Origin of the sequence: Acidisarcina sp. (assembly GCA_035539175.1) — a bacterium.
Lineage (GTDB): Bacteria > Acidobacteriota > Terriglobia > Terriglobales > Acidobacteriaceae > JANXZS01.
Genome location: DATLIY010000008.1, coordinates 807400 through 850122, shown reverse-complemented (window position 1 = coordinate 850122; position 42723 = coordinate 807400). Strand labels below are relative to the sequence as shown.

Sequence of the window (42723 nt, the reverse complement as noted above, 5' to 3'; positions counted from 1 at the left end):
GGAACGAATTCTTCGGGTTGTGCTTCGACAACACCTTCGTGATCGCCGCCGTCAACGTCGTCTTCCCGTGATCAATGTGTCCGATCGTTCCCACATTCACATGCGGCTTCGACCGGTCAAACTTCTCCTTCGCCATCTCGTTCGCTCTCCTGGTTTACTCGGGCGGAAAAGCGCCTATACGCCGCTCCCGCTCCGTAATTCCTGCCCACTTTTCATCGAGCGCCTCATACGCGGCGCCATGCTTCGAACAAAACTCAAGAAACGCTGCAGCCGAAACCCAGTAATCGAATGTAAAAAACCGATTCTGAGCCATGACGCTTCGAGCCAACTCTACCCGCAAAAACCCTTTTTCCCGGCGAAACAGGCGAGCCCAGTCTCCATCGGCTCCATAGACGGCCACAAACTCCGCCTCCCAACCCGCCTTCACTTCAAACTCCCACACCACTACGTAGACACCGTTTTCGGCCTCCGCAGTGGCTGCCCGATCAGTAATAGGCATACACCTTCAAATACTTCGCGCGATGCTCCAGGGCCACTCGCTCCACCAACGCCAGGTAACGCTCCCGCACCTGCCCGCGATCCGAATCCACCAGAGCGCCATAGAGCGCCGCTGTGTTCGGCCCCAGCAGGCCGCGCGACAGGATTCCCTCAAAGTCGCGAACCCGCAATCCCGCGGATTGCACCCGCTTCAAAAAACGCGCCACGCTGCTCGCCGCAAAAGTAGACTCCAGCACCGCGTTCATTTCCGACACACGCTGCTGATCCTGTACCGGAATCACCGCCTGCTCAAACATCTCCCACTCCTGCGTAGAACTCGCGCCAGCTTTCCCAGCGCGATCTCTTGACTTTCTCGTGACTCTTACGACTCTTTAAGACCTGCGAGCTAAAATCTGCAACCCTGAAACCTGGAGCGGGAGACGGGAATCGAACCCGCGACCAACAGCTTGGAAGGCTGTGACTCTACCACTGAGTTACTCCCGCCGAAACACCGGAGCCAGACACGCAGCAATGCAGCCGGAACGCGCCTACTACCCGCCTTCCTGCTGCCTACCTCTCTGACCCACTCCAAAATTCTGGAGCTGATGACCGGGATTGAACCGGTGACCTCTCCCTTACCAAGGGAGTGCTCTACCGACTGAGCTACATCAGCCCTCTCAAAAAACCACCCGCCAACGTCGCGGATGCCCTTCGCTATCCTATCGCGTATCCGCCCCGTCGCGCGAACCAGCGGCAAGCAGGATGCGCAGCGCGAAACCACCCAGCACCACCATCACAACCCACCGGACCTGCCCCGGGTCTATCGTCTCCCAAGCCAGCAGCCCCAGCCCGGCAAGCAAAAGAACCGCGATTCCTTTACGCCGTCCATCCGCCAGAAAACTCATCGGCGGAACCTGCAAAACTTATGGTGCACAGGGGAGGATTCGAACCTCCGTAGCTCGCAAGGAGCGGCAGATTTACAGTCTGCTGCCATTAACCGCTCGGCCACCTGTGCACATTCCCTTCAAACCAAGCCCTTCGGCAAACTTGACCGGAGGCCGAAGCCAGCCAACCGCCTCCGCACACCAGCACTCCCATGGGGTCTCAAACGGAGACTCCGGATTCCCTCGAAAAACACTTCGGGAGACAGGAGAACAGGATGGGATGACTGCGGCGGGTAAAAACCGGCGGCCGAAGCCAGCCAGCATCAAAAATTCCCCTGCTGCCGACCGCCCACGCCGGTATAAATCTGGAGCTGGCGAAGGGACTTGAACCCCCGACCGTCTGATTACAAATCAGATGCTCTACCAGCTGAGCTACGCCAGCCCGAACAGCCAATAAACCAGTTGTTGCGAAGACACACGGGTGCGTCGCCGAAATGACTGGTATGAATCGAAAGATTATCACAGCGGAAGGCTCTCCGCAATTCGCCCAGGGGAATCTTTCCGCCCGCACGCAGAGCCCTCCGCAGTCCCTGCCGCTCCCCTGCCCAACCACGCCAAGGGTTTATACCCTGGCGAATGATATCCTTTCCCTCGTTCAGCATCTGCGGGATTTTTGCCGCGTCTGCCACGAACACACCGAATGCACAAGCGTACCAGGACCACGCTCTTCGTCGTACTTCTCATGCTGGCCATCCTGGCAGCGGGCATCTACCTGCGAAAGAAGGCTCCGCCGGAGGCTGCCCGCCTGCTCCCGGAGTCGGATGGCATCGTCTACCTGAACCTGCGGCCGCTCCGCGCCGCCACTCACTTTGACCAACACCCCGTCGCTCACGATCCCGAGTATCAGCGCTTCATCGATGCCACCGGTTTCGTCTTTGAGCGAGATCTTGACGAGGCGGCCTTCGCCCTCCACGAGATGCCCAATCCCAACGGCCCCAACGGCCTCGTCGCCTTCTCCGAGGTCTTCGTTGGCCGCTTCGATGGCAAGAAGCTGGCGAAGTACTTCGAGAGCCAGGCCAGCTCCCGGGAAACCTATTACGGCCACGACGTCTTCGACATTCCCAACGAAGGCCGCACGGTGCGCGTCACGCAGCTTGGCTATGACATGGTGGCCGTCTCCAATGCTCCCACTGCCGAGCAGATCCACTCCATATGCGATCGCTATCGCGCCGCCGCGCTTCCCTTTGCCGGATCCACCCTGCTCTCGCAACACTACGGCGAAATTCCGCTGCTTTCGCTGGCCTGGGGCATCGGCAAGATTGGTCTTCCCCTCGGCGAAAATGGCAACCTCAAAATCTACGGCATGCAGGTTCCGCTGCCGGAGGACACAACGTTTATCGCATCCCTGCGCTGGACCGGCGCTCTCCGCCTCCGCGTCGAGGAGATTGCGCCCACCGACCTTGCCGCCTCCTCTACCGCTGAGAGCCTGGAGAACACGCTCGGCCTGATGCGCACGGTCGAAAATAACCTTCCCGAAAACAGCGGTAATCCGGAGATCCGCAGCCTGCTCGATTCGATGAAGGTGGTTCACCATCGCAATCGCACTGTGGTGACCGCCACGCTTCCCGACAGCCTGATGCAGCAGCTGGTTGCCGCCCCGGAGAATATGGCCCCGGACACCTCTACAGCTCCCGCAACCGACAGTCAGGACGGGAAAAAGTAGGCGCGCAAGAAGTAAATTTGTAGCCCGGGAGACTCTTCGCCATCCAACCAGCAAGGATGTGGAGCGCGGCAGGAGTCTCGCCCGGCTCCCAGATACAGCTTGAAAGTACAGCTCGCAGATACAGGTCGCAGATACACCCGATACGGAGGTTGGAATGCACACAAGATGGGCGCTGGCGTTGGCATCCCTCGCTTTACTAAGCAGTACCGATCCCGCAGGCTGGGCCGGCCCACGGCCTGCCGATGGCGCCAGCCCTGCCGCCAAACATAAGTCTCCCTTTGCCGACTACAGCCAGCAAGCTCCCGGAGTGCGCCGCAAGATCACGCTCGCCGATCTGCCCGAACCCAACCCTGCCGAATCCATCGACAATGGCCCCAACATGGTTCCTCGCCCCGCCGATGCGTGGCCCAAGGCTCCTGCAGGCTTCAAGGTGAGCCTCTATGCCACCGGCCTTGACCGGCCGCGTCTCATCCGCACCGCGCCCGATGGCGACCTCTTCGTTGCCGAGAGCGAAGCCGGCAGAATACGGGTTCTGCGCGGAGTCACCACCGACGGCAAGCCAGTCCAGACCGAGGTCTTCGCCAGCGGCCTGAGCCAGCCCTTTGGCATCGCCTTCTATCCCGCCGGACCCAATCCGCAGTGGGTCTACATCGGCAACACCGATGCCGTGGTGCGCTTTCCCTATCGCAATGGAGATATGAAGGCTCGCGGGGCCGCCGAAAAGCTCGCAGATCTGCCTGGCGGCGGACGCCTCCGCGGCGGAGGCCACTGGACTCGCGACGTTGTTTTCTCCAACGACGGCCAGCGCATGTTCGTGTCGGTCGGCTCCCACTCCAACGTGGATGACACCGACGGCAATCCTGTCGAGTTCCACCGCGCCGACGTGCTGGAGTTCACCCCCGAAGGCAAGTTCGTCAAGGTCTATGCCTATGGAATTCGCAACTGCGTCGGCGAGGCCATCCATCCCACATCGGGAGAGCTCTGGTGCTCCACCAACGAGCGCGATGCCCTGGGCGACAATCTTGTTCCCGACTACATCACCCATGTGCAGGAAGACGGCTTCTACGGCTGGCCCTGGTTCTACATGGGCGGTCACCAGGATCCACGCCACGCCGGGAAACATCCCGAGTTGAAGTCCAAGGTCCTCACGCCGGATGTGATCCTGCAGCCGCACTTCGCCTCGCTCCAGATGACGTTCTACGAAGGCTCGCAGTTCCCCGGCAAGTACCGGGGAGACGCCTTTGCCGCCGAGCACGGCTCCTGGAACCGCCACAAGCGCACCGGATACGAGGTGATCCGCATCCCCATGAAGGGCAGCAGCGCTACAGGGGAGTATGAAGACTTTCTCACCGGCTTCACCACTGCGAATGGGGACGTATGGGGCAGACCGGTGGGCGTCACCGTAGCCAGGGACGGCTCGCTCTTCGTCTCCGACGACGGCTCCAGCTCCATCTGGCACGTAAGTTATCAAGGCAAGTAGAGCAAAGCACAAAGAGAACGGGCGGCTCTCCTAGAAGAAGAGCCGCCCGTTTGTATCGAATATCGTTTTTTACCGGACTAGTTCACGCCACCGGAGAGCGTATCGCTGTGGCCAACGGCAAGCTGCTCCATCGTGGTCCGCAGATATTTGTGCGGGTTCACAGGCGTGTTGTGCAGCCTGACTTCATAGTGCAGATGGGGTCCCGTACTGCGCCCCGACAGTCCCACATAGCCAATCACCTGGCCACGCTTGATCTGCTGGCCAGACATCACTGTAAAGCCCGAGAGGTGCGCATAGACCGTCCTCACCCCGTGCCCGTGATCGATCACCACTTCGCGGCCATAACCATTCGCCATCGAGGCGGCTTCCACAACGCCGTCCGCCGCTGCCCGTACGCTCTGCCCAAACGACGAAGAAATATCGATGCCCGCGTGGAAAGCGCCTTCTCCATTGAAGGGATCTTCACGCTGCCCAAACGAGCTGGTCACCCGGCCCTGAACCGGCCACAGTGAGGGAGCGTCCGCCAGTTGGATCCAGTCCGTTGTGGTGTTGGTCAGGTTCAACCCACCCTCCAACGCACGCGAAACCTGGCCCGACATCGCCGAGCTGCGCAGCGCATAGAACTGGTCAATCGAACGATCGTACTGCTGCTGATTGAAATCATCCGAAACCGGAGTGCTGGCAACCGACGATTCCTTGGCCGCAGATTTTGCCGTCAGCTTGTTCTGCCGCAGTCCATAAAGAGCCGTCACTTCGCTCGCCAGCGTGCCCAGCGATGCCGCCTGAATATCCTTCTCGTGCGCGGTCTGCTCCATATGCAGATAGTTCCTGCGGATGGCCTCACGCTCGGAACGAATCTGATTGAAGTTCGCAGTCTTCATCAGCATGCGGGAGTACGATCCCGCCATGCCCGCGATGCTGAAAGCTCCTACCACAGCCGCCGCTACAAAGATGTACGCGTAGTGAAGCGGAACCGGAATTTTTCTCAGGCGTCCATCTTCTTCGCGTGACACAAAAATGATGTAGAAACGATTGCGCAAAAGTCTCTCTCTTGAAAATTCCGTATATGTTCTGACATTCCAAGAAAACAATGCGCGCAACCTAACGCGGAGAAGACACGCGAAAATGCGGCACACTTGGATGCAGCCGAACAGATTCAAGGCTCGTGAATCTTTAGTGACGGTAGCAGAGGGTTTCCCCTTGCGTCAATCGTCGGAGCGGGTCAGGCGAGGCGGATATCTCCCTCTTTGGAGGGATTTTCCGCCTCGAATTGCACTATAAGCAGTGCAATTACAGCCGTCGGCCCCTCCATCGCGGTATGCTGGCCAGTATCCGATGAAACCTGACCGCAAGCCCGCAAGCTCTCGCCCAAGAAATGCCCGCCCCGCCTCCGCCAACCCCACGGAGCTGGCTATGATCGCCGCCATTCGCCAGCGCGCGGCAAGCGGTAAAGCGGCAACCGGGGCAAACGGTAGGAACGGCGGCGCGCTACGCCTCGGCATCGGCGACGATTGCGCGATCCTGCGGCCACCTGCGGGCGAGGAGATTGTCGTCACTACCGACCTTTCTCTCGAACATGTCCACTTCCGCCGCGACTGGCATCCTGCCGAGTCGGCGGGACATCGCTGCCTGGCCCGCGGACTCAGCGACGTGGCCGCGATGGGCGCGACCCCGCTGGCCGCCTTCCTCTCGCTGGCCATTCCGCCGGAACTTACCCGCAAGGCGGGGCGTGCCACAACCAGTTGGATGGAGCGCTTTCTCGATGGCTTCCTCCGCCTGGCCGCGCAGCACCGCGTGCCCCTCGCGGGTGGCGACCTCGCGCAATCGCCACGCATCCTGTCCCGAGCCTCAAATTCCGGGGCCTCCAACTCTCGAGCCTCCAACTCTCTGGTGATCGCCGACATCATCCTGCTGGGCTCTGTTCCCCGGGGCCGGGCCCTGCTGCGCTCCACCGCGCGCGCCGGAGACACGATCTACGTAACCGGAAGCCTTGGCGGAGCTGCCGCCGAACTCCTCGCCCTCGAGCGCTCTCCCCGGCGCTTCCGTCATGCCGATGCGAGCCAGCTTCACCCGCACCTCTATCCCCAGCCGCGCCTGCAGGCGGCCAGCAGGATCCGAGCCGCAAAGATGGCGACCGCAGCCATCGACATCAGCGATGGGCTCTCCACCGATCTCGCGCATCTCTGCGAAGAGTCCGCCCTCGCCGCGGAGATCGACGCCGACGCCATCCCCGTCCACGTGATGGCCAATCTCGCGGAGATGGCCGGCCTCGCGCCCTCCGCTCTCGCGCTGGCCCTGCACGGCGGCGAAGACTACGAGCTTCTCTTCACGGCGGCGCCGCGCACCCGTGTCCCTGCCAGAATTGCAGGTGTTCCTGTCCGTGCCATCGGCCGCATGGTGAACCGCCGCACCCGCCAGCCGCTGATCTCCCTGGTATCGGGCGGCCACTCTCAGCCCCTCAACCCCGGCGGCTGGGAGCACTTTCGCTAGGCCCTGTTAGCCCTAACTGAGCGGATGGCGTTGCGAAGGAATGCGCCAGACGAGGCGGGCGACGACTGTTGTGGCGGGTCCACCGCCTGGGACGTATGGCGCGATTCTTGCGCGTTATGAAGCAGATCCTTCGCTTCGCTCAGGATGACAAAACTATATGGGGGCTCAGGATGACAAAAACACAAAACTAAATGAGGCCCAGGATGACAAAACTAAATGGGGCCCCGGGTGACAAAGCTAAATGATGCCCAGGTAGGGTTAGCAGGCCCGAGGATTCCGTCCAAGGTCTGGCCCCTGCTTCTCTCGCTTGGTACCATCAGGATCAGCCATGCCTATTCAGAAAACGCGCGTCCGCTTCGCGCCATCGCCCACCGGACAACTCCACGTCGGCAACGCCCGAACCGCCCTCTACAACTGGCTCTTTGCCCACCATAACGGGGGAGACTTCCTGCTCCGCATTGAAGACACCGACGTCGAGCGCAGCGAACTCCGCTATGAAAGCCAGCTAATGGACGACCTTCGCTGGCTTGGCCTCAACTGGGATGAAGGCCCGGACGTGGGTGGCCCTTATGGCCCCTATCGCCAGTCGGAGCGCCTGGATATCTACCGCCGGCACACCGACCAGTTGCTCGCCGAGGGCAAGGCTTACCGCTGCTTCTGCACCAGCGAGGAGCTGGAGGCCGAGCGCACCCGCGCCATTGCCGAGCACAAGCCGCAGGTCTACTCCGGCAAGTGCCGCGGCATCGATGCGGCAACCAGCCAGCAGCGCGCCGCCACCGAGCCGTTCGCGATTCGCCTGCGCATCCCGGATGCTCCCCTGCGCTTCCACGACATCGTGCGCGGAGCCGTCGAGTTCGCCAGTGAGACGGTCAGCGACCCCATCCTGGTCCGCTCCTCCGGCGTGCCTGTCTACAATTACGTGGTCACCGTCGATGACGCGCTGATGGAGATCACCCACGTCATCCGCGGCGACGACCACATCTCCAACACGCCGAAGCAGGTCGCCATCTATCAGGCATTCGGCTGGCCGGTGCCGCAGTTTGCGCACCTCTCCACCATCCTGGGAGCCGACCGTGAGCGCCTCTCCAAGCGCCATGGCGCAACCTCCATCACCAGCTTTCGAGAGATGGGCATCCTCCCCGAAGCCCTTGGCAACTACCTCGCGCTTCTGGGCTGGGGCGCGAAGGATGGCAAAACCGAAACCTTTACCCTCGACGAGCTGACGCGCGTCTTTAAGCTGGAGCGCGTCACCTCATCGCCCGCCATCTTCGACTTTGACAAGCTGTACTGGCTCAACCGCCACTACCTCAAGCTGGCCGCGCCCGAGCGCATCCTCGAACTTGCCTGGCCCTACTTTGCCGCCGCGAATCTGCTGCCGCCCCGCGCCAACGCCAGCGAGGACGTGGTCCAGTGGTTCGGCAAGCTCCTCACGCTCTTCCTGCCCTCGGCCGATACCCTGCAACAGCTCCCGGAGAAGGCCCATGCCGTCTTCGCCTTCGATGCCAGCGCCGCCAAAGCAGACCCCGAGAACTCCGCCCTGCTGGGCACTGAGAGCGCCAACAAGGTTCTTCGCGCCTTTGCCGCACGCGTGGACGCCTCTGCCGCCGTTACGCCGGAGCAGTTCAAGCTCTGGATGAACGAGATCAAGACCGAGACCGGCATCAAGGGCAAAGATCTCTTCCACCCCGTCCGCATCGCGCTTACGGGGGCACACTCCGGGCCGGAGTTCGATAAGCTCATCCCGATTCTCGAAGAGGGCAGCCGTCTGCCTTTGCCCACGCCAGTCCTCTCCGTTCGCCAGCGCATCGACAGCTTTACCGCTGTCCCCGAGGCTTGAGATGGCCGTCTTCGACGAAAGCTTCCCCCGCACCTGGCAGGTCGATGTGCTGCCTAACCAGCCGCTGATCGCTCCGGCGCGCGCCTTCGTCTATCCGCACGACGCGGAGGAGGCGGACAGCGGCGCGCTGCAATTGCTGATTCATCCTGCGCGAGGCAGCGCATTTCTCGCCACCTGCGCCCTTGGCTTTGCCGACAGCTCAGTCCCCACCGGCATCTGGACCAGCCCCAACCCCGACCAGATCTGCGCCGTCGCGGGAGGCTACGCGTACCTCATCCAGACCCTCGACCCCGGCACATTCGAACAGATAGAGTTCCGCCCGGTACTGCTCGTCCAGGCGCTGCCGGAGCACAACCTTCTGCTCTTCGGCGGACACCACTCTCTCCTTGCATATGGCCCGCAGGGCCGCGCCTGGCACTCTCCCCGGCTTTCGTGGGAGGGCATTGAGATCAACGAAATCTCCGGCAACATCCTGCGCGGCACAGGCTGGGATCTGATGACGGACAGCAACGTCGAGTTCGCCGTCGATCTCCGCACCGGCGAGAAGATTTAGCCCTCGCCTGCTCCCTCCGGGGCGAAAAAGCTCAGCGCCGAATCCCGCTGCTCGAGCACCCGGTATCGCCGCAGCTTCCCGTAGCTCTCTTCGAGTGGCTGGCGCCGCTGATGCTCGGCAACCACGACGCTGTTCTCGTTCAGCACCCGCGCAGCCTCGCCACCCAGCAGGGTCAGCGTCGAGGCATACTCTGTCAGGCTGTCATAGGGCGGATCGAGAAACAAAATGTCGAAGGTCTGCCCCGTCTTCAGCGCATTCGCCGCCGCCCGGCGCAAAAAAGCGCTGGCCGTCCGCGGCTCCAGGCCGTAGGTTCCCTTGATCCCCAGCGATGCCAGGTTGGCACGGATCGCCTGCAGCGCAGGCTCCCCGTTCTCAACAAAATAGACGAAACGGCTGCCCCGGCTGAGTGCCTCAATGCCATTCGCGCCCGAGCCGGCATACAGATCTACAAAAACCGCATCCGGCAGCCGCGGCGCGAGCACGTTGAACAATGTCTCCCTCAGGCGATCGTAGGTAGGCCGGGTTGTCAGCCCCTTGGGGGCCGTCAGGGGGCGGGAGCGATAGAGGCCAGCAATAACACGCATTTGTTTTCCGATGGTAACGCACCGGCGTCGAGCCCGTCGCTTCGCGCGAACGTCTACAATCGAATGCAACAGGGATCCCGGAACACGGCAACGCTGAAGAACCTGAGGCTGAAGAACCTGATGATGCGCGGATGGTCATTTCCACTGGGGCGATGGATGGGTGTGGACGTACGCATTCACACCTTCTTTGTCCTGCTGCTGGGCTTCTGCCTGCTCTATACCAGCGCCATGCACATATCCGGCCCGCGTGGCTTTGGCCTGTGGCTGCTGCTCGGGCTCGCCGTCACCGTGCGCGAAGTTGCCCGCGTTCTCGCGGCCGCGTATTACGGCTTGAAGCTGCGCAGCATTCTTCTGCTGCCCATCGGCGGCCTGTACTCCTATGCCAACCCGGAGAGCCAGGAGCGCTCTACCGAACCGCACGTGCAGACGGCCATGGCCATCGTCGGACCGCTGGCCAATCTATGCTTTGCCGTCGTGGTGGGTGCTCTCATCATGGGCGCGGCGCCGCAGTTGAACATCTTCGAGCGTCCCTGGGTCACGCCCAACCACCTCATCCGCAGCATTGTCTGGCTCAACCTGTTCCTCGGCTTCCTCAACATGGTCCCCGCCTATCCGCTCGATGCCGGACGCCTTCTCCGCAGCAGTTTGTCGCGATCCTATGGCACGCTGCAGGCCAACCGCACCACCAACAGCATCGGGCAGGTGGTGGCGCTCCTCGCCTTCATTGCCGGAATCGTGCTGCAGAATCCCTGGCTCGTCATGGCGGGCTTCTTTATCTTCATCGGCGCCCAGCTTGAGGATCAGGGAGTCTTGTTTCAATCCGTCGTCGATACGGTGCAGATGCGCGATGTGATGCTGACCGACTTCGCCACGCTCTCTCCCTCGGACACACTTGAGGACGCGCTTTACCGGTCCATCCACTGCCTGCAGGACGATTTCCCCGTCGTCCGCGGAAACAACCTGGTCGGCATCGTCTCTCGCCAGCGAATCCTGGATGCGCTGCGCTCCGAGGGCAATGGCTACGTGCAATCGGTCATGTCCCGTGCGTTTCAGGTGGCGCAGCCCGACGACTCGCTTGGCTCCACGATTCGCCGCATCACCGCCGGACGCGGGCTTTCGCTGGTGCCGGTCACTGAGGGCGAGCGCATCGTCGGCATCGTCAGCCTGCAAAATCTTATGCATTCGATGGGCCTGCTGGCAGAGCACCGCAGACTGCATCGGCAAAGCCAGGAATAGTCCATGGCGCATCGCAGCCCGGACGCACACGGCGACCTTCCACCCGACACCGCTCCGCACGACACTCCTCTGACGGAGCAGGAATCCGAGGACACGGCCCAGCGCCCCATCGCGCCCGGCCTCTACCTGGTCGGCACCCCCATCGGAAATCTTGAAGACATTACCCTGCGCGCAATCCGCGTCCTTCGCGCTGCCGACCGCATCGCCTGCGAAGACACGCGCCAGACGCAAAAGCTGCTCAACCACTTCGACATCCGCACGCCAACCGTCAGCTGCCACGAACACAACGAGCAGGCGCGCGCCGCCGAATTGCTGGAGCTGCTGCAGCAGGGTGGCCGCGTCGCCGTTGTCTCCGACGCCGGCATGCCGGGCATCTCTGACCCGGGAATGACGCTGGCCGCAGCCGCTCTGGCAGCCGGAATCCCCGTCATCCCTATTCCCGGCGCAAATGCCGCACTCTCAGGATTGGTCGCCTCCGGCCTGAACACGGAGAGCTTTCTCTTCCTCGGCTTTCTGCCCTCGAAGGCCGGCGAGCGCCGCACCCGGTTGGAAGCCCTGGCTGCATCCGCGCCGGAGTCTCCGCTGGCCTCCGCGCCAACGCTGATCTTCTATGAAGCTCCGCACCGCATCCTCGAAACGCTCGCCGATGCCGCCTCGGTCTGGGGCGACGAGTGCCGCGTCGTGGTCGCCCGCGAACTCACCAAATTGCACGAAGAATTTCTGCGTGGAACCGTCCGCGAAGTTCGCGAATCTCTTGCCTCGCGCGAGCGTATCCGCGGGGAGATTACTCTCTTGATCGAGGGACGCAAGCGACCTGCGGCGGAGGTCGCGGCAAGCTCAGTACAACAAAGGCTGGTGGAATTGGAAAAAGAGGGCCTGACCGAGATGGAGGCACTCAAAAAGATCGCCCGGGAGCGGGGCCAATCGAAGAGCGAGGTGTATCGCGAACTCCAGCGCCAGAGAGCGCGCCGCTGATTCTGTCGATCTGTCGAGCCTGCTGCTGATCTAGCGCTTGATGCCTTAGGAAACCAGTTCCCAGGGCCGCTTTGGGCGCTGAGCCGGAGGAAGATCCCGCCCCTTCAGGCGGTCATACACATAGCGATCGCTGACCGTTCCCAAGGATTCGTTGTACAGGCTGATGCCGCCGGTAATCTGCTTCAACTCTTCCGTGAAGAGATGCACAGCGTGCAAGGCATCGGCCGTTGCGGGCACTTCTAACTTGCTCGTTTTCAGGAACTTCTGATTTCCTCGATCCAGGATCCGCGAAATTTCTCCACCTACCAGGAACCCGGGCTGTGTTGCCATCGGCTCAATATGGCCCGCGGCTTCATGCAGGATCGTCGCACAACCGTGCTTGCTCACCATCACCTTACCCGGCGCTCCCGGAACGTCTTTCACGTCAAACTGCGCGTTGCGTAAGGAGTTGAGCACTTCCTGAAAACTGGGCTGGCTGATCTTTCGAGACATGATGTTTACCCTGTATCTTCCTGCGGCCGGACGCGGATTTCATGGGGCAGATACACTATCGAAAAGATTCGCCCCAACGTTTTAACTCTCGCACATTTTCCGCATCGGCTGCAATTGGCGGCGGACACAACGGAACCACAACGGAACCTCGATTCCTACAGGACACGATCAGACACGATGAACAAGACCCTGGGTACTTCCCTGCTCGAACGCATCGGCAACACGCCGCTTCTCCCCTTGGACAAGCTCACCGCCCACCTGCCCGGCGTGCAGATTCTTGGCAAGGCGGAGTGGGCCAATCCGGGTGGCTCGGCCAAGGATCGTTCGACGGCAGCGATCGTAGCCGATGCCAGACAGCGGGGTCTGCTCCAAGCTGGTCTGCTCCGGACTGGTCTGACCCAAGCTGGTCTGACCCAAGCTGTTCTGACCCGGGACGATGGACTCCCGGATAGCAGGCGTTTACTGGACGCAAGCAGCGGTAACGCTGGCGTCTCCTATGCCATGCTCGGTGCGGCGCTCGGATTTCCTGTCACCCTCTGCATGCCGGAGAGCATCTCGCCCGAGCAGAAAAGGAGTGTCGCTGCGTACGGGGCCGAAGCGATCTACACCCCCTCCGAACTGGGGCTGGATGGAGCCATCCTGAAGGCTCGTGAGCTTGCCGGCGACGATCCCCAAAGGTTCTGCTACGTCGATCAGTTTTCGAATGACATGAACTGGCAGGCCCACTACCAGAGCACGGGAAGCGAAATCTGGGAGCAGACCGGCGGGCAAGTCACGCATTTTGTGGCCGGGCTGGGCACCAGTGGAACTTTTCTGGGGACGACCCGAAAGCTGAAGCAATACAACTCCCGGCTGGAGTGCATTGCCGTGCAGCCCGACTCCCCCAGCCACGAAATCGCAGGATTGAAGCATATATCCACCACGCTGCTGCCTGCCATTTATAGCCCGTATCTCGCCGATCGCACCGTGGCGGTCAGCACCGGAGAGGCACGGGAGATGACGCGGCGCCTGGCACGCGAGATGGGGTTGCTGGTGGGCATCTCCGGGGGCGCTGTCGTCGCCGCCAGCCTGAGAATTGCGGAAGAAGCTTTTCGAGATGCGGAGCGCGCCGGGAAGGAACTGGTAATCGTCGCTCTGCTTTGCGATGGCGGAGACCGCTACCTCAGCTCTCTCTAACAGGCGGTCCTTCAGCGAGGGATCCGGCCCGGCAGCAGCCTCTCACTGCGATCCATTGCGGAACTCAAATCGCGAAAGTATACTCCCGGTTGCCGGGTACAGATGTTGTGGTCATGCCCGGCAGGAGATCCCCGGCCCCATGGACCTGATCCTGATTCGTGTTGTCTTGCTGCTGCTGTTCTCCGTTGCCTGTTATCTCCTTCGCCCATTCGGGCTGACCTCGTGGGCCGCGGCCGGGCTGGGCGCGGTGGCCGCCGGAGTGGTGATCGTCTTTGAGCTGCGCGTGCGCGCCGTCAGCCTGAAGCGCTTGATCGGCGCAATCATCGGCAGCACCCTGGGAATCTTCGGCGCCTTCCTCTTCAGCCTCGTTCTGCGCGACAGCCTGCCCTCCGGAGGAACACTGAGCGCGCTGCAGATTTTCGTGCTCCTGCTGATGTCCTATGTGGGCCTGGTGGTCGGCACCAGCAAGGGCGACCTGCTCAACCTCGCCGCCCTCGGCGATCTCTTTGCCGGAGAGCGGGCGACACGCCGCAGCATGAAGATCCTCGACACCAGCTCCATCATCGATGGACGCATCGCGGACATTGCAGAGACAGGTTTTCTGGAAGGCACGCTGGTGATTCCCGAATTCGTGCTGCGTGAGCTTCAGATGGTAGCCGATTCGTCCGACTCATCGCGGCGGCAGCGGGGACGACGCGGCCTTGATGTACTCCAACGCATGCAGGCCAACTCCCTGCTGACCATTCAGATTGTCGAACAGGATTTTCCCGCCATCCGCGAAGTAGATCTGAAGCTGATAGAGTTGGCCAGACAATTTGACGCAAAGATAGTTACAAATGACTTCAACCTCAACAAGGTCGCGCATGTGCGCCAGGTGCAGGTGCTGAACATCAACGACCTGGCCAACTCTCTCAAGCCGGTCGTGCTTCCCGGCGAAAAGATGCATGTCGTCATCCTGAAGGAAGGGAAGGAAGCTACGCAGGGAGTTGGTTATCTGGATGACGGCACCATGGTGGTCGTCGATCACGCGCGCCGCATGATTGGCCGCTCGATCGAAATCACCGTGACTTCAGTGCTGCAGACCGCCTCCGGCAAGATGATCTTCGGCAAGTTCGACGAAACCATCCCGCGTCCCGACCCCTTGCGCGAAATACCGGCAAGGATGGAGCCCTAGTCTCTCCATTACGGAGCCCTAGTCTCTCCATCCTTACACCGCGGCTCCCGCGCTTACCAGGGGAGTGGTTTACCCATATGGAAAAAGCCCCCCGTCGGACCGTCATCCGGCAGCGTTGCCAGCATAACGGCGGTCTTTGCGCCCTCCGATATGGATAGAGGGGCATCCTTCCCACCCATGTCGGTTTGCACCCATCCGGGATGCGCTGCGTTCACCTTGACCTTCGTCTCCTTCAGTTGCGCCGCCGCCACAACCGTAAGCATGTTGAGCGCGGCCTTGGAGGAGCAGTAGCCTGGAGTCGAAAAGTCTCCGCCCTCGCCCTGCGAGATCGTTGCCAGTGAGCCAAGGACGCTGGATTGGTTGACGATTCTCCCCCCCTGGGCTGGCCTTCAAAAGCGGCAGCAGGACACGCGTTATTTCAAATGGGCCAATAACATTCGCCTCATATGTGCGGCGAAGAGTGTTCCCAGTTACTTCGCCTTCGAAGTCATAACTCACGCCGGCATTGTTGACCAGAATATCGAGACGGCCAAATTTCTCCTTGAAAAAAGCCGGAAGCGCGGCGATGTCTTCCGCGCTGGTGACATCCAGTTGGACAGGATGCACATTCAGCCCCTTTGCCCGCAGTTTCTCCGCAGCCTCACGCGCTTTCCCCAGCGTGCGCGCACCGAGCACCACGGTGATTCCCTGTTCCGCGAGCTGCTGCGCAATCTCCAGCCCAATGCCTTTGTTCGCACCGGTAACGAGTGCCACTCTCTGTTCGCTCATAGCTGTAATAGTCGCACGAGGCAGCGGTTCCACGCACGACGCTGAGATATTACGAATCTCTTACAGCCCCTCCGCCGCACCATGCGCTACCTTGGGGTTAGGGAAGAACTTCTCCCGGATACCGCGCATGACAAACATGGTTGCACCGACCGAAGAACGCGCCACCGAGGAACGCATCGAAGCTCAGCGGCGGCTCGATCTTACCGAGCTGAAGCAGCGGAGAGATGGCAGCTTCAACTGGTTCTTCGCCATTGCCATCGCCATCTTCCACCTCGGCGCCCTCGCAGCATTCTTCACCTTCCGGTGGTCGTCGCTGGTGGTCTTTGCCGCGATGTGGATCTTTGCCCAGAACATCGGCATCGCCATTGGCTACCATCGCCTGCTCACCCACCGCGGCTACACTACGCCGAAGTGGCTGGAATATTGCATCGCGGTCTGCGGCACCATGGCGCTGCAGGGTGGACCGATCTATTGGGTTGCGGTGCATCGCCTGCACCATCAGCTCACTGACCGCCCCGGCGATCCCCACTCTCCGCGCGACGGCACATGGTGGTCCCATATCGGCTGGATCCTTCACGGAAGCCTGCACAACGAAACAGCGGTGCTGTCAAAGTATGCTCCCGATCTGGCTCGCGACCCCTTCTACAACTGGTTGAGCCGCTATAACTGGCTGCCTGTAACGCTGGTCGGCATCGCGCTCTACCTTGCGGGAGGCTGGTCCTGGGTGTTCTGGGGAATCTTTCTGCGCGCCACGCTGGGCTTGCATGTAACGTGGCTGGTGAACTCCGCTACCCATATCTGGGGCTCGCAGCGGTTTGCCACTCGCGACGACTCGCGGAACAACTGGTGGGTTGCGCTGCTTACCGGCGGCGAAGGATGGCACAACAATCACCACGCGCACCCGGTCTCCTCGCGGCATGGGTTGGCATGGTATGAGCTGGACTTGAATTACGCCTTCATCCGGCTGTTGGCGGCCGTGGGTCTGGCGCATAAGGTAAAGACGGCGCGTGTGGACGGCAGTTCCGCGATCCAGTATTAAGCCTCATTAAGCCGCGACGCCAAATACTCGACTGCTCCCAAATATTTTGACTGCATCAAGTCTCTCCGTATCCTGCACAAAATGAAGGATGCAAAGCTGCACGCTGCTCCACCATACGGAGGCCGCAGCAGGAAATGTGCCGCGAGTGACTAAAGTCGCTGCTGCACAGCGCGACAACTTCTAGTTTCATAGCAAGGAGTTTCGCTATGAACCCACTTGCTACCACCACGGTCCGAGAGATCGCCCTCGAGGAACCCTCTTCCATCCGCGTATTCGAGCACTTTGGCATCGACTACTGCTGCGGTGGCCGCGTCCCGCTGGCAAACGCCTGTGCGGAACTTCAACTTCCCCTGGAAGACGTTCTGAAGCAGCTTGACGAGTCACGAGGCCAGCAACCTGCCGACAATCCCTCGCGCTGGCAAACGGCTCCCCTGGCAGAATTGACGGAGTACATCGTCCGCACGCATCACGAGCGGGTGAACCGGGAAACGCCGCGCATGATCGCCCTGGCAAACAAGGTGGCAGCCAAGCACGGCCCGGGAAACCCCAATCTTCTGCGCATTGAAGAACTCACTTACCAGATCGATGAAGAGATGCGCTCGCACCAGGGCAAGGAAGAGCAGGTTCTCTTCCCCTATATCCAGAAGCTGGAAGCAGCAAGCACTGGCGGGGCCGCGCCGCGAGCAGGCTTTGGCAGCATCTCCTTCCCCATCCAGATGATGCTTCGCGAGCACGACTCCGCGGGCGCGATCACAGCGGAGTTTCGCAGCCTCAGCAACGGCTATCAGACCCCGCCGGGAGCATGCCCCACGTATCACGCGCTGTTCGATGCCCTGAGAGAGTTTGAAGAAGACCTGCATCGCCACGTGCATCTGGAGAACAACATCCTGTTCCCACGCGCCATTGAGCTGGAAGCAAGCCTCCAGTCCGCGGCCAGCTGATCGCCGCATAATTTGCCTCATGAACAGGCCCTATCAAGTTTGCCTCGTTAACTAGACACAATCATTGTTACCTTTTGCCTGCGGACGACGATCTCCGCAGGCATTTTTCTGTTCGTAGCAAAAAAGACCCGGCGTGGAGACTGGCTCCCACGCCGGGTCTTTGGTTGCAGTGTGGAACAGCTATGCCATGATTGCCGCCAGATCCTCTTCCACGGTCGTAATCGGCATGAGGTTGAATTTCTCATGCAGAAGGTTCAGCACCGCAGGCGAAAGAAATGCGGGAAGCGTCGGCCCGATGCGGATATTGCGCACTCCCAGATTCAGGAGCGTCAGCAGAATGGCGACGGCCTTCTGTTCATACCAGGAGAGCACCAGCGACAGCGGCAGATCATTCACTCCGCAATCGAATGCCTTAGCCAGTGCCAGCGCCACCTGCAATGCCGAGTAGGTATCGTTGCACTGACCCATGTCGAGCAGGCGCGGAATACCACCGATTTCGCCGAACTCCAGCTTGTTGAAGCGGTACTTGCCGCAGGCCAGCGTCAGGATCACGCAGTCCTTGGGAAGCGATTCTGCCAGGTCGGTGTAGTAGCTGCGGCCGGAGCGTGCACCGTCGCAACCACCGATGAGGAAGAAGCGCTTGATCGCTCCCGCCTTCACTGCTTCCACTACCCTGTCCGCCACGCCAAGTACCGCGTTGTGCGCAAAGCCGGTCAAGATCTCCTGATCCGGGCCATCCTCGGCAAAGCCGGGAGCGCGCAGGGCCGCCGCAATCACCGGGCTGAAGTCGCGGTTGGAAATGTGCTCCACCCCAGGCCATGCAACCGCGCCAGCAGTAAAGATGCGCTGCAGATAGCTGGACTTTGGAAGCTGAATGCAGTTCGAAGTCATCAGGATTGCACCGGGGAAGGAGTCAAAGTCGTCTGCCTGATCCACCCATGCTCCGCCGTAGTTGCCGGCCAGATGCTCATAGGCTTTGAGCTTCGGATAGCCATGCGCCGGAAGCATCTCCCCATGCGTGTAGATGTTGATGCCGAGCCCCTTCGTCTGCTCCAGCAGCGCCCATAAGTCGCCGAGGTCGTGCCCGGAGACGAGAATCGCCTTACCCTTTTTGGGGTGAATTCGCACCTTGGAGGGTTGCGGATGTCCGAAGGTTTCTGTGTGGACCTTATCGAGCAGTTCCATCACGCGATAGTTCAGTTCGCCGACGCGAAGAGCCGTGCCCAGCAACTGATCCGCGGTCGAAGAGTGTGTGAGCGAGTCGAGGATTGCGTGGATGTCGGCATAGATGGCCGGGTCGTCTCCGCCAAGAGCATGCGCGTGAACGGCATATGCGGCAACACCCTTGATGCCGTACAGGGCTAACTCCTGCAGATTGGCGAGCTCCCTGGTTTCGGTAAGAAAGCGGACCGGCAGCAACGTCTCCTGCCCTTGTGCCAGCAGGCCCTCCAGGGTGGAAGCAGGTTGCCACACCGCAGGCCCCTGCAGCGCCTCGGCTGCAATGCCCTTCTCAGCGCAGGCTTGTTCATAGAGCGCGCGTGCCTGCTGCCGTACCGCTACTGCTTGATGAATGAGCTCCATCAGCCGCTCGGGATCGAAGTTGACATTGGTCAGCGTCGCGAAGATGGCGTCAATCGTGAAGGCATCCACCTCCGGATCAGCCACTCCCTGCTGCTTCCCTCGATAGGCATACATCGAAATGCCCTTTACCGTGTGGATCAGAAGATCCTGAAGAATTGCAGTTGTTTCATCTTTTCCGCAAACGCCTAAAGTCTGGCAGCCCTCGCCCTTTGAGGTTTGTTCGCACTGGTAGCAAAACATAAATCCACATCCCTTCTTGGTCCCCGGCTAAAGCCAGGTGCTCCCGTGTGCAAGAGCATAACCAGCGAATCAGCAAGCAGCAGCGACTTAAGTCACAGGTCGCGCACGCCGCACCCGCAAGACAGCAGGCACGTCATAATGGAAGCAGCCCCCTGTTGTCAGCAGCAGGTATCCGGCGGCAGAGGGGACTGTTTTTTTGAGTAAGGGATGCGCGTGAAGGAAACCCGGAGGCTGGCGGCAGCGCAGTCTTTCGATGTGATTGTGCTGGGGGCAGGCGCCGCGGGATTGATGTGCGCCCTCGAAGCAGGCAGGCGCGGCAGGCGCGTGGCGCTGCTGGAACGCGCCGATCGCCCAGGCAAAAAGATCCTCATCTCTGGCGGGGGCCGCTGCAACTTCACCAACATCCATTGCCAGCCGGAGAATTTTCTCTCCGCGAATCCCCACTTCGCCAAGTCCGCGCTGGCCTTGTACACGCCCGGCGATTTTCTGGATCTGGTGACGAAGCATCGCATTCCCTTTCATGAAAAAACCCTGGGTCAGCTCTTCTGCGATCGCTCCGCTACAGAGATCGTGGACATGCTGCTGCGGGAGTGTGAGGCATCCGGAGTCACCATGTTTCTCCAGACTCACGTGACCGAAATATCGCGGCCCGATGTGTTTTCAGTGCGCACCAGCATTGGAGAAGTGCGCGCACCTGCACTGGTGATCGCCACCGGAGGGCTCTCCATTCCGAAGATGGGCGCAACCGCCTTTGGATATGAGATTGCGCGGCAGTTTGGCCTTGCGATACGCGAATGCCGCCCGGCGCTGGTGCCGTTAACGCTGCATGGCGGCGATAAAGATGCGCTCTGCGATCTGTCCGGGGTGTCCACGGAGGTGCTGGCGTCCTTTGGCCGGGCCCGATTCCGGGAAAAGATGCTGATTACGCACCGCGGCTTCAGCGGACCTGCAATTCTGCAGATTTCCAGCTACTGGGACCGGCGCTCGCCCATCACCCTCGATCTCGCACCGGGGAAGGACCTGACCACGCCGCTGCGATCCATCGCCCATCGCGACGCTGCCAGTGCCCGGTCCGCATTACGCGCTGCTTTGCCTGCCCGGCTGGCAGACCGGCTCCTCGAAATGGACCCTCCGGCGGGCTGGACCAATCACGCGCTTATGGACTATGAAAAGCACCTGCACGCGTGGCCCATTACTCCCGCGGGAACCGAGGGCTACGATAAGGCCGAAGTTACCGCCGGCGGAGTGGATACCGGGGAGCTTTCCGCACGTACGATGGAGAGCCGTCGCGTGCCGGGCCTGTTTTTTATCGGCGAGGTTGTGGACGTAACCGGCCACCTGGGAGGCTTCAATTTCCAATGGGCATGGGCCTCCGGCGCGGCAGCGGGCCGGGCGGTTTAGGACCTGATTTTCATCCGCGCATAAGGATTTGTACCCGGAATTGCTCCAGCCGATCCATCCGGGGCGATTAGAATAGAGAAGCACTGAAATAAAAAGACTATGACATCCAATATCAAGACATCTCTGACTTCGGCTGTGGATACGGCCTCTCGTGAAGCCGGACTGGTAGTTCTCGCAGCCGAGGCCGGTACAGATTTCAACAACAGGCCGACGGCGCGTTTTCGCCTGGCCCTCACCCCGGATGCGACGGCGGACCACACGCTTGAGCTGGAGTTGAGCGACGCCTTCGACTTCAACAAGCCCGAGCTGCTGCCCGTGATGACCGCGCACCTGAGCGGAGCGGCAAAGCGGTTGCGCAATCCCCGCCCCGACGCCTACGTGACCCTCGCCGGGCTGCCCATCACCTTTACGGAGTTCCGCTGGCCCTTCCATCTCTCGACCTCCGGCGCGGATACCTACATCGTCCACGGCGTAGTTCGTCTGGAAGACGGCACAGGAACGCCGTTGCATGCCAAGATCTCCGCCAGCATGACCGTGACCTTTGCCGAGATCGTTCCAGCGCCCGAGCAACCATACGCTGAGACGTTTATCTACAACGCCGTGCGCAAGACCTTCGATCAGGGGCAACTGGAACTGGTGAAGAGCGGCAATCGCCAGCCGGTACCGGTAACCACTCGCTACTACAGCCGCTGGCAAAAGAAGTTTTTCTTTACCGACACGGATGACCAGAGCCGTCACGAGTTTCTGGCATCGAAGATTTACTGGCTATCCGGCGTTCTGGGCGGGGGACAACCGGTCTGGATCGCCGACCCGCGCGATGCTCAATACCTGAACACCACGACCGAGGATCTGCAGAAGATAGCGGCGCAGGGAGCGGCTGCAGGCTTTCTGCAATTGACGCCGGAAGGCGACTTTGCCGCGGCAACTCCCAAGCTGATGGAGAGGGCCGAAGAGTTCCACGATCGCATGGAGAAGGCACTCGCAATCACCAAACCGGAGTTCAATGAAGAGATGCGCCACGGCCACACAAATATGTAGTCCGGCGCCTCATCCAGCACAAAAGCAAAATGCCCTCTCTTCCGCGCGGAAGAGAGGGCATTTTCTCGTATGGGGGCAACTGCTTCTGGTTATAAAAAAACGATGGGCTATAGATGAAACGATAGATGGTGACCGGAAGAGGCCGCCGCGGTTTGCGCGTCTGAGTTGTCGCGATGCATGGAGGGCGCTGGCTTGCCACCCCACTCCGATGCCGCCCATTCTTTCGCAACCAGTTTGCCACCGCTGCGCGAAAAGGTGATTTGGCGCTTCCGGTCTTCGGGGCTGAACGTCACCACCACATTGCCGCCGCTCTGCGTCCAGTGGGCGTAGTAGGTGGTAACCACCGGGCTGGTGTAGCTCTGCGAGACCGTTGCTTTCCCCTTTGGTTCAAGGCTGATGGAGAACAGGGGTGCCGGCGCTGCCGGAGGAGTCCGCTTCATGCCGCCCGCGACCAAGCTGTTCCCTGGGGCACTCTTCACTTCTTTGGAGGTCTTCTGGTCGACCTTCTGAGCCTCCTCTGTGGTGTAGATGGCCGTGCCGCTGGAAGCGTATGCCAAGGGAGCCAGGGATGCGAACGCCAATACGGCGCAAAAGGTAAGGAGGGATCGGATATTTCTTAGAGCCATCATGGCGCTCAGGATAAATCGAAATATGGGGCTGTGAATACCACCTGCCGCCCCCACGATCGTTCGCTTCCCCACCTCGAAAGTGTTACAACCCCTCTCAGGCAGCACGGCTCTCTCCCGCATCGGATATCTCCTCGGCACCGGCACTCTTCAGAATCTCCTTCGCAAGCCTGGCCCATTCCGCGTTATCGGCGTGCACGGATACGAGAATCGCACCCGTTACGAGCCGCCGCTCATAGCGCCGGGCCTCGTGCTCGGGAAGACCAAGACCCACCAGGGCTCCGGTGATACCGCCCAGAGCGCCTCCAACACCCAGTCCGGCAAGCGCCGCCAAAATGGGGCCCGCGGCGAGAAATGGCCCCACCCCGGGGATTGCCAGGGCACCGATCCCAGCCAGCCAGCCCAGGACTCCTCCCACCACTGCTCCCGAGGCAGCGCCCGTCGCGGCCCCCTCCGGAGCTTTCGTCGTCGGCGACAGCAGGTCTCGAGAATCTCCGAGATTCTCCGGAGCAAGAATGGAGATGTCCGATTGGCGGAAGTCCGCGTCTCTGAGTGCCGCGACTGCATCCTCCACCGCCTGCCTGCTCGCGAAGATCCCAAATACCGCATGTTCCGCCATGCAAAGCCTCCCAGGATCAGCGAAAGAAACCCTCAGTGAATCCTTGGGATGTAGGAATAGTGGTGCGGGTTTGCGTTCGGAGGCAAAAGCAGTGTTTTTCTGTAGTTGCATTCCGGGAAACGGCCGTCGGCTGGAGACTACCGAATGAGGGAGATTTCCTCGATTTCAGCTCCCTCGGGTGAGAATGCTTTCGTCTCTCCCTCCGCCAGGACGCGGATCCGGTTCGATACACCTTCGTTTTTTGCGGCAGCCAGAAGGCGCTGCACCGGTTCCTCGGTTGGCTCCTCTGACAACCGAAAGGTTCCGTAATGCATGGGAACCATCCAGCGCGAGCCCAGATCCAAGAAGGCCTGGAGTGCGTCCTCCGGGTTGGTGTGCACATTGCGGAAGCTCTCCGGGTTATAAGCGCCGATCGGCAGCAGCGCGACTTGCGGTGCTAGCCGCTTCCTGATCTGTTCAAAGCCCCCGAAGTAAGCCGTATCCCCGGAGTGATACAGCGAGTGCTGCTGCGAGCGCACCACATAGCCGCCAAAGCCGCGATGGGTGTCGCGATAATAACGTGCCCCCCAGTGTTGAGCGGGAGTCATGGTCACCTGCAGATTGCCCAGCGCTTCCGTCTGCCACCACTCCAGGCGAATGACGCGCTCGAATCCCAGGTCACGAACCAGGTCGCCAACTCCCCAGGGAACAATCGCCACCGGAGCGCGCCCGCTTATTTGCCGCGAGTGCCTCACAATGCGCAGGAGAGAGGGACGATTGAGGTGGTCCATGTGGGCATGCGTGAGCAGAACCGCGTCAATTGGCGGGAGTTGCTCGATCTTCACTCCCGGCCTGCGCAAACGCCGCAAAACGACCAGCCACTGTACGAAGACCGGATCGATGAGCAGATTCTGCCCGCCCATCTGCAACAGAAAGGAAGAGTGCCCGATAAAGGTGACACCAAGCTGATCCCTATCAACCAGCACCGGGGGAATGCTCTCCCCCTCGATGCGCTGCAACGCTGAGCTTCCAGCCAGGCTGGTAAGAAAACGAAATCGCTTACTGATCTTCTTGGTGCGGGTCACGCCAACTCCTGCTCAACGCGGATACAATCCGTGCCACTCAATCCGTTCACTTCTTGGGATGCCCGGCAACCGGCTGAAGATTCAAGCGAACTGCCGATAGATTTTATCCCTGCCGCCTGATTTGGCATGCCGGGTCTGGCTAATGACGATGCCTCCTGGATTGCGGGCCCGGCGCTTCCTCCCCGGTTGAGGTCATCACCAGCTTGCCATTCTTGACTCCGCGAAGACTCAGCATGTGGTCGGCCAGGTGGCGAATCTCCTTGCTTCTGCCTTTCATCAGGATCACTTCCAGGCAGTTCTCCTCGTCCAGATGTACATGGGTTGTAGCCAGCACCGCGCCATGAGAGTGGTGCTGCATCTCCGTAAGCTTTTCGCCGAGATGCGGCAAATGATGGTTGTAGATCATCGACAGCGTGGCTACCACCATCTTGTCTTCATCGACGGCTTCCTGCACCAGGCTCTCGCGGATTAAATCGCGAATGGCCTCGGATCGATTCTTATAGCCACGTCCGGCGATCAACGCGTCAAACTGCTGAAGCAGATCCTCTTCGATGGAGACGCCTGTCCGGGTCAACTCCGCCATGGCTCAACCTCCATTGCTCCTTCTCAGGATGCTCCTGCGCTGCCTGATTCTCTGCAGCAATCTTTTCCCTGATTCTCTTTGCCTGATTCTCTGTGAGCAACTTTATCTCAGGTGGGCCGCAACCCATCGCCACACTCTACTTTTCCTGCAAAGTGTCTTTTCCGCCAATCTCACCGAATCAAGCATAAGCTGGCCACCGCAAGAGCTTTACTTTTAAGCCCGCGTTTTTTGCATGACTCAAGAAAATCAACCAACATTTGGCCGAGACACCAAGAATCAAGAGACAGGGAAGCTCGTCTCGCTACTTGTCCGAGATGGCGATCATGCAGATAAGAGGATTACTCCCGGCTGTCCGGAGCGACTCGACGATTTGGCAACATTTGACCTGCTACAAACGATGCACACATGGCATCGCTCCGTTTCAGAAAGGGATATCGTCGTCGCTGATTTCAGCCTCATATGGAAGTGCTGTTCGGCTTTCGCGTTGAGGGCGGCGAAGCACGAAGCTGTCTTCGTTTGCGCCGATCCAGTCCCAACCCCGGCCCGTGATCTTCATTCCCGTATATGGCTCGTTGCCATATTCTTCCACCAATGTCTCTTCTAAGAACTGCTTCACCGTGAGCCGTCGTAGTGCAAGGGAAATGGCGATATTTGTGAGACCCGTTTTCTCGGCATCATTTCGGACTTTCCACACGCTGAAACCGGCTTCGGGACCGTCGGCCGTGCCAGCCGCCACCGCTAGAACCGTCAACTCAATCGGACTTAGGCCACTCACCGAAGCCACTGGTTCATCGGCAATCTGCTGTAACTCTTGGCTCCGCTCAGCCGCCGCTTTCAAGCGTTCGGTTATGGCGTCACTCAATACCTTGAAATCGCTTTGTGCCTCGGTTTTGTATGGGATGATTGCTCGATGCTGAATGTCGAAGGGATACTTGCCGGTTCGTTCATTTGAGCAAACCATGACGACGGGACGGTTCGCAGCGAAGGAGAAGCCGAGTTCGTACCAGACGTTCGGGTTGTCGGTAGTGATGTCGGCCAAACACACCGCCGCCGAACGGATACCGTCCTCAATCGAGGCAATCAGCACATCAGCCCGTGCGTCCTCGTCTACCCTGTACGGCTCTAACCCAGCCGCGACAATGGCTGGAACAAAGGTCTCTTTATATCGCTTGTCGAACTTCCCAGCTGAATCAAACGGCTGAATTACAAAACATGTCGGCATGGAGGCTGCTCTCGCAAATCAGTGTACATGCTCCACTTGCCCCGCGACTGTCGGCTGACCCCGTTTACAATAACAGGCCAATTCACTCATTGAGATTCATCTGTCACAACAAAAAAAGGCCGCGGTGCCAGCTTATGGGACATCGCGAAGATAGATTGCTGGGATTGAAAGATAGACGGAATAGAACTGCTCTAAACTGCTCTAATCTACCGTTCCACAGCCATAGATCCGTTTGCTGCTTTGCAAGCCGGATCACGAGACCTCCAGCGGCAAGCTTCCGCGTCCTGAGACACGATGCTCCATCTGACCTTTCATCCCGCAGCAATTGCCGGCACCGTTGTGTTCCTCGTGAGCTATCTTGTCTTCGCCTTTGGCCACATTCCAAGGACGGGCATCGGCCGGACAGCAATGGCAATCATCAGCGGAACGCTGATGGTGATGCTTGGCGTCTTGACCCCGAGGCAGGCGCTCGATGCCATCAACTTCCCCACCCTCCTTCTGCTACTGGGAATGATGCTGCTGGCTGGCGGTCTGGACGAGGCGGGATTCTTCTCCTGGCTCACGGACCACACCCTGGCACATCTGCCGCCACGCTATCTGCTGCCCGCTGTCATTCTGACCAGCGGAGTGCTCTCAGCTCTGCTGGTCAACGATGTGGTCTGCGTGATCCTTACGCCGCTGGTGCTGGAGGTGACACGACGCATGCGCCGTCTTCCGCTGCCGCATCTGCTTGCACTGGCAACCGCCTCAAACATTGGCAGCGTCGCAACCATCACCGGCAATCCGCAGAACATTCTCATCGGCTCCGTCTCTCACATCTCTTACATTGAATTTCTGCTGAAGCTTGGGCCGATTGCCCTGCTGGGGCTAGCCGCGGATTACGCAATCCTCGCATGGCTCTTTCGCAACGCGCTGCACGTCGAGGCCAAATCCGCCGCAACGCCTGCGGACGGCGTAAAGCAGGAGCCCAGCTTTCGCGCCATGGTGTGGCCGCTGATCATCCTGTTGCTGGTGTCGATTGCGTTTCTTTCCGGCATGGACCCGGCGATGAGCGCCATCGCCGGGGCATGCCTGCTCCTGGTCAGCAGGCACAGGGATGCGCGTTTCCTTCTGGCTCACGTTGACGTCTCGCTGCTGGTCTTCTTTGTCGGCTTGTTTATCGTACTGGCAGGCGGCGAGGCGGCAGGGGTGAACGAAAAGCTGCTGCTGTGGGCAGAGCACCTCAATCTGAAAAATACGGTGGTCTTTATCGGCGTGACCACACTTCTGTCCAATCTCGTCAGCAATGTTCCCGCCGTGCTGCTGCTTAAGCCCGTCGTTCTTCACCAGGGCGGAACGCATGCCGGCTGGCTGCTATTGGCGATGGCCAGCACGCTCGCAGGAAACCTCACCATCACCGGATCGGTTGCGAACATCATCGTCGTCCAGATCGCACGTCGCGAGGCCAGGGTCAGCTTCTGGCAGTATCTTCGCGTCGGCTTGCCGATTACGCTTGTGACGCTCTGCATAGGCTGGGCCTGGCTGCATTGGCTCGACCAATAAATTGGGCCGGGAAGAAGTTGGAAGAAGGGGCTTTTGCAGGCTATTCCAGGCACGCACTTTCTCTTTTCCTTCGTGTTTCCCGAAATGGAACTGAGAGATTTCGACCCCAGCATTTTCTTGGCGCGTCTACCTGGTTCCGGGTAGGATGTTGGCTGTCGTTCATCAAATATTCACAAAGCCGTTCCGGAGTTATCCAACCCTCTCCCTGCCTCCGAGCGGACGCTAAATTTTCTCTTGCGGAACTCGGAGGACTGTGACATAAATTCGCCCCCTGAACCTGTGGAAAAAAATGTGAATATCGGGAGTCGGCCGACGCTCCAAAAAAATCGCGCCGCGAAAATCACTGCGCAATTTCCCAGATGGGCGCTGTTAACTTAATTGTTATCAGGAGCTTTAGCGCGTCCTGCCACAATTTTCAGTGCAGGAGCCCGCGCTTTTTTCCACAGGGTGCATAACTTGCGCTTTCCACAGATTCAGGTTACGGGCAAGTGAACCCATCATCCCAACATCAATGATTTTTGTAAGAATTTTCCCGGCTAGCGGGAGGGTTCTTCGCCCAGCTTGAGCACCGCCAGGAAGGCTTCCTGCGGGATATCGACTTTGCCCACCCGCTTCATCCGCTTCTTGCCTTCTTTCTGCTTCTCCAGCAGCTTCCTTTTGCGCGAAATATCTCCACCGTAGCACTTGGCAATCACGTTCTTCCTCAGTGCGGCGACGGTTTCGCGAGCCACAATCTTGGAGCCGATAGCCGCCTGGATGGCTACCTCAAACTGCTGGCGGGGGATGAGTTCGCGCATCTTGGAGACCAGGGCGCGGCCGCGCTCGTAGGCGAAGTCCTTGTGCACAATGATGGAAAGCGCATCCACGGGCTCCCCGGAGACGAGGATTTCGAGCTTCACCATCGGCGACTCCCACATCCCGGCAAGCTGATAGTCCAGCGAGGCATATCCACGGGAGACGGACTTCAGGCGGTCGTAGAAGTCGAGCACGATCTCATTCAGCGGCAGCTCGTAGGTCAGCATCACCCGCGTCGGCGTCACGTATTCGAAGTTCTTCTGGCGGCCGCGCTTCTCTTCCACCAGCTTGAGGATGCCGCCGACATACTCCTCGTTGGTGAGGATCGTGGCATTGATGACCGGCTCCTCGATCTTTTCAATATTGCTCGGATCGGGCCAGCGGGAGGGGTTATCCACCTCAACGACGGAGCCATCGGTGAGCGTGATCTTGTAGCGCACACCGGGAGCCGTCGTGATGAGATCGAGCTGATACTCCCGCTCCAGACGCTCCTGAATGATCTCCATGTGCAGCAGCCCAAGGAACCCGCAGCGAAAGCCAAAGCCAAGGGCAACCGAGCTCTCCGGCTCGAAGAAGAAGGAGGAGTCGTTGAGCCGGAGCTTTTCGAGAGCATCGCGCAACAGCGTGTGCTCATGCGAATCCACTGTATAGATGCCGGCGAAGACCATCGACTTGATGTCCTCAAAGCCGGGCAGAGCCGAGGCGCAGGGGCGCCCATCTTCCGTGACGGTGTCGCCGATCTTCGTATCCGCGACATTCTTGATATTGGCGACAAAGAATCCAACCTCACCCGCAGTCAGTTCGCCAATCTCCACCGGCTTGGGCGTGAGCACACCCAGAGATTCGACATCGAAGGTCTTGCCGTTCGACATCAGGCGAATTCTCGTGCCCTTCTTCAGCCTTCCATTGATGATTCGCGTCAGCACGATAACGCCGCGATAGGAATCGAACCATGAGTCAAAGATAAGCGCCTGCAGCGGTGCCTCGGGATCGCCCGAGGGAGGAGGCAGGCGATTCACAATGGCCTCCAGCACCTCCGGCACGCCCAGGCCCGTCTTGGCGCTGACCGGGATCGCATCGGTTGCATCCAGGCCGACGGCGGACTCGATCATCTCCTGCGTGCGCACGACATCGGCGCTGGGCAGGTCAATCTTGTTGATCACCGGGATCATATCGAGCCCGTTATTAATGGCGAGGTGCGCGTTGGCAAGCGTCTGCGCCTCAACGCCCTGCGAGGCGTCCACCACCAGCAGAGCACCCTCGCACGAGGCCAGGGACCGCGATACTTCATAGGAGAAGTCCACGTGGCCGGGAGTGTCGATCAGGTTGAGCTGATAAATTTCGCCATTGCGCGCGTGATACATCATGCGCACTGCGTGGGCCTTAATGGTGATGCCGCGTTCGCGCTCCAGGTCCATGGCGTCCAGCACCTGGGCCTGCATTTCGCGCGCAGTCAGGGAGCCGGTCAGCTCCAGCAGCCGGTCCGACAGGGTCGATTTACCGTGGTCGATGTGCGCGATGATCGCGAAGTTACGAATATTTCGAATGTTCATTGAGAGATGCCGGGTGGAGAGTGAGGCACACTACGGTACCGACGCAGCGCACAAACTTCCTCAACTTCTGATCTTATCATCGGTCCGCAGCCCCTTCGCGCAATACAATGGTGACGGGTACCGACGCATTTCGCATGGCTGTTTCCAATTTATCCATAGCTGCTTCGTGCATCGCTCTAGTGCTGCTCACCGGGTGTGATCCACAGCCGGCGACTTCGCCTGCCGGGAAGTCGCCACAGGCAACTGCGCCCACGCTGCCCCGCCAGAACGTGCAACTTACGCAGTCTCCTCAGCTCACTCCTACCCCTGCAACGACGCCGGCTCCAGCCAACCGAAGTCAGCAGCAGCTCATCGACCAGGTGGAACAGGCCTATGCCAGCGGCGTTTCCAATTACCGCAACGGACGTTTGAGCGAAGCCAAGAGAGACTTTGACCGCGCCGTGGACATGATGCTGGCGAGCGGAATCGATCTGAAGAGTGATCCGCAGCTCAGCGATGAGTTCGAGCATATTGTCGATGCCGTGAACACGCTGGAGATGGAAGCGTTAAAGCAAGGCAATGGCTTTGCCCCCAAGGTGGAGCCCGCGCCCGTCGATATCGCGAACGATGTCACCTTCCCCGTCGATCCCAACCTCAAGGCGCAGGCCATTGCGGAGTTGAAGACAACGCAATCCGATTTGCCGCTGGTCATCAACGACTACGTCGCCAGCCAGATCAGTTTTTTTTCGACCAAGGGCCACGGAACGCTAATGCGCTCCCTGCAACGCGCTGGGCGTTACAAGCCGATGATCCAGAAGATCCTGGCCGAAGAAGGAGTACCGCAGGATCTTATCTATCAGGCCGTCGCGGAATCGGGCTTTCAGCCACAGGTTGTCAACGGACGCTCCGGCGCAGCAGGCATGTGGCAATTCATGCCCTATGGCACCTATGGGCTGACGCGCAATGGCTGGTATGACGAGCGCTTCGATCCGGAGAAATCCACTCGCGCCTACGCGCGGTATATGAAGCAGATCTACAACCAGCTTGGCGACTGGTACCTCGCCATGGCTGGTTATGACTGGGGTCCGGGCAACGTGCAGCGCGCCGTGCAGCGCACCGGCTATGCCGACTTCTGGGAACTGTATCGCCGCAACGCACTGCCGCAGGAGACGAAGAACTATGTCCCCGTCATTCTGGCTGCGGCCATCATGGCGAAGAATCCCGGGCAGTACGGCCTGGAGGGTGTCGCTCTCGATTCGGCAACGGATCCGGACACCGTCACGACGAACTCCAGCATCGACCTCCGCCTGGTAGCGGATGTGACCGAAGTACCGGTGCAGGAGATTGTGGCGCTGAACCCGAGCCTGCTGCGCATGAGCACGCCTCCGGATACGAGCTTCGACCTGCACCTGCCGGCCGGCAAGAAAGATCTTTTCGAAAAGAGGATTGCCGAGATTCCGGAAGACAAGAGGCGAAGCTGGCGCTACCACAAGCTTGCGCCGGGTGAGTCGCTCGACGAAGTGGCAAGAAACTTCCACGTGAGCGCCTCCGACATCGCGTTTGTGAATCAACTGCCGTCGGGAGAGGACCTCTCGCAGACAGATGCACTGGTTATTCCTGTGGCACCTGCTGTATCGACGTATTCCTCTGCGCGCGCCACTACCTATGTTGTGCGCCGCGGAGACACGCTGGTCTCTGTTGCCGACCGCTTCGGGGTGTCCATCGATCAGTTGCGGCGCTGGAATCATCTGAAGACGGCTCGCGTTTCCTCGGGCCGCAGACTGTTTGTAGCCGAACCTGCGCATGTTGTCCGGACAAGCTCGCACACGCGTGGATCGCGGGTGCAAGCAGCCTCGGGCAGCAGCAGCCGTACACACTCCTCGAGTCATTCGCGCAGCCTTGCGAAGCATTCGTCGAGTGGGCACAGCGCCGCAGCGCACTCCGCTTCCGCCAGCAAAAAGACGTCGGCCAAGGCGTCCACAGCGGTGGCGAAACACTCCTCGGCCAGCAAGTCTTCCTCATCTACAAATTCAAAACGGAAGAAGAGACACTGAGAATCGCAACGTTGATCTCACTTCGTGCTTGCGTTCATTCGCATACCGTTGCATGCTGTTGCTATAATCCGCGCGGCAGGCTACTGCGCGCAAAGAGTTCCGCTGTGCAGGGAAATCCGAAAGTACCGAAGCCGTGGGAGGCATAGGAATGCAGGAAGATCGCAAGCTTTACGCACAGAACGACGGCGAGTTCGAACCCGAGGAAGATGAATCCTTGGAAGAATTAGAAGAGGGTTTCGACGAGGACGAGGAAGAGGAAGAAGAAGAGATCAGCATCTCTATCTCCTCCGATGACGACGAAGACCTGGGACACTACAACGAGGACGAGGAAGAAGAGAAGAAGGTTCCGGGTTCCATCGAGACCGGTACTTTGAGCGCTCCTGCCCCTGCAAGAAAAGCTCCGGCGAAAAAGGCAGCAAAAAAGGCAGCGAAGAAAGCTCCAGCCAAAAAGAAATCTGCGGCCAAGAAGGCTGCGGTAAAAGCTCCGGCCAAAAAGGCCGCGAAGAAGTCGGCCGCCAAGAAGAGTAAGAGCGCTCGTGGCGGCGGCAAGGCCACCAGAAAACCGGTGACCCTAAAGAAGAGCGCTACTGGTAAAAAATCTACAAAGCGAGGTACTCCTTTGGCAGTGAAGAAGGCAGCAGCAAAGAAGTCGCCAGCCAAGAAGGCTGTAGCGAAGAAGGCTCCAGCGAAGAAGGCGGCAAAGAAGGCGCCAGCCAAGAAGGCTGTAGCAAAGAAGGCTCCGGCGAAGAAGGCCGCAAAGAAAGCAACCAAGAAGGCAACCAAGAAGTAACCGTTCGTTAAGGCAAGCAAAAGAGCCCGGCATCTCGCCGGGCTTTTTTGCGTCTACAGGTTTTTATCCATTGAGGGAACGCCATGCCTGCCGTATCGTTCCCTGCCCCCGGCACATAGACTCTAGCTCTTTGCCCTGGCTTCCAGTTCCGCCAGCACCTCTTCACTGTGGTGTGCCGGATCCACACCGAGCCACACCTTCGCGATCTTGCCCGAGGGATCGATGAGGAAGGTATTGCGCTTGGCGATCTTCATGCCCATGTAGTTGCCCAGCGAGCCGTATTCGGGAGTCACCTTCTTTTCGGTATCTGCCAGCAGGCGGAAGCTCAGCCCTTCCTTGGTGCAGAACTGCTGGTGACTCTCCGCCGAGTCGACGCTGACGCCGACGATGACAGCCTTGAGCTGGTCATACTTTGCCTGATCGCGCTGGAAGTTGTGCGCCTCCAGCGTGCAGCCCGAGGTCATGTCCTTGGGGTAGAAGTAGAGGACCACCCATTTGCCGCGAAAACTGGCCAGGCTGATCTGCGATCCGTCCTGCGAGGGAAGCGTGAAGTCGGGCGCCTGCTGGCCCACCTGCGGTATCGGATTGTCGGCTGCACGGCTATGGCGCAGGGCAACCGCAAGCACCACGACGAGCAAGGCAATGAGGACGATGGATACTTTCGACACAAGGCACACTCCAAGGGGAAGATTTGCCAGGTGGCGGTCAACCACAGGGCGGACCTGATTATGCTTGTTCGACGGCTACAATCGCAATGTTTGCCGCATTGGCGAGCGATCGCACTGTGTCCGGATCAAAAACCAGGGTTCTGCCGGCCTCAATCGCCAGGCAGGTTGCCCGCGCCTGCTGCATGGCGTGGATCGTGGGAGCGCCGATCACCGGTACGTCGAAGCGCATGTCCTGCCTGGGTTTGGCTACCTTGACGATGGTCAGGTCGCGCGGCAGCGTGGAAGCCTCACCGCCCTCTGCCAGGCTTTGCATCAGGTGGCCGGCGCGCGCAATCGCCGCATCGGTGCCCTCCATCGCCTCCACCGCTACACATGCCTGACCGGCGACTACGACGGTCTGCCCGATGTCGAAGCCGGCGATGGCAAGAGCGACGCTGCGGCCGTAGCGGATGTCTTTCAGCTCTTCTTCGCTGGGTGCGCGATCGGTCAGCACTCCGGCCTGGGCAAGCAGCGGCTCCAGATATGCAGTGGAAGAGATCAGCTCGATCCCCTCATCCTTCAGCACCTTGGCGACGGCTCCCAGCAGCATGTCGGTATTCCGGGTCCGCAGCGAAAGCAGCAGCTTGGCCAGCCGCCAGTCAGGACGGATGCTGGAGAAGATCTGCTTGTGCTTCACCTGTCCGGCCATCACGGCCTGGCTGACTCCTTCCGCCTGAAAGGTTTCAATGAGCCGGGACAACTCGCCCAGCGACAGCCAGAAGACGGTGACGCCCGGGTCCGCCGCCGCCACGTCATCGATTGCGGGATCGGTCTCTTCCTTAATGGCAGCGACCACGACCTGATCGCCATGTGCCCGCGCCGCGCTGAGCAGCAAAAAGGGGAAGCGGCCATTGCCTGCAATCAGACCAAGTTTCATGGTTACTTGATGATCCCCCGCTGGGAGCGCTCGATGTATTCGAGCAGGTAAGCGACATCTTCCGTTGGAGTTCCGTCGGACCGCAGTTGCTCGAGAGCCTGCGAAGTGTTCAACCGCGAGGCCAGCAGCGTCTTGTAGGCATGCTGCAGCGCCTTCAGCCGCTCCGGTGTGAAGCCACGGCGCTGCAGGCCAACCTTGTTGAGGCCATAGGTGTGCGTCTCACGCTTGGCCGAGGTCAGCGAGAAAGGCAACACGTCTTGCGTGCAAACCGTTCCGCCGCCGATAAAGGAATGCTGACCGATACGGCAAAACTGATGGATCGCGCACAGCGCGCCCACCGAAGCATAATCCTCCACCACGACATGCCCGGCCAGGGCAGCGGCATTGGCGATGATGCAGTTGCTGCCGATCTGGCTGTCGTGGCCCACATGGGCACAGGTCATCAGCAGGCAGTTGCTGCCAATGCGGGTGACTCCGCCGCCTTTCACCGTTCCACGGGAGACGGTGACACTTTCGCGGAAGACGTTGTCGTCCCCGACTTCCAGCCGAGTCAGCTGACCGGCGTAGCTGATGTCCTGCGGTGCTGCCCCGATTGAGGCAAAGGGAAAGAAACGATTGCGGGCACCGATGGTCGTGTGACCATCAATGACAACGTGAGAGACGAGTTCGCAGTCTTCGCCCAGAACGACGTCAGGGCCGATGGTGGAGTAGGGCCCAATCGTGCAACTCGCGGGCACCGTCGCCGACGAAGCAACGATGGCTGTGGGATGAATACTCACTCCTGGCTCACCGCCCCTGCCGCAGAGGCTGTGGCCTTCTTCTTCCGCGGAACGATCTGGCACATGACAATCGATTCACACGCCACCTTGCCCTCGACCGTTGCGACCCCTTCCATGCGCACGGCTCGCGATCTCCAGTTAATCACCTTGATCTCGATGCGCACCTGGTCCCCGGGCACAACGGGCCGGCGGAACTTGGCGCGCTCAATGCCGGTGAAGAACGTCAGGTAATCGTCGCGATCGGGAAACTCGGTGAGCAACAGGGAGGCTCCGGCCTGTGCCATCGCCTCAATGACCAGCACCCCCGGCATAACCGGGTAGCCAGGGAAATGGCCCTGGAAAAACGGCTCGTTGATCGTCACGTTCTTGATCGCGACAATGCGCTCCTTGCGAACCACCTCAACCACCCGGTCGATCAGCAGAAACGGGTAGCGGTGGGGCAGGATCGCCATGATCTCGTTGATGTCGAGTTGCTGGCCGGGCTCAGGTGTAGCTTTTTCGTTATCCATAAGGGTGCAGCGCGATTATACAATCTTCCCGCCCAGTGATTCGCAATCGCCCCGCGCGGCGACGGGTACAACCTCTCTTCGGGGACCGCCGCGCCACGTTACATTACGGTTATTTCTTGATCTTGCTGGCGGTTCTATCGGGATCGAACGTCTCCGGCGGCAGCGTCACGTTGTAGCTCGCGCGGTAGAGAAAATGCTGGCCGGTCATCTCGCCATTCTGGTAACTGGTAATGGTGAAGGGCGTGGGGATGCCCTCGACCACATGGTAGTCGTCGTACTCCTCGGCGCTCTCGTTCTTGTCCTTGTAGACCGGATCGCGCCACTCGAAGCTGCTCCGCACGGGCAGGTGGTCCTGCGCGTCCATCTGGATCGTGATTGAGTCGTTCGTGCCGGAGAGGATCGTCACCTGATCCGCAAGATGGCGCTGCACGGTGCGCTGCCCCTCGTAAAACAACATCGTTCTGGGATCCTTCATCCATACCTTGACAGCAACTTCGATGGAGTGGTCCCTGTGCCGCAGCGCGGCATCCACCTGATCCTTGGGCAGGGCCTTCTTGCCGCGATAGGTGATCTCCCATCCCTCGCGCCCGGTAAGGATCTGCACCACATCGCGCTTCTTGGTGAACTCGACGCGATCCTGATCAGGAAATTGATGGAACTCAAAATAATCGACGATGGCGCCCGTAGGATCGCCCTTGTAGAAGCCCGAACGACGCCCCTCATAGACGCGGTTTTGCATCGACAGCCAGCGATCTCCGCCGAGCGCCTGCACCATTGCGTCCAGGACGGCGCGTGCCTTCTGCTCATTCTGCTTGGCAGTTGCAGCGGTGTCCTGCGCGAAGGCAAAGCCGCCGCATGAGAATAGGATTGCGGCCAGCAAAACTCCCAGTATCGCGCCGAAAGATTTGGCGCGCATTGAAACCGACCCTTTGCAGCAGGCTGCCTTTCTCTTCATGCTTCCCTCTTCGCTCCGCCTTAACCTACCAGAACCGCGCCGCCGTTCACGTTCAGAATCTCTCCGCTGATAAACCCCGTATAGGGAGTACAGAGGAACAGCACAGGCGCGGCAATCTCCCGCACACTCGCCACCCGACCCAGCGGAATCGACGACAAAATCTTTTCCCGTTTCGCGGGATCGCTCAGCGCGGCGGCGGACATCTCCGTATCCACCCACCCCGGAGCCACGCAATTCACATAGATGCCCTCGCCGGCCAGTTCGCTGGAGAGGCTCTTGGTAAGACTGATGACCGCTCCTTTGGTCACGGCATAGTCGGCATGGAAGGCCTCGCCGCGCTGTCCGGCGGTGGAGCTGATGAGGACGATATGCCCAGCCGCGCCCGTGGCCCGGCCCGCGTCCCGTTGCTGCTGAAACTGCGCCACCGCTGCCTGCACCAGCCCGAATACGCTATCGAGATTCACTCCCATCGTCCGGCTCCACTGTTCGCTGGACATGGTGGCGATGGAGGCGTCCCTGGATGGCCAGATGCCATGGTTCACGACCAGCGCGTCCAGTCGTCCGAATCTTTCAATAGCTGCGGCCACCAGGGCGCGGCCGTCCCCGGCATGGGAGAGATCCTGCTGCAGGGCGACACACTCAGCCTCGCCGCCACACTCCTCGACCAACTCCAGAGCACGCTCGCGCGCTACGCGATAGTTGAAGACGACCTTCGCGCCCGCCTCGCGGAAGAGGCGCACCGTCTCCGCCCCGACGCCGCGCGAACCGCCGCTGACGAGTGCAACCTTGCCTGCAAGTGAAAGGGAAACCATATGGCTACGCTAACGGAGGGTGACTTCTCCGCGCAACCAACCTGATGATTTACGGCTTGGCCTTGCGTTTTGGCTTGCGAGCCGCGCCACGAGCCTCGCCAGCGGCGGCGAGGAGCCTCCTCCTTTGCGCGACCAGCCGCTTGCGCTCCGCGGCTGGCATGGCCAGGACATCCTTCGTCCGCCTGGGCAGCTTTGCTTCCACCAGCGTGCGGGCATTGCGCAGCAGCTCCTGCAATTCGCTGGCACGGAATACGTCCCAGTTCTCCAGCGCAACCCAGCAGGCGCGCGCCAGGTAGGGAGCGGGGATCACTCCTTCCACTTCCAACAGCTCGGCGTAGCGATCCGGCCCGGCGGCAAAGCAGAGCACCGCTCTCCCATCGTCATCGAGATTCAGCAGGGCAAACATCTTGCCGCCGATGGCCTTGTCTCCCACCCAGAAGACCAGGTTGGCTCCCCATTGCATCGTCTCTACGACATGGGGAAGCGTAAGCAGATACTCTCTTGCGATCTCGGCATCCATGTGGCACAGTATGCGACCGGCCAGGGCAAAGGCTCAAGCGAGCAATTCCCGCGTAAGCAAAGGAGTTGGATGGCCGGTACCTCTATACTGAAGAGGCTATGTCCACTTTTGCCCCTGTTGATGAACAACTTGATCTGCTGCAAAAAGGTGCGGCGGAGATCATCCGCACCTCCGACCTGCGCGAGCGCCTGGAAGCCTCCCGCAAGAGCGGAAAACCGCTGCGCGTGAAGGCCGGCTTCGATCCCACCGCTCCCGATCTGCACCTGGGCCACACCGTGCTCATCCGCAAGCTGAAGCACTTTCAGGATCTGGGCCACACGGTCATCTTCCTCATCGGCGACTTCACCGGCTTGATTGGTGATCCCACGGGCCGCAATGTCACCCGCAAGCCCTTGACGGTCGAGGAAATCCAGGCCAACGCTGAGACCTACAAGGAGCAGGTGTTCCGCATCCTCGATCCGGCAAAGACCGAGGTGCGCTTCAACTCCGAGTGGCTGGGAACGCTGGGCTTTGAGGGCATCATCCGGCTGGCGGCGCACTTCACCGTTTCGCAGATGCTGGAGCGCGACGACTTCCACAAGCGGTTCCAGGAGGAGAAGCCGATCTCGTTGCACGAGATGCTCTACCCGCTGGCACAGGGATACGACTCGGTGGCCCTGCACGCCGATGTGGAACTGGGCGGCACCGATCAGAAATTCAACCTGCTGATGGGCCGCGAGCTGCAACGCCACTACGGCCAGCCGTCGCAGATCATCCTGATGACGCCGATCCTCGAAGGACTGGACGGAGTGCAGAAGATGTCCAAGTCCCTGGGCAACGCCATCGGCATCAAGGAAAAGCCCGAAGAAATGTATGGCAAGCTGATGTCCGTCTCCGACGAGCTGATGTGGAAGTACTGGACATTCCTGACCGACCTTCGCCAATCCGAAATTGATACGATGCAGGCCGAAGTACAGGCAGGCACGCTGCACCCGATGGAGGTGAAGAAGCATCTGGCACGTCTCATCGTCGCCGGATTCCACTCCCGGGAAGCCGCGCAGCGCGCAGACGAAAACTGGGCCCTGCAATTTCAGCAGCGCAAGATCTCGGCGGATACGGAGGAGATCCATGTCCCGCTGAGCGACGTGGAATGGAACTCCGATGAGCCGCATTCGATTACCACCATCTACTCAGCGGCAGGAGAACGCCTCGCCAACCTCGACGTGAGCGCGGAGGATATCGCACGTGGAAGAGGAATCCGCCTGCCGAAGCTGCTGCATGCCGCGGGCCTGGCCGAATCCACCACGGCGGCCTCGAACCAGATCAAGCGGGCGGGCATCGTGATCGGCACCACCACGGAGAAGACGGTCAACATCCTGGCGCAGGATCTGCCGGCGCGCTGGCCCGTTCGTGTCGGCAAACGCGCCAAGATCGTCGTCATCGAATAGCAGGCAGCACTGCGCAAAAACAACGTTACTTCTGCGTAGCTGTTACTTCAGCGTAACTGGCCCAAACGGGGACTTGTGGATCGCGCCACCGGTCCCCTAACCTAGCTGGCATGACCTCCGCTCATCCTGTGCTCCGAAGCGCCCTCCTGGCGGGGCTTCTGCTGCTGTGCTCCGCGAATCTGCTTGCGGTGCGAAAGCCGCACACCGTCGGCCTTGGACCCTTCAAGCGGGTTCCGCACACCACGATTGGCGACCCCGCGGACGCTTCGGTGCGCGGCACCGCCGCAACCGATGGCGACCTGAAGATTCGCCCCATTGTGGTGGACGGCCAGGTGAAGGAGTGGACCACGGGCGAGGCGCACGACATCACCGACCGCAGCTTCACCATTCGGCGTGCCCTGCACATCAACGACACCCTGCCCACCGATACCAAGGAGCATTGGGTGTGGCAGCGCGGCTCGTGGATCGTGGTGGATCGCACCACTGGCCACGTCACGGCCCTGCATCTGCCGGACTATGATCCCGCCGTCTCCGACGTCGTCTGGTTCCGCGATTATGCCGCCTACTGCGGGTTGCCCTCGACGGGGAAATCTCTCTATGCCGTGGTGGCGCAGGTGGGCGCGCGCCGTCCCATCCTGGCGAAGAAGATCTCTTCCTGGTCTGCCGACGACCACCCCAGCCCGGCATGCGAGCCCGCGGGTTGGCAGCGGGAGCCGCTGCGCGTCACCTTCAATCCCAAGGGAGCCGCGCCGATGAGCTTTGATCTGATTGGCCTCTCCGCTGTCCTGGTGGAAGAGGGAGACGCCGCCGAGCCGGATCCGCAATAACCGGGGCGGAGCGAATCGCGCTAGAGTCACCAAGTTGCTCTAGGATAGTCGTCATGGAATCGCTCGACGAACTGCTGGAGCAGGCGAAGATTGCCCACGGCCATCTGTGCGCCGGGCAGGTGCTGGGTGTGCGCATGGCCATGCTCGGCTGCGAACGCCTGGGCATCGCCGACCCACGCGGAGCCGACCGCAAACGCCTGGTGACCTTTGTCGAAATTGACCGCTGCGCCACCGACGCCATCGGCGTGGTAACCGGCTGCCGACTGGGCAAGAGGGCGCTCAAGTTCCGCGATTGGGGCAAGATGGCCGCAACCTTCGTGGATCTGGCGAACCAGCGCGCCATCCGCATCGCGGCACGCGAGTCCTCGAAGGCCCTGGCCCGCGAGATGTTCCCCGGGATCGAGAATAAGAATCAGCAGCAGATGCAGGCCTACCGTGAGATGACGGACGCCAGCCTCTTCACGGAGGAATGGGTAAGCGTCACGCTCGACGCAAAGGAGTTTCCCGGCTTTAAAGGAGAGCGCATCGCCTGCGCCATCTGCGGTGAGGGCATCAACTACGACCGTTACGTCCTGCGCGAAGGGCAAACCCTTTGCCAGGGTTGCGCAGCGCCCGAGGATCGCTACTACCAGCCCCTGCCCCATTAAAAAAGCCGGCCTGCATCGTTCGCAAACCGGCTCTTCGCGGATGGACCGCTTCCCTTAGCTGACTGGAATTGCGTTCGCCTGTTCGACGGCCTGCGCGACGCGGAAGATCGTGCCCTCGGCAAAGTGCTTTCCGAGGATCTGCATGCCGATCGGCAGCCCTTCGCTGGACTCCCCGCACGGCACAGAGATTCCACAAATACCCGCAAGGCTGGCTGTAACGGTGTAGATGTCCGCCAGGTACATGGAGACGGGGTCATCCGTTTTCTCGCCGAGCTTGAACGCCGGAGTGGGCGCGGTCGGCGTCACGATGGCATCCACCTGCTCGAAGGCATTCAGAAAATCCTGCGCCAGGAGGCGGCGAACCTGCTGCGCCTTGCGATAGTACGCGTCATAATAGCCCGCGCTGAGCGCATAGGTGCCAAGAAGAATTCGACGCTTTACCTCCGGGCCGAAGCCCTCGTCTCGCGAGCGGCGGTACATGGCGGAAAGAGCATTCGCATCCTTGGCGCGAAAACCATAACGCACGCCATCGAACCGCGCAAGATTCGAGCTCGCCTCTGCGGTCGCCAGCACGTAATACGTGGGGATGGCGTAACGCGTGTGCGGCAGGGAGATGGGGTGAATCGTGCATCCCCGCGCGCGAAGCTGCTCAATTCCCGTTTGGATTGCCGCGCGAACCTCCGGATCCAGCCCCTCGGCAAAATACTCTGCCGGAACGCCGATGCGGAGCCCCTCCACCGGCCTTGCCATCTCCGCTGCATAATCGGGCACCGGCAGCGTCGAGGAGGTCGCATCCATAGGATCGTAGCCCGCCATGACGCCGAGGATGGTGGCACAGTCGCGCACGTTATTCCCAAACGGGCCAATTCGATCGAGCGACGAGGCAAAGGCGATCAAGCCGAATCGCGATACCCGGCCATAGGTGGGCAGCAGACCCACCACTCCGCAGAACGATGCCGGCTGGCGAATCGATCCCCCCGTGTCCGTGCCCAGGGTCGCGACCGCCATGCCCGCCGCAACCGCCGCAGCGGAGCCGCCGCTGGAGCCGCCCGGCACCCGATCGAGCGCGCGGGGATTGTGTACCGGTCCATATGCGGAGTTTTCGTTGGACGATCCCATCGCGAACTCGTCGCAGTTCAGCTTGCCCACCAGAACCGCCCCGGCTGCCTCCAACCGCTGAACCGCCGTCGCATCGTAAGGTGAGTTATAGCCGGAGAGAATCTTCGATCCAGCAGTCGCGGGAGCACCCATCATATTGAGCACGTCCTTGATGCCGACCGGAACACCCGCGAGCGGCGGAAGCGTCTGCCCACTGGCTGCCATGGCGTCGATCTTCTCCGCCTGCCGCAGCGCACGCTCGCGGCTCAACGCCAGATAGGCATGGATCCGGGGATCGACGGCGCCGATGCGCTCATAGGTCTCCTCGGCAAACGACTGGGCGGTTTTCGAACGATTGGCAACCTGCTCGCGCACGGAGTCGATCGACTGCGGATTTTCTGTCAAAACGGTCTCTGATGTCATGCTTTTCCCGGGAAACAAGCCGCGCTCGCGGCAGAAAAATTAACGCTCGAGGACTTTGGGAACCTTGAAGAAGACGCCATCCGTTTCCGGAGCGCCATCGAGCACCACGCTGCGATCCAGCGAGGGACGAATCAGGTCCGGGCGCAACGTCTCCAACGCAGGAAGAGCGGGCAGTGCCAGAATTTCCGTCACTTGCGCCATAGCCTCGACGGAGGATGTGTCCAGT

The 42723-nt window shown here is 60.3% G+C and carries 42 protein-coding genes and 4 tRNA genes (1 of these 46 only partly in view); 19 read left to right on the top strand and 27 right to left on the bottom strand.

What is annotated here, in order from left to right; genetic code table 11:
* Positions 1–154: 154 nt before the first annotated feature.
* The 7 genes from VM554_11660 to VM554_11630 form a co-directional block, all read right to left on the bottom strand.
* Positions 155–499 (bottom strand): antibiotic biosynthesis monooxygenase family protein, encoded by a 345-nt coding sequence (locus VM554_11660; protein ID HVJ09029.1) that lies wholly within the window; start codon positions 497–499, stop codon positions 155–157.
* Complete coding sequence (locus tag VM554_11655) at positions 486–794, bottom strand: hypothetical protein (protein ID HVJ09028.1); 309 nt, start codon at positions 792–794, stop codon at positions 486–488. Before VM554_11655 ends, VM554_11660 begins: the two co-directional genes overlap by 14 nt.
* 112 nt (positions 795–906) lie before the next feature.
* Positions 907–981: transfer RNA gene (locus tag VM554_11650), tRNA-Gly, on the bottom strand.
* A gap of 93 nt (positions 982–1074) precedes the next feature.
* Positions 1075–1150: transfer RNA gene (locus VM554_11645), tRNA-Thr, on the bottom strand.
* Between the two features lie 46 nt (positions 1151–1196).
* On the bottom strand, positions 1197–1382 hold the full coding sequence (locus VM554_11640; GenBank protein ID HVJ09027.1) for a hypothetical protein: 186 nt from the start codon (positions 1380–1382) through the stop codon (positions 1197–1199).
* A gap of 21 nt (positions 1383–1403) precedes the next feature.
* Positions 1404–1492, bottom strand: a tRNA-Tyr gene (locus tag VM554_11635).
* Between the two features lie 235 nt (positions 1493–1727).
* Positions 1728–1803, bottom strand: a tRNA-Thr gene (locus VM554_11630).
* A gap of 258 nt (positions 1804–2061) precedes the next feature.
* Between VM554_11630 and VM554_11625 the strand changes: the two genes are divergently transcribed.
* Both VM554_11625 and VM554_11620 read left to right on the top strand, forming a co-directional pair.
* A complete protein-coding gene (locus tag VM554_11625) occupies positions 2062–3084 on the top strand; it encodes a hypothetical protein (protein HVJ09026.1) in 1023 nt (340 codons plus the stop codon).
* A 154-nt stretch (positions 3085–3238) separates the two neighbouring features.
* On the top strand, positions 3239–4564 hold the full coding sequence (locus tag VM554_11620) for a sorbosone dehydrogenase family protein (protein HVJ09025.1): 1326 nt from the start codon (positions 3239–3241) through the stop codon (positions 4562–4564).
* A gap of 77 nt (positions 4565–4641) precedes the next feature.
* Here VM554_11620 and VM554_11615 read toward each other — a convergent pair whose 3' ends face one another.
* Complete coding sequence (locus VM554_11615; protein ID HVJ09024.1) at positions 4642–5604, bottom strand: M23 family metallopeptidase; 963 nt, start codon at positions 5602–5604, stop codon at positions 4642–4644.
* A gap of 373 nt (positions 5605–5977) precedes the next feature.
* Here VM554_11615 and VM554_11610 point away from each other — a divergent pair, with 373 nt between their 5' ends.
* The 3 genes from VM554_11610 to VM554_11600 all read left to right on the top strand — a co-directional run bounded on the left by VM554_11610 (position 5978) and on the right by VM554_11600 (position 9444).
* Positions 5978–7054, top strand: a complete 1077-nt coding sequence (locus VM554_11610; protein HVJ09023.1) for a thiamine-monophosphate kinase — start codon at positions 5978–5980, stop codon at positions 7052–7054.
* Positions 7055–7382: 328 nt separating this feature from the next.
* The gene (gene gltX, locus VM554_11605; GenBank protein HVJ09022.1) at positions 7383–8891 is read left to right on the top strand and encodes a glutamate--tRNA ligase; all 1509 of its coding nucleotides are present in this window, start codon (positions 7383–7385) and stop codon (positions 8889–8891) included.
* A 1-nt stretch (position 8892) separates the two neighbouring features.
* The gene (locus VM554_11600) at positions 8893–9444 is read left to right on the top strand and encodes a hypothetical protein (protein ID HVJ09021.1); all 552 of its coding nucleotides are present in this window, start codon (positions 8893–8895) and stop codon (positions 9442–9444) included.
* Here VM554_11600 and rsmD read toward each other — a convergent pair.
* Positions 9441–10028, bottom strand: coding sequence for a 16S rRNA (guanine(966)-N(2))-methyltransferase RsmD (rsmD, locus tag VM554_11595; protein ID HVJ09020.1), 588 nt, complete (start codon positions 10026–10028; stop codon positions 9441–9443). The two genes, VM554_11600 and rsmD, sit on opposite strands and share 4 nt — an antisense overlap.
* Before the next feature lie 63 nt (positions 10029–10091).
* On the opposite strand from rsmD, the gene VM554_11590 reads away from it, so the two are divergent.
* Both VM554_11590 and rsmI read left to right on the top strand, forming a co-directional pair.
* A complete protein-coding gene (locus VM554_11590) occupies positions 10092–11264 on the top strand; it encodes a CBS domain-containing protein (GenBank protein ID HVJ09019.1) in 1173 nt (390 codons plus the stop codon).
* A 3-nt stretch (positions 11265–11267) separates the two neighbouring features.
* Positions 11268–12239, top strand: a complete 972-nt coding sequence (gene rsmI / locus VM554_11585) for a 16S rRNA (cytidine(1402)-2'-O)-methyltransferase (protein HVJ09018.1) — start codon at positions 11268–11270, stop codon at positions 12237–12239.
* Between the two features lie 45 nt (positions 12240–12284).
* On the opposite strand, the gene VM554_11580 is transcribed toward rsmI, so the two are convergent.
* Entirely contained in the window at positions 12285–12731 is a 447-nt protein-coding gene (locus VM554_11580; GenBank protein ID HVJ09017.1) for a hypothetical protein, read from the bottom strand.
* Between the two features lie 177 nt (positions 12732–12908).
* On the opposite strand from VM554_11580, the gene VM554_11575 reads away from it, so the two are divergent.
* Positions 12909–13907, top strand: a complete 999-nt coding sequence (locus VM554_11575) for a PLP-dependent cysteine synthase family protein (protein ID HVJ09016.1) — start codon at positions 12909–12911, stop codon at positions 13905–13907.
* 139 nt (positions 13908–14046) lie between these two features.
* On the top strand, positions 14047–15081 hold the full coding sequence (locus VM554_11570; GenBank protein HVJ09015.1) for a PIN domain-containing protein: 1035 nt from the start codon (positions 14047–14049) through the stop codon (positions 15079–15081).
* Positions 15082–15183: 102 nt separating this feature from the next.
* Here the strand turns inward: VM554_11570 and VM554_11565 are convergent, their stop codons facing one another.
* A complete protein-coding gene (locus VM554_11565) occupies positions 15184–15849 on the bottom strand; it encodes an SDR family NAD(P)-dependent oxidoreductase (protein HVJ09014.1) in 666 nt (221 codons plus the stop codon).
* A 127-nt stretch (positions 15850–15976) separates the two neighbouring features.
* Between VM554_11565 and VM554_11560 the strand changes: the two genes are divergently transcribed.
* Both VM554_11560 and ric read left to right on the top strand, forming a co-directional pair.
* On the top strand, positions 15977–16888 hold the full coding sequence (locus VM554_11560; protein ID HVJ09013.1) for a fatty acid desaturase: 912 nt from the start codon (positions 15977–15979) through the stop codon (positions 16886–16888).
* Positions 16889–17094: 206 nt separating this feature from the next.
* A complete protein-coding gene (gene ric / locus VM554_11555) occupies positions 17095–17829 on the top strand; it encodes an iron-sulfur cluster repair di-iron protein (protein ID HVJ09012.1) in 735 nt (244 codons plus the stop codon).
* A gap of 180 nt (positions 17830–18009) precedes the next feature.
* Here ric and hcp read toward each other — a convergent pair whose 3' ends face one another.
* On the bottom strand, positions 18010–19650 hold the full coding sequence (gene hcp / locus VM554_11550) for a hydroxylamine reductase (protein HVJ09011.1): 1641 nt from the start codon (positions 19648–19650) through the stop codon (positions 18010–18012).
* Between the two features lie 207 nt (positions 19651–19857).
* Here hcp and VM554_11545 point away from each other — a divergent pair, with 207 nt between their 5' ends.
* Both VM554_11545 and VM554_11540 read left to right on the top strand, forming a co-directional pair.
* On the top strand, positions 19858–21051 hold the full coding sequence (locus VM554_11545) for an NAD(P)/FAD-dependent oxidoreductase (GenBank protein ID HVJ09010.1): 1194 nt from the start codon (positions 19858–19860) through the stop codon (positions 21049–21051).
* A gap of 99 nt (positions 21052–21150) precedes the next feature.
* Positions 21151–22089: a hypothetical protein gene (locus VM554_11540; GenBank protein HVJ09009.1), complete on the top strand. Its 939-nt coding sequence runs from the start codon at positions 21151–21153 to the stop codon at positions 22087–22089.
* Between the two features lie 107 nt (positions 22090–22196).
* Here the strand turns inward: VM554_11540 and VM554_11535 are convergent, their stop codons facing one another.
* The 5 genes from VM554_11535 to VM554_11515 all read right to left on the bottom strand — a co-directional run bounded on the left by VM554_11535 (position 22197) and on the right by VM554_11515 (position 26203).
* Positions 22197–22718, bottom strand: coding sequence for a hypothetical protein (locus VM554_11535; protein ID HVJ09008.1), 522 nt, complete (start codon positions 22716–22718; stop codon positions 22197–22199).
* A 94-nt stretch (positions 22719–22812) separates the two neighbouring features.
* Complete coding sequence (locus tag VM554_11530; GenBank protein ID HVJ09007.1) at positions 22813–23334, bottom strand: quinol:electron acceptor oxidoreductase subunit ActD; 522 nt, start codon at positions 23332–23334, stop codon at positions 22813–22815.
* Positions 23335–23471: 137 nt separating this feature from the next.
* Positions 23472–24398, bottom strand: coding sequence for an MBL fold metallo-hydrolase (locus VM554_11525; GenBank protein ID HVJ09006.1), 927 nt, complete (start codon positions 24396–24398; stop codon positions 23472–23474).
* 139 nt (positions 24399–24537) lie between these two features.
* On the bottom strand, positions 24538–24981 hold the full coding sequence (nikR, locus tag VM554_11520; GenBank protein ID HVJ09005.1) for a nickel-responsive transcriptional regulator NikR: 444 nt from the start codon (positions 24979–24981) through the stop codon (positions 24538–24540).
* Positions 24982–25402: 421 nt separating this feature from the next.
* A complete protein-coding gene (locus VM554_11515) occupies positions 25403–26203 on the bottom strand; it encodes a hypothetical protein (GenBank protein HVJ09004.1) in 801 nt (266 codons plus the stop codon).
* A 294-nt stretch (positions 26204–26497) separates the two neighbouring features.
* Here VM554_11515 and VM554_11510 point away from each other — a divergent pair, with 294 nt between their 5' ends.
* Positions 26498–27745 carry an SLC13 family permease gene (locus VM554_11510; protein ID HVJ09003.1) on the top strand — a complete coding sequence of 416 codons (1248 nt, stop codon included), beginning with the start codon at positions 26498–26500 and terminating at the stop codon, positions 27743–27745.
* A 536-nt stretch (positions 27746–28281) separates the two neighbouring features.
* Here the strand turns inward: VM554_11510 and lepA are convergent.
* Positions 28282–30093, bottom strand: a complete 1812-nt coding sequence (lepA, locus tag VM554_11505; GenBank protein ID HVJ09002.1) for a translation elongation factor 4 — start codon at positions 30091–30093, stop codon at positions 28282–28284.
* A gap of 134 nt (positions 30094–30227) precedes the next feature.
* Here lepA and VM554_11500 point away from each other — a divergent pair, with 134 nt between their 5' ends.
* A complete protein-coding gene (locus VM554_11500) occupies positions 30228–32126 on the top strand; it encodes a transglycosylase SLT domain-containing protein (protein ID HVJ09001.1) in 1899 nt (632 codons plus the stop codon).
* Positions 32127–32274: 148 nt separating this feature from the next.
* On the top strand, positions 32275–32916 hold the full coding sequence (locus VM554_11495) for a hypothetical protein (GenBank protein ID HVJ09000.1): 642 nt from the start codon (positions 32275–32277) through the stop codon (positions 32914–32916).
* A gap of 122 nt (positions 32917–33038) precedes the next feature.
* Here the strand turns inward: VM554_11495 and VM554_11490 are convergent, their stop codons facing one another.
* The 7 genes from VM554_11490 to VM554_11460 form a co-directional block, all read right to left on the bottom strand.
* Positions 33039–33584 carry a peroxiredoxin gene (locus VM554_11490; GenBank protein HVJ08999.1) on the bottom strand — a complete coding sequence of 182 codons (546 nt, stop codon included), beginning with the start codon at positions 33582–33584 and terminating at the stop codon, positions 33039–33041.
* A 58-nt stretch (positions 33585–33642) separates the two neighbouring features.
* Positions 33643–34500 (bottom strand): UDP-2,3-diacylglucosamine diphosphatase LpxI, encoded by an 858-nt coding sequence (gene lpxI, locus VM554_11485; protein ID HVJ08998.1) that lies wholly within the window; start codon positions 34498–34500, stop codon positions 33643–33645.
* 2 nt (positions 34501–34502) lie between these two features.
* Positions 34503–35279 (bottom strand): acyl-ACP--UDP-N-acetylglucosamine O-acyltransferase, encoded by a 777-nt coding sequence (gene lpxA / locus VM554_11480; protein HVJ08997.1) that lies wholly within the window; start codon positions 35277–35279, stop codon positions 34503–34505.
* Positions 35276–35788, bottom strand: coding sequence for a 3-hydroxyacyl-ACP dehydratase FabZ (fabZ, locus tag VM554_11475; protein HVJ08996.1), 513 nt, complete (start codon positions 35786–35788; stop codon positions 35276–35278). Before fabZ ends, lpxA begins: the two co-directional genes overlap by 4 nt.
* Positions 35789–35897: 109 nt before the next feature.
* On the bottom strand, positions 35898–36743 hold the full coding sequence (locus tag VM554_11470; GenBank protein ID HVJ08995.1) for a hypothetical protein: 846 nt from the start codon (positions 36741–36743) through the stop codon (positions 35898–35900).
* Between the two features lie 20 nt (positions 36744–36763).
* On the bottom strand, positions 36764–37555 hold the full coding sequence (locus VM554_11465; GenBank protein HVJ08994.1) for an SDR family oxidoreductase: 792 nt from the start codon (positions 37553–37555) through the stop codon (positions 36764–36766).
* A 49-nt stretch (positions 37556–37604) separates the two neighbouring features.
* Entirely contained in the window at positions 37605–38075 is a 471-nt protein-coding gene (locus tag VM554_11460) for an MmcQ/YjbR family DNA-binding protein (GenBank protein HVJ08993.1), read from the bottom strand.
* A gap of 98 nt (positions 38076–38173) precedes the next feature.
* Here VM554_11460 and tyrS point away from each other — a divergent pair, with 98 nt between their 5' ends.
* The 3 genes from tyrS to VM554_11445 all read left to right on the top strand — a co-directional run bounded on the left by tyrS (position 38174) and on the right by VM554_11445 (position 40976).
* Positions 38174–39502 carry a tyrosine--tRNA ligase gene (tyrS, locus tag VM554_11455; GenBank protein HVJ08992.1) on the top strand — a complete coding sequence of 443 codons (1329 nt, stop codon included), beginning with the start codon at positions 38174–38176 and terminating at the stop codon, positions 39500–39502.
* Between the two features lie 128 nt (positions 39503–39630).
* On the top strand, positions 39631–40329 hold the full coding sequence (locus tag VM554_11450; GenBank protein HVJ08991.1) for a hypothetical protein: 699 nt from the start codon (positions 39631–39633) through the stop codon (positions 40327–40329).
* Between the two features lie 53 nt (positions 40330–40382).
* Positions 40383–40976, top strand: coding sequence for an FmdE family protein (locus VM554_11445; protein HVJ08990.1), 594 nt, complete (start codon positions 40383–40385; stop codon positions 40974–40976).
* A 54-nt stretch (positions 40977–41030) separates the two neighbouring features.
* On the opposite strand, the gene gatA is transcribed toward VM554_11445, so the two are convergent.
* Both gatA and gatC read right to left on the bottom strand, forming a co-directional pair.
* Positions 41031–42497, bottom strand: a complete 1467-nt coding sequence (gene gatA, locus VM554_11440) for an Asp-tRNA(Asn)/Glu-tRNA(Gln) amidotransferase subunit GatA (protein ID HVJ08989.1) — start codon at positions 42495–42497, stop codon at positions 41031–41033.
* Positions 42498–42536: 39 nt separating this feature from the next.
* On the bottom strand, positions 42537–42723 hold the 3' portion of the coding sequence (gene gatC, locus VM554_11435) for an Asp-tRNA(Asn)/Glu-tRNA(Gln) amidotransferase subunit GatC (protein ID HVJ08988.1). Its footprint extends 140 nt past the window's final position; the window shows 187 of its 327 coding nt (coding positions 141–327); its start codon lies beyond the right edge, outside the window; its stop codon occupies positions 42537–42539.

Coding starts and splice junctions, on each gene's coding strand:
- VM554_11660 (HVJ09029.1), bottom strand. CDS start 499: ATGCCTATTACTGATCGGGCAGCCACTGCGGAGGCCGAAAACGGTGTC.
- VM554_11655 (HVJ09028.1), bottom strand. CDS start 794: ATGTTTGAGCAGGCGGTGATTCCGGTACAGGATCAGCAGCGTGTGTCG.
- VM554_11640 (HVJ09027.1), bottom strand. CDS start 1,382: ATGAGTTTTCTGGCGGATGGACGGCGTAAAGGAATCGCGGTTCTTTTG.
- VM554_11625 (HVJ09026.1), top strand. CDS start 2,062: ATGCACAAGCGTACCAGGACCACGCTCTTCGTCGTACTTCTCATGCTG.
- VM554_11620 (HVJ09025.1), top strand. CDS start 3,239: ATGCACACAAGATGGGCGCTGGCGTTGGCATCCCTCGCTTTACTAAGC.
- VM554_11610 (HVJ09023.1), top strand. CDS start 5,978: ATGATCGCCGCCATTCGCCAGCGCGCGGCAAGCGGTAAAGCGGCAACC.
- gltX (HVJ09022.1), top strand. CDS start 7,383: ATGCCTATTCAGAAAACGCGCGTCCGCTTCGCGCCATCGCCCACCGGA.
- VM554_11600 (HVJ09021.1), top strand. CDS start 8,893: ATGGCCGTCTTCGACGAAAGCTTCCCCCGCACCTGGCAGGTCGATGTG.
- rsmD (HVJ09020.1), bottom strand. CDS start 10,028: ATGCGTGTTATTGCTGGCCTCTATCGCTCCCGCCCCCTGACGGCCCCC.
- VM554_11590 (HVJ09019.1), top strand. CDS start 10,092: ATGCAACAGGGATCCCGGAACACGGCAACGCTGAAGAACCTGAGGCTG.
- rsmI (HVJ09018.1), top strand. CDS start 11,268: ATGGCGCATCGCAGCCCGGACGCACACGGCGACCTTCCACCCGACACC.
- VM554_11580 (HVJ09017.1), bottom strand. CDS start 12,731: ATGTCTCGAAAGATCAGCCAGCCCAGTTTTCAGGAAGTGCTCAACTCC.
- VM554_11575 (HVJ09016.1), top strand. CDS start 12,909: ATGAACAAGACCCTGGGTACTTCCCTGCTCGAACGCATCGGCAACACG.
- VM554_11570 (HVJ09015.1), top strand. CDS start 14,047: ATGGACCTGATCCTGATTCGTGTTGTCTTGCTGCTGCTGTTCTCCGTT.
- VM554_11565 (HVJ09014.1), bottom strand. CDS start 15,849: ATGAGCGAACAGAGAGTGGCACTCGTTACCGGTGCGAACAAAGGCATT.
- VM554_11560 (HVJ09013.1), top strand. CDS start 15,977: ATGACAAACATGGTTGCACCGACCGAAGAACGCGCCACCGAGGAACGC.
- ric (HVJ09012.1), top strand. CDS start 17,095: ATGAACCCACTTGCTACCACCACGGTCCGAGAGATCGCCCTCGAGGAA.
- hcp (HVJ09011.1), bottom strand. CDS start 19,650: ATGTTTTGCTACCAGTGCGAACAAACCTCAAAGGGCGAGGGCTGCCAG.
- VM554_11545 (HVJ09010.1), top strand. CDS start 19,858: ATGCGCGTGAAGGAAACCCGGAGGCTGGCGGCAGCGCAGTCTTTCGAT.
- VM554_11540 (HVJ09009.1), top strand. CDS start 21,151: ATGACATCCAATATCAAGACATCTCTGACTTCGGCTGTGGATACGGCC.
- VM554_11535 (HVJ09008.1), bottom strand. CDS start 22,718: ATGATGGCTCTAAGAAATATCCGATCCCTCCTTACCTTTTGCGCCGTA.
- VM554_11530 (HVJ09007.1), bottom strand. CDS start 23,334: ATGGCGGAACATGCGGTATTTGGGATCTTCGCGAGCAGGCAGGCGGTG.
- nikR (HVJ09005.1), bottom strand. CDS start 24,981: ATGGCGGAGTTGACCCGGACAGGCGTCTCCATCGAAGAGGATCTGCTT.
- VM554_11515 (HVJ09004.1), bottom strand. CDS start 26,203: ATGCCGACATGTTTTGTAATTCAGCCGTTTGATTCAGCTGGGAAGTTC.
- VM554_11510 (HVJ09003.1), top strand. CDS start 26,498: ATGCTCCATCTGACCTTTCATCCCGCAGCAATTGCCGGCACCGTTGTG.
- lepA (HVJ09002.1), bottom strand. CDS start 30,093: ATGAACATTCGAAATATTCGTAACTTCGCGATCATCGCGCACATCGAC.
- VM554_11500 (HVJ09001.1), top strand. CDS start 30,228: ATGGCTGTTTCCAATTTATCCATAGCTGCTTCGTGCATCGCTCTAGTG.
- VM554_11495 (HVJ09000.1), top strand. CDS start 32,275: ATGCAGGAAGATCGCAAGCTTTACGCACAGAACGACGGCGAGTTCGAA.
- lpxI (HVJ08998.1), bottom strand. CDS start 34,500: ATGAAACTTGGTCTGATTGCAGGCAATGGCCGCTTCCCCTTTTTGCTG.
- fabZ (HVJ08996.1), bottom strand. CDS start 35,788: ATGGATAACGAAAAAGCTACACCTGAGCCCGGCCAGCAACTCGACATC.
- VM554_11470 (HVJ08995.1), bottom strand. CDS start 36,743: ATGAAGAGAAAGGCAGCCTGCTGCAAAGGGTCGGTTTCAATGCGCGCC.
- VM554_11465 (HVJ08994.1), bottom strand. CDS start 37,555: ATGGTTTCCCTTTCACTTGCAGGCAAGGTTGCACTCGTCAGCGGCGGT.
- VM554_11460 (HVJ08993.1), bottom strand. CDS start 38,075: ATGGATGCCGAGATCGCAAGAGAGTATCTGCTTACGCTTCCCCATGTC.
- tyrS (HVJ08992.1), top strand. CDS start 38,174: ATGTCCACTTTTGCCCCTGTTGATGAACAACTTGATCTGCTGCAAAAA.
- VM554_11445 (HVJ08990.1), top strand. CDS start 40,383: ATGGAATCGCTCGACGAACTGCTGGAGCAGGCGAAGATTGCCCACGGC.
- gatA (HVJ08989.1), bottom strand. CDS start 42,497: ATGACATCAGAGACCGTTTTGACAGAAAATCCGCAGTCGATCGACTCC.